Origin of the sequence: Altererythrobacter sp. C41 (assembly GCF_016803135.1) — a bacterium.
Taxonomy (GTDB): Bacteria; Pseudomonadota; Alphaproteobacteria; order Sphingomonadales; family Sphingomonadaceae; genus Pelagerythrobacter.
The window spans coordinates 1-55,047 of record NZ_JAEVFE010000009.1; the positions used below are offsets into that span (position 1 = coordinate 1).

General features: G+C 67.2%; 58 protein-coding genes and 2 tRNA genes (1 of these 60 only partly in view). 31 read left to right on the forward strand and 29 right to left on the reverse strand.

The window, feature by feature from the left end; all coding sequences use genetic code 11:
- Positions 1-57: 57 nt before the first annotated feature.
- From rpsP to JNO53_RS13105, 4 genes are all read right to left on the reverse strand, one after another.
- A complete protein-coding gene (gene rpsP, locus JNO53_RS13090; RefSeq protein ID WP_203112122.1) occupies positions 58-594 on the reverse strand; it encodes a 30S ribosomal protein S16 in 537 nt (178 codons plus the stop codon).
- Positions 595-633: 39 nt separating this feature from the next.
- Positions 634-2,061, reverse strand: coding sequence for a signal recognition particle protein (ffh, locus tag JNO53_RS13095; protein ID WP_203112131.1), 1,428 nt, complete (start codon positions 2,059-2,061; stop codon positions 634-636).
- 315 nt (positions 2,062-2,376) lie between these two features.
- Positions 2,377-2,452, reverse strand: a tRNA-Ala gene (locus tag JNO53_RS13100).
- 102 nt (positions 2,453-2,554) lie between these two features.
- Positions 2,555-2,881 (reverse strand): TIGR02300 family protein, encoded by a 327-nt coding sequence (locus tag JNO53_RS13105; RefSeq protein WP_119511471.1) that lies wholly within the window; start codon positions 2,879-2,881, stop codon positions 2,555-2,557.
- Between the two features lie 185 nt (positions 2,882-3,066).
- Here JNO53_RS13105 and aroA point away from each other — a divergent pair, with 185 nt between their 5' ends.
- The 6 genes from aroA to gloB all read left to right on the forward strand — a co-directional run bounded on the left by aroA (position 3,067) and on the right by gloB (position 9,197).
- The gene (aroA, locus tag JNO53_RS13110) at positions 3,067-4,485 is read left to right on the forward strand and encodes a 3-phosphoshikimate 1-carboxyvinyltransferase (protein WP_203112386.1); all 1,419 of its coding nucleotides are present in this window, start codon (positions 3,067-3,069) and stop codon (positions 4,483-4,485) included.
- Positions 4,482-4,796: a CBU_0592 family membrane protein gene (locus JNO53_RS13115; protein WP_443111181.1), complete on the forward strand. Its 315-nt coding sequence runs from the start codon at positions 4,482-4,484 to the stop codon at positions 4,794-4,796. The genes aroA and JNO53_RS13115 overlap by 4 nt, the downstream gene beginning before the upstream one ends.
- Positions 4,793-5,419, forward strand: a complete 627-nt coding sequence (locus tag JNO53_RS13120; protein ID WP_203112133.1) for a (d)CMP kinase — start codon at positions 4,793-4,795, stop codon at positions 5,417-5,419. The genes JNO53_RS13115 and JNO53_RS13120 overlap by 4 nt, the downstream gene beginning before the upstream one ends.
- Before the next feature lie 740 nt (positions 5,420-6,159).
- Positions 6,160-7,860, forward strand: a complete 1,701-nt coding sequence (gene rpsA / locus JNO53_RS13125; RefSeq protein ID WP_203112136.1) for a 30S ribosomal protein S1 — start codon at positions 6,160-6,162, stop codon at positions 7,858-7,860.
- A gap of 211 nt (positions 7,861-8,071) precedes the next feature.
- Entirely contained in the window at positions 8,072-8,449 is a 378-nt protein-coding gene (locus JNO53_RS13130) for a VOC family protein (RefSeq protein ID WP_238401915.1), read from the forward strand.
- Entirely contained in the window at positions 8,442-9,197 is a 756-nt protein-coding gene (gloB, locus tag JNO53_RS13135) for a hydroxyacylglutathione hydrolase (protein ID WP_203112151.1), read from the forward strand. The genes JNO53_RS13130 and gloB overlap by 8 nt, the downstream gene beginning before the upstream one ends.
- A 350-nt stretch (positions 9,198-9,547) precedes the next feature.
- Here gloB and JNO53_RS13140 read toward each other — a convergent pair whose 3' ends face one another.
- From JNO53_RS13140 to JNO53_RS13180, 9 genes are all read right to left on the reverse strand, one after another.
- Positions 9,548-10,156 (reverse strand): flavodoxin family protein, encoded by a 609-nt coding sequence (locus JNO53_RS13140; RefSeq protein WP_203112162.1) that lies wholly within the window; start codon positions 10,154-10,156, stop codon positions 9,548-9,550.
- A 67-nt stretch (positions 10,157-10,223) separates the two neighbouring features.
- Positions 10,224-10,787, reverse strand: coding sequence for a F0F1 ATP synthase subunit B family protein (locus tag JNO53_RS13145; RefSeq protein WP_203112164.1), 564 nt, complete (start codon positions 10,785-10,787; stop codon positions 10,224-10,226).
- Positions 10,780-11,274 carry a F0F1 ATP synthase subunit B family protein gene (locus tag JNO53_RS13150; protein WP_203112165.1) on the reverse strand — a complete coding sequence of 165 codons (495 nt, stop codon included), beginning with the start codon at positions 11,272-11,274 and terminating at the stop codon, positions 10,780-10,782. Before JNO53_RS13150 ends, JNO53_RS13145 begins: the two co-directional genes overlap by 8 nt.
- Before the next feature lie 91 nt (positions 11,275-11,365).
- A complete protein-coding gene (locus JNO53_RS13155; protein WP_047805836.1) occupies positions 11,366-11,593 on the reverse strand; it encodes a F0F1 ATP synthase subunit C in 228 nt (75 codons plus the stop codon).
- 46 nt (positions 11,594-11,639) lie between these two features.
- Complete coding sequence (locus tag JNO53_RS13160) at positions 11,640-12,398, reverse strand: F0F1 ATP synthase subunit A (RefSeq protein WP_203112389.1); 759 nt, start codon at positions 12,396-12,398, stop codon at positions 11,640-11,642.
- A 71-nt stretch (positions 12,399-12,469) separates the two neighbouring features.
- Positions 12,470-12,805 carry an AtpZ/AtpI family protein gene (locus tag JNO53_RS13165; protein WP_203112168.1) on the reverse strand — a complete coding sequence of 112 codons (336 nt, stop codon included), beginning with the start codon at positions 12,803-12,805 and terminating at the stop codon, positions 12,470-12,472.
- 140 nt (positions 12,806-12,945) lie between these two features.
- The gene (locus JNO53_RS13170; protein ID WP_203112169.1) at positions 12,946-13,344 is read right to left on the reverse strand and encodes a YdbL family protein; all 399 of its coding nucleotides are present in this window, start codon (positions 13,342-13,344) and stop codon (positions 12,946-12,948) included.
- Between the two features lie 26 nt (positions 13,345-13,370).
- Positions 13,371-13,631 (reverse strand): YnbE family lipoprotein, encoded by a 261-nt coding sequence (locus JNO53_RS13175; RefSeq protein ID WP_238401916.1) that lies wholly within the window; start codon positions 13,629-13,631, stop codon positions 13,371-13,373.
- Positions 13,628-16,852: a YdbH domain-containing protein gene (locus JNO53_RS13180; RefSeq protein ID WP_203112171.1), complete on the reverse strand. Its 3,225-nt coding sequence runs from the start codon at positions 16,850-16,852 to the stop codon at positions 13,628-13,630. The genes JNO53_RS13175 and JNO53_RS13180 overlap by 4 nt, the downstream gene beginning before the upstream one ends.
- A gap of 67 nt (positions 16,853-16,919) precedes the next feature.
- Between JNO53_RS13180 and radC the strand changes: the two genes are divergently transcribed.
- Positions 16,920-17,630, forward strand: coding sequence for a RadC family protein (radC, locus tag JNO53_RS13185; RefSeq protein WP_203112173.1), 711 nt, complete (start codon positions 16,920-16,922; stop codon positions 17,628-17,630).
- Between the two features lie 84 nt (positions 17,631-17,714).
- Here radC and JNO53_RS13190 read toward each other — a convergent pair whose 3' ends face one another.
- The 7 genes from JNO53_RS13190 to JNO53_RS13220 form a co-directional block, all read right to left on the reverse strand.
- Positions 17,715-18,941, reverse strand: a complete 1,227-nt coding sequence (locus tag JNO53_RS13190) for a mechanosensitive ion channel family protein (protein WP_203112176.1) — start codon at positions 18,939-18,941, stop codon at positions 17,715-17,717.
- Positions 18,942-19,175: 234 nt separating this feature from the next.
- The gene (locus JNO53_RS13195) at positions 19,176-19,541 is read right to left on the reverse strand and encodes a DUF1801 domain-containing protein (protein ID WP_238401917.1); all 366 of its coding nucleotides are present in this window, start codon (positions 19,539-19,541) and stop codon (positions 19,176-19,178) included.
- Positions 19,542-19,554: 13 nt separating this feature from the next.
- A complete protein-coding gene (locus JNO53_RS13200; protein WP_203112179.1) occupies positions 19,555-19,962 on the reverse strand; it encodes a DUF1801 domain-containing protein in 408 nt (135 codons plus the stop codon).
- The gene (locus tag JNO53_RS13205) at positions 19,959-20,156 is read right to left on the reverse strand and encodes a hypothetical protein (protein ID WP_203112182.1); all 198 of its coding nucleotides are present in this window, start codon (positions 20,154-20,156) and stop codon (positions 19,959-19,961) included. The genes JNO53_RS13200 and JNO53_RS13205 overlap by 4 nt, the downstream gene beginning before the upstream one ends.
- On the reverse strand, positions 20,156-20,566 hold the full coding sequence (locus JNO53_RS13210) for an SRPBCC family protein (protein ID WP_203112186.1): 411 nt from the start codon (positions 20,564-20,566) through the stop codon (positions 20,156-20,158). The genes JNO53_RS13205 and JNO53_RS13210 overlap by 1 nt, the downstream gene beginning before the upstream one ends.
- Complete coding sequence (locus JNO53_RS13215; protein ID WP_203112189.1) at positions 20,563-20,889, reverse strand: ArsR/SmtB family transcription factor; 327 nt, start codon at positions 20,887-20,889, stop codon at positions 20,563-20,565. Before JNO53_RS13215 ends, JNO53_RS13210 begins: the two co-directional genes overlap by 4 nt.
- 65 nt (positions 20,890-20,954) lie before the next feature.
- Entirely contained in the window at positions 20,955-23,750 is a 2,796-nt protein-coding gene (locus JNO53_RS13220; protein ID WP_203112193.1) for a DUF3857 domain-containing protein, read from the reverse strand.
- A gap of 111 nt (positions 23,751-23,861) precedes the next feature.
- On the opposite strand from JNO53_RS13220, the gene purB reads away from it, so the two are divergent.
- The 5 genes from purB (at position 23,862) to JNO53_RS13245 (ending at position 27,282) form a co-directional block, all read left to right on the forward strand.
- Positions 23,862-25,172: an adenylosuccinate lyase gene (gene purB / locus JNO53_RS13225; protein WP_203112197.1), complete on the forward strand. Its 1,311-nt coding sequence runs from the start codon at positions 23,862-23,864 to the stop codon at positions 25,170-25,172.
- Positions 25,173-25,251: 79 nt separating this feature from the next.
- On the forward strand, positions 25,252-25,602 hold the full coding sequence (locus JNO53_RS13230; protein ID WP_203112200.1) for a DUF1049 domain-containing protein: 351 nt from the start codon (positions 25,252-25,254) through the stop codon (positions 25,600-25,602).
- Positions 25,599-26,273: an orotidine-5'-phosphate decarboxylase gene (pyrF, locus tag JNO53_RS13235; protein ID WP_203112203.1), complete on the forward strand. Its 675-nt coding sequence runs from the start codon at positions 25,599-25,601 to the stop codon at positions 26,271-26,273. The genes JNO53_RS13230 and pyrF overlap by 4 nt, the downstream gene beginning before the upstream one ends.
- 2 nt (positions 26,274-26,275) lie before the next feature.
- Complete coding sequence (locus JNO53_RS13240; protein WP_203112206.1) at positions 26,276-26,638, forward strand: bleomycin resistance protein; 363 nt, start codon at positions 26,276-26,278, stop codon at positions 26,636-26,638.
- Between the two features lie 5 nt (positions 26,639-26,643).
- The gene (locus tag JNO53_RS13245; RefSeq protein ID WP_203112209.1) at positions 26,644-27,282 is read left to right on the forward strand and encodes a phosphoribosylanthranilate isomerase; all 639 of its coding nucleotides are present in this window, start codon (positions 26,644-26,646) and stop codon (positions 27,280-27,282) included.
- Between the two features lie 51 nt (positions 27,283-27,333).
- On the opposite strand, the gene JNO53_RS13250 is transcribed toward JNO53_RS13245, so the two are convergent.
- On the reverse strand, positions 27,334-27,792 hold the full coding sequence (locus tag JNO53_RS13250) for an outer membrane protein (RefSeq protein ID WP_203112212.1): 459 nt from the start codon (positions 27,790-27,792) through the stop codon (positions 27,334-27,336).
- 223 nt (positions 27,793-28,015) lie between these two features.
- Entirely contained in the window at positions 28,016-28,603 is a 588-nt protein-coding gene (locus JNO53_RS13255) for a porin family protein (RefSeq protein WP_203112215.1), read from the reverse strand.
- Between the two features lie 245 nt (positions 28,604-28,848).
- Between JNO53_RS13255 and trpB the strand changes: the two genes are divergently transcribed.
- From trpB to JNO53_RS13280, 5 genes are all read left to right on the forward strand, one after another.
- Positions 28,849-30,063, forward strand: coding sequence for a tryptophan synthase subunit beta (gene trpB / locus JNO53_RS13260; protein ID WP_203112218.1), 1,215 nt, complete (start codon positions 28,849-28,851; stop codon positions 30,061-30,063).
- A complete protein-coding gene (locus JNO53_RS13265) occupies positions 30,063-30,281 on the forward strand; it encodes a hypothetical protein (protein ID WP_203112221.1) in 219 nt (72 codons plus the stop codon). The genes trpB and JNO53_RS13265 overlap by 1 nt, the downstream gene beginning before the upstream one ends.
- The gene (gene trpA / locus JNO53_RS13270) at positions 30,278-31,057 is read left to right on the forward strand and encodes a tryptophan synthase subunit alpha (protein ID WP_203112224.1); all 780 of its coding nucleotides are present in this window, start codon (positions 30,278-30,280) and stop codon (positions 31,055-31,057) included. The genes JNO53_RS13265 and trpA overlap by 4 nt, the downstream gene beginning before the upstream one ends.
- A 152-nt stretch (positions 31,058-31,209) precedes the next feature.
- Positions 31,210-32,058, forward strand: coding sequence for an acetyl-CoA carboxylase, carboxyltransferase subunit beta (gene accD, locus JNO53_RS13275; protein ID WP_203112227.1), 849 nt, complete (start codon positions 31,210-31,212; stop codon positions 32,056-32,058).
- 93 nt (positions 32,059-32,151) lie between these two features.
- Complete coding sequence (locus JNO53_RS13280; protein ID WP_203112230.1) at positions 32,152-33,447, forward strand: bifunctional folylpolyglutamate synthase/dihydrofolate synthase; 1,296 nt, start codon at positions 32,152-32,154, stop codon at positions 33,445-33,447.
- Here JNO53_RS13280 and JNO53_RS13285 read toward each other — a convergent pair whose 3' ends face one another.
- The gene (locus tag JNO53_RS13285) at positions 33,448-35,178 is read right to left on the reverse strand and encodes an AmpG family muropeptide MFS transporter (RefSeq protein WP_203112233.1); all 1,731 of its coding nucleotides are present in this window, start codon (positions 35,176-35,178) and stop codon (positions 33,448-33,450) included. It abuts the gene before it with no gap.
- A 71-nt stretch (positions 35,179-35,249) separates the two neighbouring features.
- On the opposite strand from JNO53_RS13285, the gene JNO53_RS13290 reads away from it, so the two are divergent.
- The 3 genes from JNO53_RS13290 to rsmD all read left to right on the forward strand — a co-directional run bounded on the left by JNO53_RS13290 (position 35,250) and on the right by rsmD (position 38,000).
- Entirely contained in the window at positions 35,250-36,410 is a 1,161-nt protein-coding gene (locus JNO53_RS13290) for an aromatic ring-hydroxylating oxygenase subunit alpha (RefSeq protein WP_203112250.1), read from the forward strand.
- Positions 36,411-36,517: 107 nt separating this feature from the next.
- Positions 36,518-37,294: a pseudouridine synthase gene (locus tag JNO53_RS13295; protein WP_203112252.1), complete on the forward strand. Its 777-nt coding sequence runs from the start codon at positions 36,518-36,520 to the stop codon at positions 37,292-37,294.
- 160 nt (positions 37,295-37,454) lie between these two features.
- Positions 37,455-38,000 (forward strand): 16S rRNA (guanine(966)-N(2))-methyltransferase RsmD, encoded by a 546-nt coding sequence (rsmD, locus tag JNO53_RS13300; RefSeq protein WP_203112264.1) that lies wholly within the window; start codon positions 37,455-37,457, stop codon positions 37,998-38,000.
- A gap of 28 nt (positions 38,001-38,028) precedes the next feature.
- Here rsmD and JNO53_RS13305 read toward each other — a convergent pair whose 3' ends face one another.
- Together JNO53_RS13305 and JNO53_RS13310 are read right to left on the reverse strand one after the other, a co-directional pair.
- Positions 38,029-38,529, reverse strand: a complete 501-nt coding sequence (locus tag JNO53_RS13305) for a hypothetical protein (RefSeq protein WP_203112267.1) — start codon at positions 38,527-38,529, stop codon at positions 38,029-38,031.
- A gap of 303 nt (positions 38,530-38,832) precedes the next feature.
- Positions 38,833-39,486 carry a hypothetical protein gene (locus tag JNO53_RS13310; RefSeq protein ID WP_203112270.1) on the reverse strand — a complete coding sequence of 218 codons (654 nt, stop codon included), beginning with the start codon at positions 39,484-39,486 and terminating at the stop codon, positions 38,833-38,835.
- Between the two features lie 110 nt (positions 39,487-39,596).
- On the opposite strand from JNO53_RS13310, the gene JNO53_RS13315 reads away from it, so the two are divergent.
- The 3 genes from JNO53_RS13315 (at position 39,597) to JNO53_RS13325 (ending at position 42,642) form a co-directional block, all read left to right on the forward strand.
- Positions 39,597-41,903, forward strand: a complete 2,307-nt coding sequence (locus tag JNO53_RS13315) for an ATP-dependent helicase (RefSeq protein WP_203112278.1) — start codon at positions 39,597-39,599, stop codon at positions 41,901-41,903.
- Positions 41,904-42,007: 104 nt separating this feature from the next.
- Positions 42,008-42,406: a GFA family protein gene (locus JNO53_RS13320; protein WP_203112281.1), complete on the forward strand. Its 399-nt coding sequence runs from the start codon at positions 42,008-42,010 to the stop codon at positions 42,404-42,406.
- Positions 42,407-42,483: 77 nt separating this feature from the next.
- Positions 42,484-42,642: a hypothetical protein gene (locus tag JNO53_RS13325; protein ID WP_203112284.1), complete on the forward strand. Its 159-nt coding sequence runs from the start codon at positions 42,484-42,486 to the stop codon at positions 42,640-42,642.
- Positions 42,643-42,743: 101 nt separating this feature from the next.
- On the opposite strand, the gene JNO53_RS13330 is transcribed toward JNO53_RS13325, so the two are convergent.
- Together JNO53_RS13330 and JNO53_RS13335 are read right to left on the reverse strand one after the other, a co-directional pair.
- Positions 42,744-44,105 carry a DEAD/DEAH box helicase gene (locus JNO53_RS13330; RefSeq protein ID WP_203112287.1) on the reverse strand — a complete coding sequence of 454 codons (1,362 nt, stop codon included), beginning with the start codon at positions 44,103-44,105 and terminating at the stop codon, positions 42,744-42,746.
- 135 nt (positions 44,106-44,240) lie between these two features.
- Positions 44,241-44,789 (reverse strand): hypothetical protein, encoded by a 549-nt coding sequence (locus JNO53_RS13335; RefSeq protein WP_203112290.1) that lies wholly within the window; start codon positions 44,787-44,789, stop codon positions 44,241-44,243.
- A 142-nt stretch (positions 44,790-44,931) separates the two neighbouring features.
- On the opposite strand from JNO53_RS13335, the gene JNO53_RS13340 reads away from it, so the two are divergent.
- Both JNO53_RS13340 and JNO53_RS13345 read left to right on the forward strand, forming a co-directional pair.
- Positions 44,932-46,380 (forward strand): FAD-binding oxidoreductase, encoded by a 1,449-nt coding sequence (locus tag JNO53_RS13340; protein WP_203112292.1) that lies wholly within the window; start codon positions 44,932-44,934, stop codon positions 46,378-46,380.
- A 68-nt stretch (positions 46,381-46,448) separates the two neighbouring features.
- Positions 46,449-47,231 (forward strand): SapC family protein, encoded by a 783-nt coding sequence (locus JNO53_RS13345; RefSeq protein WP_203112294.1) that lies wholly within the window; start codon positions 46,449-46,451, stop codon positions 47,229-47,231.
- A gap of 173 nt (positions 47,232-47,404) precedes the next feature.
- On the opposite strand, the gene JNO53_RS13350 is transcribed toward JNO53_RS13345, so the two are convergent.
- Entirely contained in the window at positions 47,405-48,349 is a 945-nt protein-coding gene (locus JNO53_RS13350) for an N-formylglutamate amidohydrolase (RefSeq protein WP_203112296.1), read from the reverse strand.
- A 97-nt stretch (positions 48,350-48,446) separates the two neighbouring features.
- Here JNO53_RS13350 and cpdR point away from each other — a divergent pair, with 97 nt between their 5' ends.
- The 6 genes from cpdR (at position 48,447) to JNO53_RS13380 (ending at position 54,103) form a co-directional block, all read left to right on the forward strand.
- The gene (cpdR, locus tag JNO53_RS13355; RefSeq protein ID WP_203112299.1) at positions 48,447-48,836 is read left to right on the forward strand and encodes a cell cycle two-component system response regulator CpdR; all 390 of its coding nucleotides are present in this window, start codon (positions 48,447-48,449) and stop codon (positions 48,834-48,836) included.
- A gap of 77 nt (positions 48,837-48,913) precedes the next feature.
- Positions 48,914-48,988, forward strand: a tRNA-Val gene (locus JNO53_RS13360).
- Positions 48,989-49,103: 115 nt separating this feature from the next.
- Positions 49,104-50,324 (forward strand): NADP-dependent isocitrate dehydrogenase, encoded by a 1,221-nt coding sequence (locus JNO53_RS13365; protein WP_203112302.1) that lies wholly within the window; start codon positions 49,104-49,106, stop codon positions 50,322-50,324.
- A gap of 202 nt (positions 50,325-50,526) precedes the next feature.
- Entirely contained in the window at positions 50,527-52,041 is a 1,515-nt protein-coding gene (locus tag JNO53_RS13370; protein ID WP_238401921.1) for a bifunctional GNAT family N-acetyltransferase/carbon-nitrogen hydrolase family protein, read from the forward strand.
- Positions 52,042-52,109: 68 nt separating this feature from the next.
- Positions 52,110-53,873 (forward strand): cation:proton antiporter domain-containing protein, encoded by a 1,764-nt coding sequence (locus JNO53_RS13375; RefSeq protein WP_203112313.1) that lies wholly within the window; start codon positions 52,110-52,112, stop codon positions 53,871-53,873.
- A gap of 59 nt (positions 53,874-53,932) precedes the next feature.
- A complete protein-coding gene (locus tag JNO53_RS13380) occupies positions 53,933-54,103 on the forward strand; it encodes a hypothetical protein (protein WP_203112315.1) in 171 nt (56 codons plus the stop codon).
- Positions 54,104-54,108: 5 nt separating this feature from the next.
- Here the strand turns inward: JNO53_RS13380 and alaS are convergent, their stop codons facing one another.
- On the reverse strand, positions 54,109-55,047 hold the final stretch of the coding sequence (gene alaS / locus JNO53_RS13385; protein ID WP_203112317.1) for an alanine--tRNA ligase. It continues 1,719 nt past the right edge of the window; only the last 939 of its 2,658 coding nucleotides appear in the window; the start codon falls outside the window, past its right edge; the stop codon is at positions 54,109-54,111.

Sequence of the window (55,047 nt, forward strand, 5' to 3'; positions counted from 1 at the left end):
GTGGCGCGCGTCCCCCGCTCCCCGACCCTCTCCCCTGAAGGGGAGAGGGAGTTTTCATCAGCCCTCGGCCTTGTCTTCGGCGCCCTCGGCCGGCTCGTCCGAGGTCGACTCGACCGCGGCCTCGTCGCCGGTCGCCGGGGTCTCGCTGCCTTCAGCCGGTTCGTCGGTGGTCGGCGCCGGAGCTTCAGCGGTCGCTTCCTCAGCGGGAGCCGGCGCGTTCGCTTCTTCCTCGGCGGCCTTCTTGGCTTCCTCGGCTTCGGCGACCTTGGCGGCCTTCTCCTCGGCGCGTTCCTTGGCCTTGTCGCCCGGCTCGGCCTTGTTCGGGTTGTTGCGCGCGGCACGCTCGCGGATGCCGGCGGCGTCGAGGAAGCGGGCGACGCGGTCGCTCGGCTGCGCGCCGACGCCGAGCCAGTAGCGGGCGCGGTCCTCGTTCAGCTGGACGCGCTTCTCGTCGTCCTTGGCGAGCAGCGGGTTGTAGGTCCCGATCTGCTCGAGATAGCGGCCGTCGCGCGGCTTGCGGCTGTCGGCCACGACGATGCGGTAGTAGGGGCGCTTCTTCGCGCCACCGCGCGAGAGACGGAGTGCAATTGCCATTGTAGATTACCTTCCAATGTTAAATGTTTGGTATTACGCTTACTTCTTCGAACCAGGCAGGCCCGGGAGCCCCGGCGGCATGCTGCCCCCCGGTCCACCAAGACCCGGCATCGCGGCGCCCATGCCCCCGCCGTCGAACAGCGCGCCGAGGCCCTTGAGGCCGCCCATCTTCTTGATCTGCTTCATCGCGCGGCTCATTTCCTGGTGCATCTTGAGCAGCTTGTTCACGTCCTGCACCTCGCGCCCCGCGCCGGCCGCGATGCGACGCTTGCGCTTGGCGTTGAGCAGCGCAGGATTGGCGCGTTCCTTGGGCGTCATCGAGCCGATGATCGCATCCATGTGGACCAGCACCTTGTCGTCCACGCCCGACTGCGACAGCGCAGCCTTGGCCTTCTTCATGCCCGGCAGCATCCCGGCGAGCATGCCCAGCCCGCCCATGCTCTGCATCTGGCGGAGCTGCGTGCGCAGGTCGTTGAGGTCGAACTGACCCTTCGCCATGCGCTTGGCGAGCGCTTCGGCGTCTTCTTCCTTGATCGTCGCCGCGGCCTTCTCGACCAGGCTGACGACGTCGCCCATGCCGAGGATGCGGCCGGCGACGCGCTTGGGATCGAAGGCCTCCAGCGCATCGAGCTTTTCACCCGTGCCGGCGAACTTGATCGGCTTGCCGGTGACGTGCCGCATCGACAGCGCCGCACCGCCGCGCGCATCGCCGTCCATCCGGGTCAGCACCACGCCGGTCAGCGGCACTTCCTCAGTGAAGCTCTTGGCGACGTTGACCGCGTCCTGGCCGGTCAGCGAATCGACCACCAGCAGCACTTCGTTCGGCGAGGAGATGCCGGCGACCGCCTTCATCTCCGCCATCAGCGCCTCGTCGACGTGCAGGCGGCCGGCGGTGTCGAGCAGCAGCACGTCGGCCGACTGGAGCCGCGCGGCTTCCATCGCCCGCCGCGCGATGTCGACCGGCTGCTGGCCGGCAACGATCGGCAGGGTCGCGACGCTGACCTGCTCGCCCAGCACCGCGAGCTGCTCCTGCGCGGCCGGACGGTTGACGTCGAGCGAGGCCATCAGCGCCTTCTTGCCGTGGCGCTCCTTCAGGAACTTGCCGAGCTTGGCGGTGGTGGTCGTCTTGCCCGAGCCCTGGAGGCCGACCATCATGATGACGACCGGCGGCTTGGCGTCGAGGTTCAGCCCCTCGACCGCTTCCCCGCCCAGCATCTCGACCAGCTCGTCGTTGACGATCTTGACGACCTGCTGGCCCGGCGTGACCGACCGCAGAACCTCGGCGCCGATCGCCTTCTCGGTCACGGCATCGATGAACCGGCGCACCACCGGCAGCGCGACGTCCGCCTCGAGCAACGCGACGCGCACCTCGCGCATCGCCTCGCGCACGTCCTGCTCGCTCAGCGCCCCGCGCCCGCGCAGGCGGTCGAACACATTGCCGAGCCGGTCGGACAGATTGTCGAACATCGCCTACTCCAAACTCAGGCCGCAAGGACCATGCTTATCTGGTCGCTTCCCGAACCGAAAAAGTGGTGCCCACTTTTTCTGGGAAGCTCCCGAAACGCGAAAAACGCCGGCGGACGAAACCTCGTCGGCCAGCGTGGGGCGAACCCCTATGAAACCCAAACTCAATCCGGGTATGTCGAGATCCGGTCAGTGGCGAGGCGAAAACGGTGGCTTTCGAGAACCGGAGCGCAGCGACCTTCAGGTCGTGAGCACCGGAAGCGCAGAAAGCTGCCGTTTGCAGCCCGTCAATGGCCGGATATCGGCATATCCGGAGGATGGTGGAGCCTAGCGGGATCGAACCGCTGACCTCCTGCATGCCATGCAGGCGCTCTCCCAGCTGAGCTAAGGCCCCGTGCCATCCATTTGCGGCGCATCCCGGGAGATGCGCCAGACCCGCCGGTGAGCGGGAGGGCCGCCCTTTATTCAGGGCGGCCCGGCATTGCAAGAGCGGATTTCAGGTATCTTCTTCCTCGTCGTCGCCCTTGCCCTTCGAGACGCCGAGATCGTCGTCGCCGCCGAGATCGACCTCGTTGTCCGGCGAATCGTCGTCGTCGTCGACGTCGATGTCTTCCAGATCGTCGTCGGCAAGGTCGCTGTCGGCTTCCTTGTCCTTCTTCTCTTCTTCCTCGAACGGAATCGGCTGCTTCGACTTCAGCACCGGCTCGGGATACCATTCCTCGCCGCATTCGATGCAGGCGACCGGCTCATCCTTGCCGAGATCGTAGAAGCGTTCACCGCATTTGGGGCAGGAACGCTTGGTGCCCCATTCTGGCTTGGCCATTGTCAATCCTTACATTCCCCGCCGCCCCGGCAGGGTTGAAAACTCGTGAGAACGTGATGGGTGTGCTCGCCCCCGGAATCAAGAGCGCACCGCAGGCGGCGCGCGCCTTGCCATAGGGCAATGCCGCTGTCAAAAGCCGCGGCCGATCCGCCCCCTCCCGGTGAAGGACCCCTTCCTTGAACGACATGCCCCGCCCCCGCCGCTTTCTGCCGTCCGGCCCCTTGCGCGGACGGATTCGCGTGCCCGGCGACAAATCGATCAGCCACCGCGCGCTGATGCTCGGCGCGCTGGCCGTGGGCGAGACGCGGGCGAGCGGATTGCTGGAAGGCGAGGACGTGCTCGCCACCGCCGCCGCGATGCGTGCGATGGGCGCGACCATCGAACGTGACGACGCCGGCACCTGGTCGATTCACGGCGTCGGCGTCGGCGGTTTGCTCCAGCCCGGTCAGGCGCTCGAGATGGGCAACTCGGGCACCTCGACCCGCCTCCTCATGGGCCTCGTCGCCAGCCACGGGATCACCGCGGCCTTCACCGGCGACGCCAGCCTGTCGAAGCGCCCGATGGGCCGCGTGATCGAGCCGCTGAGCCGGATGGGCGCGAGCTTCACCCCGTCCCCCGGCGGCACGCTGCCGCTGATGATGGAGGGGCTGTGCCCGGCGGTGCCGATCGAATACCGCCTGCCCGTCGCCAGTGCACAAGTGAAGAGCGCGGTGCTGCTTGCCGGGCTCAACACGCCGGGCGTGACCACGGTGATCGAGCCGGTGCCGACGCGCGACCACTCCGAACGCATGCTGCGCGGCTTCGGCGCCGAACTGGAGGTCGATGAACTGGTCGGCGAGCGGGTCATCCGTATCCATGGCGAGGCCGAACTGCGTCCGCAGACGATCGAGGTGCCGGGCGATCCCTCGTCCGCGGCATTCTTCCTCGTCGCCGCCAGCCTCGTCGAAGGAAGCGACCTCGTGATCGAGAACGTCGGCCTCAACCCGACCCGCGCGGGGTTGGTCGAGGTGCTGCGCCAGATGGGCGCGAGCATCGAGGAACTGGACGCGCGCGAAGTCGGCGGCGAGCCGGTCGCAGACCTGCGCGTGCGCCACGCAGCCCTCACCGGGATCGAGGTCGACCCGGCCGTGGCGCCGAGCATGATCGACGAGTTCCCCGTCCTGTTCGTCGCCGCCGCCCTCGCGCAGGGCCGCACGGTGACCCGCGGGCTGGAGGAACTACGCGTCAAGGAAAGCGACCGCATCGCAGCCATGGCCGCCGCGCTCACCGCCGCCGGCGCGCGAGTCGAAGAGACCGAGGATGGCCTGATCGTCGATGGCAGCGGCGGCGATCCCCTGCCTGGCACCGGCGGCGACGTGGCGATCGTCACTCACCTCGACCACCGCATCGCAATGAGCATGGCCGTCGCCGGCCTCACCAGCCGCGCCGGCGTGGACATCGACGACACCCGCCCGATCGGCACGAGCTTTCCCGATTTCGAGGGCCTGCTGTCAGGCGCAACAAATCCCCCCTCCCGCTTGCGGGAGGGGCCGGGGGAGGGCCTGTCGACCGATGCTCCTCACCCACCCCCCAGCCCCCTCCCGCAAGCGGGAGGGGGAGAGTGACAGGCCTCGACACGGCCGCGATGGTCGGCTTCGGCGGCATGTTCTGCATCATCGCCGCCTACGCCTACCTAACCTGGAATCCGGCCCCGAACCCGTTCCTCCTCCACGGCACCAACCTGCTCGGCGCCGCGCTGCTGACAGTGTCGCTGCTCGTCCACACCAATTGGCCAAGCCTGGTGCTCGAAGGCTTCTGGGCCTCGATCGCGATCTACGGCCTGGTCAAGGCGGCGCGGGAACGCAAGTCCCCCTCGCTCTCCTCCGCGGCAAGCCCTCCCCCGGCCCCTCCCGCAAGCGGGAGGGGAGAGCGGTGATCATCGCCGTCGACGGCCCCACCGCCAGCGGCAAGGGCACGATCGCCCGCGCGCTGGCCGCGCGCTACCGGCTGCCGCATCTCGACACCGGCCTGCTCTACCGCGCGGTCGGGCGGCAGGTGTTCCTCGACGGCGGCAACCCGGACGACCCCGTCGATGCGCTGGCAGCCACCAGCTTCCCCGAAGCCCTGCTCGCCGATCCGCACTTGCGCAGCGAGGCAACCGGCGGGCTCGCCAGCCGTGTCTCGATCCACCCCACCGTGCGCCAGGCCCTGTTCGAGCGCCAGCGGACGTTCGCCACCCAGCCGGGCGGCGCGGTGCTCGACGGGCGCGACATCGGCACCGTCATCGCACCCGAGGCGCAGGTGAAGCTGTTCGTCACCGCCAGCGTCGAGGCCCGCGCGCACCGCCGCTGGAAGGAAATGCACGACCGCGGCATCCCCGCCTCGCTCGACGCCATCGCCGAAGACCTCCGCCGCCGCGACGCCCGCGACACCCAGCGCAAGGACGCCCCCCTGCGCGCGGCGCCGGACGCGGTGATGCTGGATACCTCCACCTTGGGCCGCGACGAGGCCATCGCCGCCGCGATCGAGGCGGTCGAGAGGGTACGGCAAGCGTACTAGCGATCAGACGGAGCCGGAAAGAGCCCAGCTCTCGCCTCACCTCTTTGTCATCCCCGCGGAAGCGGGGATCCATGGGCCATCGTCCGACAATGGATTCCCGCTTTCGCGGGAATGACAAGGGGTAGTGCAAGCGTCCTTTCGTTCTCACGCCCCCCAGCTCGGCCGCTTTCCCCACGCAGAGCCCGCGAAGACCGCAGAGAAGCATTCACCGCGCTCCGCGGCTGAAATCCTCTCCGACCGCCAGGCAAGAAACCATTTTCCTACACGCCCTCCGCTGTGCCAGCACCCCGATCATGCGCACCGCGACTCGGCCTCCTCCCGCCCTGCCCGCCGCGCAAGGTGACACCCGGCGGCGAGTGTGGCTTTTCCGCTCCCGAAGTCCACACACGGGCCACCCGAAAAAGCCTCTTCGCCGAGGGCGAGCAGCCCAAGGTGACACCGTGCTAAAACTCCGCGGAGCGTCAACCCAGCAGCGCGGTTTCGCTTGCTTTTGCGGCCGCTTTCCCCTAGGCGCGCGCCCGTTCGACGGACGCATGGGTCCGGTCGGAGGCAGGCTTCCTTTTGGCATTGCCGGTCGCGTTCGGGCGGTTCGTCCGCCCCGGCCTGCTTTTCCCGCCCCTCCCTCTCCCACGCACCCGGAGAACCTCCGCCACGGCATTCGGCCTCGCGGAGAGTCTGGCCAGAAGACCAGCGGACCCAACCGCTTGGCCGGAAAAAACGTGAAGTAGGAACATCCACCAATGGCAACTTCCGCCAACCCCACGCGCGCCGATTTCGAGGCGCTGCTCAACGAACAGCTCGGCGGCGCCGGCGAAGAAGGCTTCGAAGGCCGCGTCGTCAAGGGCACCGTCACCGCGATCGAGAACGGCATGGCCGTGATCGACGTCGGCCTGAAGAGCGAAGGCCGCGTCAACCTCAAGGAATTCATGCGCGTCGACGACGAGCACGGCCTGCAGGTCGGGAGCGAAGTCGAAGTCTTCGTCGACCGCGTCGAGAACGCCGACGGCGAAGCCATGCTCAGCCGCGACCGCGCCCGCCGCGAAGCCGCGTGGGACAAGCTGGAAAGCGAGTTCGGCGAAGGCAAGCGCGTCGAGGGCCGCATCTTCGGCCGCGTCAAGGGCGGCTTCACCGTCGACCTCGATGGCGCCGTGGCCTTCCTGCCCGGCAGCCAGGTCGACATCCGCCCGGTCCGCGACGTGACCCCGCTGATGGACATGCCGCAGCCGTTCCAGATCCTGAAGATGGATCGCCGCCGCGGCAACATCGTCGTCAGCCGCCGCGCGGTGCTCGAGGAAACCCGCGCCGAACAGCGCAGCGAGCTGATCGACAAGCTCTCCGAAGGCCAGGTGATCGAGGGTGTCGTCAAGAACATCACCGACTACGGCGCCTTCGTCGACCTCGGCGGAATCGACGGGCTGCTCCATGTCACCGACATGAGCTACAAGCGCGTCAACCACCCGAGCGAGGTGATCAACATCGGCGACACCGTCACCGTGCAGATCATCCGCATCAACGAAGAGACGCAGCGCATCAGCCTCGGCATGAAGCAGCTCGAGAGCGATCCGTGGGATGGCGTCGGTGCGAAGTACCCGGTCGGCGCGAAGCTGACGGGCACCGTCACCAACATCACCGAATACGGCGCCTTCGTGGAGCTGGAGCCGGGCATCGAAGGCCTGGTCCACGTCTCCGAGATGAGCTGGACCAAGAAGAACGTGCACCCGGGCAAGATCGTCTCGACCTCGCAGGAAGTCGAAGTCATGGTGCTCGAGGTCGACAGCGAGAAGCGCCGCATCTCGCTCGGTCTCAAGCAGGCCCAGCGCAACCCGTGGGAAGAGTTCGCCGAGAAGCACCCGATCGGTTCGAAGGTGTCGGGCGAAGTCAAGAACGCCACCGAGTTCGGCCTGTTCGTGGGCCTCGACGGCGACGTCGACGGCATGGTCCACATGTCCGACATCGCCTGGGGCATCTCGGGCGAGGACGCGCTGGCGCTGCACCGCAAGGGTGAGCAGGTCGAGGCGATCGTGCTCGACGTCGACACCGACAAGGAGCGCATCAGCCTCGGCATGAAGCAGCTCGAGAAGGGCGCGCCGAGCGAGGCGGGCGCTTCGGGCTCGCTGCGCAAGAACGAAGTCGTCACCGTCAGCGTGCTCGAAGTCCGCGACGGCGGCCTCGAGGTGCAGGTCGGCGAAGACGGCGCGACCGGTTTCATCAAGCGCTCGGATCTCGGCCGCGACCGCGACGAGCAGCGCCCCGACCGCTTCCAGGTCGGCCAGAAGATCGATGCCATGGTCATCGGCTTCGACCGCTCGAAGAAGCCCAACTTCTCGATCAAGGCGCGTCAGATCGCCGAAGAGAAGGAAGCCGTCGCGCAGTTCGGTTCGTCCGACTCGGGCGCCTCGCTCGGCGACATCCTCGGCGAAGCGCTGAAGAAGAAGGACTGACGCCGGTGTCCCCGCCCTTCGGCTGGCTGGCAAGCCAGCCGCTCAGGGTAAACTGCCCAAAGGGCAGGCGGGGACCTCAGGCGGCATGAGACCCCCGCCTTCGCGGGGGCTCGTACGAACAGGAAGGCCCGCTTGCCCACCCGGCAGGCGGGCCTTTCCTATATCCGCCCCGGCGCGTAGACTGCGCGCCATGCAGGCAAGACCGTTCCTCATGTTCCAGGGCCAGGCGCGGCAGGCGCTCGACCTGTGGCAGCGCGCCGTCCCCGGTTTCGAGATCGTCTCGGTGGAAGAATACGCCGAGGGCGAAATGGCCGGGCAGATCGAGAGCGCCATGGTCAGGATCGGCGGCACGGTCTGGCAGCTCTATGACAGCCCGCCGATGCACGATTTCACCTTCACCCCGTCGACCTCGATCTTCGTCGACTGCGACGACGAGGCACAGCTCCGCGCCATGGCGGAGGCGCTCGGCGACGGGGGCGCGGTGATGATGCCGCTCGACGACTACGGGTTCAGCCGCCTCTTCACCTGGATCGCGGACCGGTTCGGGGTGAGCTGGCAGCTCAACCTGCCGGGGACCGAGCATGCTTGAAGTCCATCAGTTCCCCTGCCTCGGCGACAACTACGGCTACCTGCTCCATGACCCCGAAAGCGGCGAGACCGCCGCGATCGACACGCCCGACGGCGCCGAATACCTGCGGCAGGCCGAAGCGAAGGGCTGGCGGATCACCCAGATCTGGAACACCCACTGGCATCCCGACCACGCCGGCGGAAACAAGGCGATCGTGGAGGCGGTCGGCGCCGCGGTGACCGGCCCGAAGGAGGTCGAGAAGATCGCGGCCGTCGACCGCGCGGTCGCAGGCGGCGACACCGTGGCGCTCGGCCGGTTCGAGGCGCAGGTGATCGACGTCGGCGGGCATACCGAGGGGCATATCGCCTACCACTTGCCCGAAGCCGGGATCGCCTTCGTCGGCGACAGCGTCTTCGCGCTCGGCTGCGGCCGGATGTTCGAGGGGACGCCCGAGCAGTTCTGGGCCAGCCTCGAGCGAATCAAGGCCCTGCCGCGCGAGACCACGCTCTACTGCGCGCACGAATACACCCAGGCCAACGCCCGCTTCGCGCTCCACGCCGACCCGGACAACGCCGAACTGCACCTCTACGCCCGCGAGATCGACGAGCGCCGCGCCCGGGGCGAACCGACGGTGCCGATGCCGCTGTCCCGCGAACTCGCGACCAATCCCTTCCTGCGGGCCGACACCGAAGCCCTGCGCGGCCGCTGGGGCGGCACCGCACCGCACGAGACCTTCGCGGCGCTGAGGACGGCAAAGGACAACTTCTAGGCCGAAGGTCGTTTTCGCGCGGAGAGCGCGGAGAGATATTTTTCAACCTTCAATCATCCCAGTGCAAGCTGGGATCGCTGGCAGCAAGCTCCGACGGTGCGGTGAGCGATCCCAGCTTGCACTGGGATGACGGGTGGTTTTTGGCGACCTTCTTCCGCGCCCTCTGCGGACTCTGCGCGAACCACCAAAGCCCTCCTCTTCAGAGGAGGGGGAGCGAGACTTGGCGAGGCCCGAACTCGTTTCGGGGCGAGCCTAGTCGCAGCCGGGGTGGTGTTTGAGGCGGGGCGCGACGCTGCGCGTCGCCACCCCCCCCGGCCCCCTCCTCTGAAGAGGAGGGGGAGGAGAGGCGCTCAGCCGGGGTAGGGTTTGTCCTTCAGCAGCGTTGCGAGATGAGCTGCATTTGCCGCGACCATCCTGGCGGTCTCCGCAACTTTCTCCGGCGTCTGATCGAGATCCTTGAAGTCGGTCGAGCCCATCGCCTCGCCCACCCAGTAGCAGGCCGCGGCCGCCGGGATCGTCCAGCCGACGTCGTTGAGGCTCTGGAACAGTTGCGAGGTCGACCAGTGCGCGCCGTCCTCGTTGCCGACGATCGCGGCGACGGCCACTTTCGAGTAGCTCGGCATCCGTCCCTTGTCGTCGGTTTCGCTGAGGAACGCGTCCATCCGCTCCAGCACGCGCTTGGCGAGCGAACTTATCTGGCCGAGCCAGATCGGGCCGCCGAAGACCAGGATGTCGTGCGCGAGGATCTTCGCCCGCAGTTCGGGCCAGTCGTCGCCCTCGCCCTCGTCCGACGTGACGCCGGGCAGCACGTTGTAGTCGGCGATCCGCAGCGTCTCGGAGATCGACACGCCGCGCTCGGCGAACTTCTGCGCGAGAACGCCGATCATCACGTCGGTGGAGCTCTGCTCGTCGCCGGACGACTTGAGCGTGCAATTTATCGCTATTGCGGAAAGGGCCATACGATTTCTCCTCTTCACAGGAGAAAGCGCACGGCCCCTCTCGATCGTTCCGCCGCAGCGGAACGCGTCAGATGCCCGCGATCAGCTCGTCCGCCAGCTTGCGGTCGGCATCGGCGTCATGCTTCTCGGCGATCAGCTTGCCCGCGGCGGCGGCGGCGGCGCTCGCGGCGCGGGCGCGCACGTCCTCGACCGCCTCGCGCTCGGCGGCGGCGATCTTGTCTTCGGCCATGCGCTTGCGGCGCTCGACCATCGCCTTGCTGTCGTCCTCGGCCTTGGCGACGATGGCATCCGCCTCGCGCTGGGCGTTGGCGAGCATGGCCTCCGCATCCTTCTCGGCGCCGGCGACCTTGCGGCGATATTCGTCGCGCAGAGCCTCGGCCTCGGCGCGCAGCGCCTTGGCTTCGTCGAGCTGGCGCTTGATCGCCGCGATCTTGTTGTCGAGCCCGCCGACGATCATGCCGGGGACCTTCTTCCAGACCGCGATCAGGATCAGCACCGTCATCGCCACGGCGACCACCTGGAACGGGGCCAGGCCGAACAGCTCGGGCTCTACGTGCTCTACCAAGCCGTGCTCGACCACTGCCTCGGTCTGGGCAGCGTCGGTGGCGAAGACTTCAGGTGTGTTAGCCATGATTCATGGCCTCCTTGACGGCCTTCTTCGCGCTCGCCGCGGTAATGCTGACGCCGGCGAGCCGCTGGACGATGTCCTGCGCGGCTTCGGCCGCCACGCCTTCGACCTCGGCCAGCGCGGACGTGCGCGCGGCGGTGACCGCGGCTTCCGCATCGGCGAGCTTCTTGTCGAGCCGCTTCTGCGCGGCCGCTAGCTTCTTCTCGCTGCTGGCGGCGGCATCGGCCTTCGCCTTGGCAACGAGCGCCTGGGCGGCGGCGCGATTTTCGTTCTCGCGCTTGCGCCAGGCTTCTTCTTCCTCGTCCGCCTGCGCACGCGCGGCCTCGGCGGCGGCGAGATCGCTGCCGATCTGGCTGTCGCGCTGGGCCACGGTCCCCATCACCTTGGGGACCATGCCCCGGCCGATGACGAAGAACACGATCCCGAAGAACACCAGCAGCCAGAAGATCTGGCTGGAGAAGGTTTCTGCGAGCTGGGCTATCTGGGGCATCGAAGCACGTCCCGGAAGTCAGGCGCCGGATTCAGGCGGAAGAAAGCGTGCCGGCCGGGCGAAACCCGGCCGGCGACGGATAGTCGGTCGATCAGGCGACGAAGATCAGGATCATCGCCACGACGAACGCCAGCAGGCCGAGAAGCTCGGCAGCGGCGAAGCCGATGAACAGGCGGCCCTGCTGGCCGTCTGCGGCACCCGGGTTGCGCAGCGCGCTCTCGAGGAACGAGCCGAACACGTTACCCACGCCGATCGCGGCCATGCCCGCACCGATCGCGGCGAGACCAGCGCCAACCAGCTTTGCAGCTTCTACGTCCATGTCAAAACTCCTTTGAATCGAATTCGTTAATTCGGGTTGGTAAAGCTCAGTGAAGGTTTTCCGCGTCGTTGATGTAGAGCGACGTCAGAAGAGCGAAAACGTAAGCCTGGATGCCCGCGACCAGGATTTCCAGCGCGCAGATGCCGATCATCAGCAGGAAGCTGGGCAGGCCGACCAGCAGGCCGAAATGCGCGCCGGCATTGGTGCCGTCGATCACGAAGCTCGACAGCACTTCGAGCAGCACGTGGCCGGCCATCATCGCGACGAACAGTCGCAGCGCGAGGCTGAACGGGCGCACGGCGAAGCTGACCAGCTCGATCAGGAAGATCGCCGGGATCATCGGCAGCGGCGTGCCGTGCGGCACGAACAGGCTGAAGAAGTGGAAGCCGTGCTTCCAGAAGCCGACGATCAGCACGATCGAGAAGCTGATCGCGGCGAGCACGCCGGTGATCGTGAAATGGCTGGTGAAGGTGAACGGGTGAAGCCCGACGATGCCGAGCGGCAGCAGGCCGAGGATATTGGCGAAGAGGATGAACATGAACAGCGAGAACACGTAAGGCACGTACTTGCGCCCCGCCTTGCCGATGTTCGCTTCCAGCATGTTCTCGACGAAGCCGGTGAAGGTCTCGACCGCCATCTGCCAGCGGCCGGGGACGAGCTCGCGCTTCATCCCGCCCCACACGAAGATGCCCAGCACCACGGTGGTGATCAGCATCCACATCGCGCTGTTGGTGAAGGCGATGTTGAAGCCCGCAATCTCCCAGTTCGCCGAGCCGAACAGCGGCTCGATCGTGAACTGGTACATCGGGTCGACCTTGGCCGGTTCGGCTGCCACGGCTGTCTAAGTCCCTACCTCATGAACATCCGCGCTCGCGGCTACCCCTCCGGGGAGGAGTCGTCGGAGCGCGTGTTCGCCATCCTGAAAATGTTCCTGAAGGCCACCGCTATTCCGAGGAACAGGCCGACCAACAGACCCCAGGGCGACGTGTCGGCGAAGGTATCGACCAACCAACCGAGCACGAGACCGCCGAGAATACCGCCGAGCAGATCCGCGAGCACCCGGTTGCCGCTGCGATAGTTCGCATCGGCCCCGGTCGCCTGCGGCCGGTTGCGCTCGTCTTCTCGCTCGCGTGCGGCTTTGAGCCGCTCTTCGAGCGCATCGATCCGCGCATCCTCGGCGATAGGTTCTCGTGCGGGCTTGTCGTCGCTCATGCCATGCTCCTTGAACGGGAAGGCGAGGCACGGGCAACTCTGCCCGCCGAGGGCGCCGCCCCCTTAGGCGGCACCTAGGATCGAGTCAATCGGCGGGTTGCTGCATTGCGGGAGAAGTTTTTGCCGCCCCGGTTCGAACCCTAGGCCGGGCAGCGGCTGTCGCGCTGCGGCGGCGCGCTGGTGCGCGTCTGCCACGAACCGTCGGGCGCCTGATACTTTTCACCCGGCGCGGTCCGGGCGATCGCGATGCAGCCGGCGGTCAGCGCATATTCCTCGAGCGTCGCGTTGGCCGTCTGCGCCTTCTGGGCATAGACCGCGCGCCGCTTGATGTTGATGTCGTTGACCATGCGCTGCAGTTCGGGCGTCGAGGCGCCGACGATCCCGAGATAGCCGTCCATCTTCTCACCCACCTTGCCGCTTTCGCGCGCGGCGTCGTACGCCGGATCGCGCTGCGCATGGGCAGCCCCTGCGAGCCCGCCCGCGGCGAGCGCGAAGCCGGCGGCGGCGAGCGCCATCTTGCGAACCAAATCCCTGTTCATGCCAGATCCCTTCACAACGCTCTCCATCAGAAGATGTCCGCGTTTTCCTCGATCGTATTGCCCGCGTCTTCCGCGAGCCGGTAGATCACTTCCTGCCGGATGTTGATGTTGAGTTCGATGACGATCGGCTTGTCGGGCGCTTCCACGGAAATGCACCCGGCCAGCGTCATCAAACCCGCCACCACCAGCGGCAGCGAACGGATCGCCCGCTTCCACGCTGTCGCATTCCCCTGCATGGGCAGGGTTCTCGCAGCCGCGCGGCGGGCAGTCAATTCGGCTGACGTCATGGCATGGTCTCGCTTTCGTGGGTCTGAACGGGCTGTCCGTCGGGGATCAGGTCTTCGGGTCTGATCACTTCCGGCGGCGGGCGGACCTGGCGCTGCAGGCGCGTGCCGTCGTCGGAGAGCAGGCCCAGCTCGCGCGGATCGCGCACGAAGGCGGGATCGTAGAGCGAGCGCAGGTTGGTGAGGAGCTGCGCGAAAGCCGCGCGGATATTGACTCGGAACTCGAGCGGCAGCCCGGCGATCTGGCGGGTGACGAAGTTCTCGCTCGCGCCCTCGCCCTGGCTGACCCCTTCGAAGCGCACTTCGGTGATGATCTCGCCGGAGAGATTGCCGTTCATGTCGATCGTCATCCGGCGGTAATCGAGCGAGCGCAGCGCGTCGAACGCGAAGTTGGCGATCGGCGACAGATCCTCGTAGGTCAGCTCGCCGACGTAGGACAGGTTGCCGCCCGGCTCCCGCGAGATCAGGCGGCCGCCCTGGATCCTGCCGTTGCCCTGCTCGTCGAACACGATCGGCACCTCGCCGTCGAACGTGCCGGTGGCGCTGATATTGCCGAGCTCGAGCTGCTGGATGAAGGTCGCCGCATCCAGCCCGGTGATCTCGAAGATATAGGACCGCTGCTCGCTCGCGCCGAGGTTGAGATTGACCGGACGCAAGGTCAGCGTGCCGCCCATGAACGGCCAGGTGCCGCCGACGACCGAGAGGAACTGCCCTTCGCGCAAGGCGAACTCGACCTCGCCGTCCAGCACCTCGATGCCCGGATTGACCGAGCCGACCCGCAGAGTCTGTCCGGGCGCGGTGGTGAGGTTGATGAGATCGCTGAATACGATCGTGCCCGACGCGCCGCGCACCGGCCCGAACGCGGCGGCGAAATCGAGGCTTTCGCTGGAGAACTGCCCGGAACTCGTCACCCCTTGCGCGTTCCAGTCGATCCGGCCCGTGCCCGTTACCGTGCCGCGCGCATTGGCGATCACGCCCAGCGCAAGCGGGCTCAGCATGTCGGGCTGGAGCGATTCGTCGAGCAGCAGGCCGTTCACCGCGAGGTCCGCGTGGCCGGTGCCGCTCGAGAAGTTGTGGACGATCGCGACCTCGGTCACTTCGCGCTCGCTGGTCGGCTCGCGCAGAAGCGCGTCGGCACGGATGACGTTGTTCTCCAGCGTCAGCGTGGCGCCGCGGGCCATCAGCGGATTGAAGCGGTCGGTCTCGCTGCGGTCCTCGAGGATGAAGCTGCCCTGGTCGATCGCGAACACCCCGCCGGCATAGCGCCAGTTGCCCGCCGTCTGCCGCAAGTCGAGCGGGACAGAGAAGAGCTCGACGTCGGCATCCGCGAACGTGCCGGCGATCTCGCTGCCGAGCGTCGCCTGGATGTCGCTCACGCGGAACCGGTTCGCCTCCCGATCCGGCCCGAGCGCGACCACGACGTCGCGCACCGAGAGGTTGCCGGGATAGGCGAAGCCGACCGCCCCGGTGCGGAGAGCGATCGGCGTTCCCGCGAGCTCGCCCGCGAGATCGAGCGAAGGCGCGCCGGCGGCGAGGCGCAGGCCATTGTCGCCGTAGGCGAGGATCGGCGCGCCCCGGCGCGGGCATAGCGTCAGACCGCGGCGTTCGAGCGCCAGATTGGCAAGTTCGAGCCGGTCGAAGCGGAACTCGGTGCAACTGCGCCACAGCGCCAGCCCGGTTGTGCTCGACCAGGCGCCGTCGAGCGGCACGACGAGATCCTGCGCCGAACCGCCCGGAAGCGCGCCCGTGGCGACCACGCTTCCCGAAAAACCGAGCGCTCCACCCGGTCCCTGCGCCAGAACGAGCTCCGGAATAGCCAGCCGCGAATCGCCCGCGGCATATTCGGCCATCCGCAGCCGCAGCACGGCGTCGCGCCCGGGTAGCCGTTCCATCCGGCCCACGATCTGCGGCAGCCCTTCCCCCCCGGTGCTGAAGTTCCCGGTCAGGCGCGCGGCGCCCTCCGCCGGACTGTTGAAGTGGACCCGCGAAAGCGCCAGCAGCGTCGCGCCGCTGCCGCCGCGCAGCGCCGCGTTGGGGACGACGAGCGACAGGGCCTCGCCATCCTTGCGCAGCCGCAGGTTGCCCGCGAGCCGGCTGCCGCGCGCCTCGCGCTGGAGAGCGCCGGCAAAGCGTTCGAGCAGCGGCGCAAGCAGCGTGTCGCGCCCGGCCCGCGCCAAGCCGCTGAGCCGGCCAGCGAAGCCGTCGCCCATGCGCAGCCCGTTGCCCTCGATCTCGGCATCCGTCTCCGCCTGATCGAAGGAGTCGCGCGTACGCAGGAGGCCCTTGGCCGTGAGCACCGCGAACCTCGCCTGCGGATGCGCCACCCCGCGCCCGACCAGCGAATAGCGCGCGGTCAGACGGTCGTCGCGCCAGGTCGCGCGGACGGTGCCGTTGATACCGTCCGCCGCGAGGCTGGGCAGCGCCGTCCGCCCGCTCGCCAGCTTCGCCGTTCCTTCGTAGCCGGCCAGATCGGCATCGGCGGTGGCATCGAGTTCGAGCCATGCGTTCGCAAGGCGCAGGCCCGTTTCCGGGCAGGCCAATGCGCCAAGCCGCACCGGCCCCGCGAAGCGCGGCTTGCCGGCGCTCGTCGTGATCCGGCCGTAGAGGGTCGTATCGCGCGCAGCGCAGCCGCCGCCAGCAAGTTCGGGGGCGGTCGCGGCCACGATGCCTGCAAAGCCGCCCTTCAGTTGGCCGGCCCCTTCCGCCTTGATCCCGACCGGCCCGAAGTCCGTTTCCAGCAGCGCGCGGCCGTCGACGAGCTTCAGATCGAGATCGGGCAATCCCGGCGGCGCTCCGGTATCGCGGAACAGCACGCGGTCGAGGCTTCCGAAGCTGAGTTCGCCATCGTGCAGCCGGCCGAACAGGCGCGGCCGTTCGAGCACGACGCGGCCGATGGTGGGCGTCCCGAAGCCGTAGCGCATATTCACGGTCACGCGCTCGATCGTCAGGTCGGGCAGCAGCGGATCGCCGATCACCACGTTGCGGAGCACCTGCCGCTCGGGCCCGATGCTCTCGATCTCGTACCGGGCGGCGAGATCGTAGTCCTCCAGCATTCCGCCGATGACATTGTTCGCGATCCGCTCGCGCGAGAACCACGCAGCGGCCAGCGCCGCGGCGATCAGCAGGAGCAGCGCGAGCGAGACCCGCCAGCGCCACCTTAGCGGGCGCCGGTGCGGCGCTTCGGCCTCGACCTCGTCTGGATTGTCGTCTTCGGCCAACGCCATCCCGTCACACTTGCGCGCATCGCCCCGCAAAGGCAATGCATCCTCGAACGCGACGACGGGGGGAAAGTTGCCGCAGGGGGATGAAAATCCGGACGAGAGTGCCGCTCCGCATGCCGGCGCCGGCCACCGCGCGCGGCTGCGGCAACGTCTGCTGACCGGCGGCGCGGAGGCGCTGGCGGATTATGAAGTCCTCGAATTCCTGCTCTTCGCCGCCAACCCGCGCGGCGACACCAAGCCGCTCGCCAAGGCGCTGCTGACCCGCTTTGGATCGCTCCCCGCGGTGCTCAACGCCGAGCCGGGCGCGCTGCGTCAGGTCAAGGGCATGGGCGAGACCGGGGCGGCCACGCTCAAGGCGGTCGCGCTCGCGGCGCGGCGCATGGCCCGCGGCGAGGTCGCGCAGAAGCCGGTGCTGGGAAGCTGGCAGGCGCTGCTCGATTATCTGACGATCGACATGGCGCATCTGACGGTCGAGCGCGTCCGCGTGCTTTATCTCGACACACGCAATCGGCTGATCGTGGATCATCACGTCGGCGACGGCTCGATCGACGAGGCTGCGATTCACCCGCGCGAGGTGGTGAAGAAGGCTCTCGACGTCGGCGCCAGCGCGATGATCCTGGTGCACAACCACCCGAGCGGCAATCCGGAGCCGAGCCGCGCCGACATCCGCATCACGCAGCGCATCGCGGAAGCCGGCCGGCTGCTCGGCATCGTCGTGCACGATCACGTGATCGTCGGGCGCGAGGGGCACACGAGCCTGAAGGCCAAGGGGCTGATCTGAAACATTCCCGAGCCCCTGCGAAGGCAGGGGCCTCAGGCCGCACCGAACGACCAGGAGGCCTGAGGCCCCCGCCTGCGCGGGGGCTCACGCTTCGGAAAACGCCCGCTGGAAATCCAGTCCGCTCGGCCCCTGGAATATGCGCAGGCCGAACTCGGGCATGATCGCCAGAAGATGATCGAAGATGTCGGCCTGCGTTCCTTCGTAGTCGGCCCAGGCGGTGCTGGCGGTGAAGGCATAGATTTCCAGCGGCAGGCCGTTCTCGGTCGGCGCGAGTTGCCGGACCATGAGGAACAGGTTGGTGTTCATGTCACCGCGGTTCTTGAGATAGGCCGTTACATAGGCGCGGAAGGTGCCGAGGTTGGTGATCCGCCGCGCGTTCACCGCATCGCGCTGGCGCTCGGGCCGGGCGGCATTCCATTCGCCGATCTCCGCCGCCTTCGCCGCGATGTAGTCCTCGATCACCGAGAAGCGCTTCAGCCGTTCGATCTCCTCGGTATCGAGGAAGCGGACACTGTTCTGGTCGATCATCAGCGAGCGTTTGATCCGCCGCCCGCCGACTTCGTACATTCCGCGCCAGTTCTTGAAGCTGTCCGAGATCAGCCGGTGCGTCGGGATCGTGGTGATCGTCTTGTCCCAGTTCTGCACCTTCACGGTATGCAGCGCGATGTCGATCACGTCGCCGTCGGCGTTGAGTTCGGGCATCTCGATCCAGTCGCCGACCCGCAGCATGTCGTTCGAGGTGAGTTGCACCGAGGCGACGAGCGAGAGGATGGTGTCCTTGAACACCAGCAGCAATACGGCCGCCATCGCGCCGAGGCCGGAGAGCAGCAGGAGCGGCGACTGTTCGATCAGCGCGGCAACGATCAGGATCGCGGCGCCGGCGAAGATCAGGATCTTGAGAACCTGGATGTAGCCCTTGATCGGCCGGTTGGCGGCATCGGGGCGCCGGTTGTAAAGCGCGTTCCCGAACGTCAGCGCCGCGCTGATCGCCAGTGCGATGACCAGGATCGTCACGCCGTTCGCGACATTGGAAACGACCGCCTTCACCCCGACCGGCAGATGGGGAACCGCCCAGATCCCGTAGGACACGATCACCGTCGGGATGATGTTGGCGAGATAGGCGACGACCTTCCGCGGGCTCGGCCCCTCTTCGGGCAGCAGCCGCGCCATCAGGATTCGCAGGATGATCTTCTTGGCGATGAAGTTGGCCAGCCAGGCGATCGCCGCCAGCACGCCGAGCCCGATCAGTGCTTCTACGGCAGGGGCGAGGCCGGTGAGGCCGAAATCTTCGTAGGTCGGGAGGTCCATCATGGGCGTGTCGTGTCGCCCGTCCGTGCGGGCGGCTGGCTCCTCTGTTCGCGATCGATGAAGGCCGCCTAGGTGCCCGTCGGGTACCGCTGTGTCAAATCAAGCAGTCGCGCGCTACGGGCCGGTCGTCATCCCAGCGCAAGCTGGGATCGTTGGCCGCCACATCGGATTCCGCTGCACGCGATCCCAGCTTGCGCTGGGATGACGGGACCGAACCGCCCCGCCACCGGAAACCCTCTACCGCTTCTTCGCGAGATTGAACGCCGCCGCCTCGCGCACGAGCGCCTGCAGGGCCGGCGCGTCGATCGCGTCCCCTTCGCCCATATCGATCGCGCGCCGCACGTTGCCATCCAGGCTTGCGTTGAACAGGCCCGCCGGATCCTCCAGCGCGGCGCCCTGCGCGAACGTCAGCTTGACCTTGTCCTTGTAAGTCTCGCCCGTGCAGATGATGCCTTCGCGGCTCCACGTCGGCACGCCAGCGGGGTTCGAGGGCTTGCGCCACTTGGCTTCCTCGACGATCTCGGGATCGGCGCTCATGATAACCTCGCGCGCCTGCGCGAGCCTCTCCTGCCGCCAGTCGCCTTGTTCTTTGTCCTGCGCCAAACCGCGCCTCCTGCTACATCTTCTCGCACGGCAGCTTCGCTGCCTGCGTCACCCATTCGGTGAACTGGTCGCCCGGCATTTCGCCTTCGTGAATATGGTAATAGCGCACCTCGGGATACTTCGAGGTCTCGGGCGGCGGCGGTTCGAGCGAGCCGCCGCGGAAGAACGTGACCTTCACGTAGCGGTCGAAGCAGTGGAACGAGATGAACCAGCAGCCCTGCTCCTTGCCGTAGAAAGGGCTGTTCCACTTCACCGCCTTCTCGACGTCGGGGACCGCGCTGACGATTGCGGCGTCCAGCGCCTCGCCCACCGCGCGCTTCCAGCCCGGCATGGCGGCGATATAGGCCTGCACCGGCGCATCGCCCTCGCCCTTCGGGATCTGCGGATTGCCGCCGGACAGCAGCTTGGGCTTTCCCGTCATGACCGGGCCGGCCTGCGGTAGTGGCGAACGAACATATAAATGCCCGTCAGCATGAGGAAGAACAGGAACGGGAGCGGCGTGTAGTAAAGCCATTCCGGCGGCACCGCGAACGCCTGGAAAGCGAATATGCCTACGACGACCAGGGTGAATATCATCGAGGTCCAGCGGTGCAGCTGTCTGATCCGGGCGCCCATCAGTCCATCCTTTCCAATAGATTTTCGAGTGATTTGAGAAAACGCGGCCAGCCCGCCCGCGCACCGTAGTACGCCATCTTTTCCTCGGGCCGGAAACCGGTCTGCTCCATCCGCAGCCGCGTGCCGCCGGTCGTCGCTTCGAGCGTCCAGCGCACCACGCTCTGGAGGCCGGGGCCGTTCCAGCGGTAGCTCAGCGAGCGCAAGGGCTCGATCGCCAGGACCTCGCCTTCGACCTTGCCCCATTCGGCCGCCATCTCGAACCGCTCCCCCACCTCCGCACGAAAGTCGTTGGGCATGATCCATTCGGCCAACAGGTCGCTCTGCGTCAGCGCACGCCAGAGCCGCTCCGGCGGGTGGGCGAACTCGCGTTCGACGACAAGCGTGCGGATTTCGGCGGCCGCGGCGGTCAATTGTCCATCCTCGCCAGCAGATCGTCGAGCTTGTCGAACCGCTCTTCCCAGAATGCACGCATCTGCCCGGTCCAGTCGTCGAGCGGCGCAAGCCGTGCCGGCAGCGCGCGATAGTAGGTGGAGCGGCCCGCCCGTCGCCCTTCGACCAGCCCGCCCTCCTTCAGCACGCCGATATGCTTGGAGATCGCCGGCTGCGAGATTCCCGACCCACGGGTAAGGCCGCCCACGGTCAGTTCCCCTTCGCGGCACAATCGCTCGAATATCGCTCTGCGGCTCGCGTCGGCGAACACACGGAAGAGAGGATCGGGATCGGTCGCAGGCATGACTAACCCATAACCCGATGGTTATGAGTTAGTCAACCGGCAGGCGGCGATCGACGAGCGCTCGATCAGCGTGTTGGAGGCGTCATTCCGTAGGCCCCGTAGATCCCCTTCAGAGCGGGCTCTGCCGCCAGAGCGGTCGCGATATCTTCCTGCCCGGCCTTATCGTCCAGCGACAGGCGTACGATGCCGCGCAGATAGCGCGACTCATGCTGGCCCGGCGCGACCGCGAGGACCTTGTTCAGATCGACGAGGGCTTCTTCCGCCCTGCCGAGGCGGAACAGGACGAGCGCCCGGCTGTCGAGCGCCGCCGCACTGCCGGAGGCCTGCTCGATCGCCTTGAGGCAGGCCGGCAAGGTCTCTGGCGTCGCCAGATTCCAGATCCCCGAATACCAGCACAGTGCGTTGTGCGCCTCGGACCCTGCCGGCGCGGTCTCCGCCAGTTCGGTCAACCGCGCCAGCCCCTCCTCGCGCCGGCCAGCCCACCCCTCGGCATAGGCGAGCTGAATGTCGGCCGAATCCGGATCTGCCGCGACGAGCGCGCTCTCCTCGGCCAGAGCCAGAGCCTCGTCCCCGCGCCCCATCTGCCCGAGCAGCTCGATCTGCACCTGATGATCGGCCTCCGAAGGGCTCAGGCGTTCGGCCTCCTGAACGTCGGCGAGCGCGCCTTCGAGATCACCGAGATGCCACCTCGCCTGCGCGCGCGCGAGATGATGCTCGTTGCTCGGCTGGCGCTCGATGACGACATCGAGATCGGCGAGAGCGCCGGCCCAGTCGCTCGTGCCGGCATAGAACGCCGCGCGGTTGACGTAGGCTTCGACCTGGTCATCCTCCTCCTGTTCCACGAGGGCGGAATAGGCGGCGTCGATCGCGTCGAGCATCCGTTTGTCGTCGCCCCGATATTCCCATTCGTGCCTGACATCCGTCGGCGCGATGAGCTTCGGCAACTGGCGCCGCATGCGCATCGTATCACGCTTCACCGCAGCGAGCTGGTCGGCGGGAATCTCCCACACCAGGCTCTGGAGGTCCTGCGTCAGTTCGAAGCGTTCGCCTTCGATGCCGCCGGTGGAACGGATGACGTTACCGCCGATCGTGTTCTCGAAGCTGGGCTGCCCGCGGATGGCGAAGCCTTCGCCTTCACCGGGCAGGAGCCATGCGACCTCGCTGCGCCAGAACAAGGGCCCGTTCACGATCACCGGCAGATCGCGCCACTCGGCACGCGCACGGTTGATCTCGAAATTGAATTCCGCGGCCGGCTGATAGGGAACGTCGAGGCGGTAGCGGCCATCTTCGTCCGTCCAGGGCGTGGTCATGAGGCCGTCCACCGTGATGGTCGCGGTGCCCGTCTCGTCGTCGTAGGCGACGGTTTTCTCCACCTGTTGATGCGGGCCGATGATGCCGGCCACGGTGCTGTAGATGGCGTCGTCCCGCTGCTCCCCGTCCTCCATCTGCGTCAGCATCCGGACCGCCGCGGCGAAGGGGCCCGTCACCGTGAGTTCGAAATCGAACAGCGCGGGCACCCTGATGCCCGCGCGCTGGTCGACCGTCATGCGGACTATGCGGTCGGGGACCGTCTGCGGCCGCATCGCGATCTCCTGCAGCGACGCCCCACCAGCGCGGAGAGGAAGCGCATAGCCGAAGCGCGGGACGGCGCCGATCGTCTCGAGCCTGGTCCCGGCGCTCGTTCCATCGAGCCAGTACGAAACGCCGCCAATGTCCGCGCGAACGATCATGTGGTTGAAGTTGCCCGGCAGCGGCAGCAGGTCGGGCAAGGCGTCGCCGCCTTCGGTCACGACCAGCACGACTTCCGAGGAAATGTCGAGCTCGCGCAAGATGGAGAGGAGGAGCAGCGACTTCGCCTTGCAATCGCCGAAGCGCTTCTCCCACGTCAGAGCCGGCGACTGGGGCAGATAGTTCCCGCCGTCGAGACCGTTCATGAGATAGCCGACCTCGTCCTGAACGAGCTGGACGGCGAGAGCCGCGCGGGCAAGCGGATCGGTCGTTGCGCTCCGGATCTTGTCGATCTCGCGCGCGATCGGCCCGTCGGGCAGGATCGTGCCTTGCGGATCGTAATGAGGCGCCATGGTCGCGGACACGGCTTCCCAGCTGTCGAACGTCCCGACCTGGATTCCGGGAGGGAGGCGGAAGCGCGTCGGCGCGTCGAACGGAATTTCCTTCGGCTCCGCGATCGGCATCTCGACGGTCAGCGTCTTCATGCCGCCCGCCTCGGTGACGGCGAGCTCGCTCCCGATGCGCAGCGCCTTGTGGTTCACGGGCGCCGCGCTGGGCCAGGAGGCGATGATGCGGCCCGACGCGATCGGCATCGGATCGGCGAAGACGAACGCCCGCCATTCCATCTCGTTGCCCAAGGCCTGGTCGCGCTTGGTGACCGAATACGCGACCCGCAGCGTATCGCCCACGCGCAGGCCGGGTACCGCGAGCGTCGCGGTCAGTCCGCCGTCGAGAATCCGCTGCTCGAGCTGCCGTTCCCGCCGAAGCACTTCGAACCGCACGCCGTCGGCCAGCACGTCGTGCAGTTCCCCGTCGCGCACGATCTGGACCCGGTGGACGATCAGATCGCCCTTGTCGGGCAGCCAGTTCGCGGTGATCGTGCCGAACTGGCTCAGCGCGATCGGCGTGTCGAGCGCGACCGCCATATCGTGGAATTGCCACACCGTCCCGCCGTCGAGGCGGACCTGCGATTCCATCAGCCGGACAGGCTTCCCGGGTTCGCTTTCGGAAGGCGGCAGTTCCGCCTGATCGACCCATTCGGGCGCGGACTGATAGAGAATTTCCTCACCCGCCAGTGCGGGCGCCGCGGCAACCACGAGGCTGCCTGCGAACAGGTACGTGTAACGGTGCATGATCCCCCCCGGAAACATTGGTGCCCCCATCTGTAGCGCCGATCTCGCGGGTTGCCAACGCGCCCGTCCGGCACTAGCCGGCCCGGAAACTTTCCCGCTCCGGAGTCTGCCATGGTCCCCCGCTACGCCCGCCCCGAAATGACCGCGATCTGGGAGCCCGAGGCGCGCTACCGCATCTGGTTCGAGATCGAGGCGCACGCGACCGAAAAGCTCGGCGAGCTCGGCGTCGTGCCGAAGAGTGCGGCGAAGGCGCTGTGGGACTGGTGGGCGACAGATCCGAAGATCGACGTTCCCGCGATCGACGCGATCGAGGCAGTGACCAAGCACGACGTGATCGCCTTCCTCACCTGGGTTGCCGAACAGGTGGGCGACGAGGCGCGCTTCATGCACCAGGGCATGACCAGCTCCGACGTGCTCGACACCACGCTGGCGGTTCAGCTCGCCCGCGCGTCCGACATCCTGCTGGCCGATCTCGACCAGTTGCTTGCGGCCATCAAGCGCCGCGCGGAGGAGCACAAGTACACTCCCACCATCGGCCGCAGCCACGGCATCCATGCCGAGCCGGTGACCTTCGGCCTCAAGCTGGCGCAGGCCTACGCCGAGTTCGCGCGTTGCCGCCAGCGGCTGATCGCCGCGCGCGAGGAGATCGCGACCTGCGCGATCAGCGGCGCGGTGGGTACGTTCGCCAACGTCGACCCGCGGGTCGAGGAGCATGTCGCCGAGCGCCTCGGCCTCGCGGTCGAGCCGATCAGCACGCAGGTCATTCCTCGTGACCGGCACGCGATGTTCTTCGCCACCTTGGCGGTGATCGCCGGCTCGATCGAGCGGGTCGCGGTCGAGATCCGCCACCTGCAGCGGACCGAGGTGCTGGAGGCGGAGGAATACTTCTCCCCCGGGCAGAAGGGCAGCTCGGCCATGCCGCACAAGCGCAACCCGATCCTGACCGAGAACCTCACCGGACAGGCCCGCATGATCCGCGCCTATGCCCTGCCCGCGCTCGAGAACGTGGCCCTGTGGCACGAGCGGGACATCAGCCACTCCTCGGTCGAGCGCTTCATCGGCCCCGACGCGACGATCACCCTTGACTTCGCCCTCGCGCGCCTCACCGGCGTGATCGACAAGCTGCTCGTCTATCCCGAGCGGATGCAGAAGAACCTCGACCGCATGGGCGGCCTCGTCCACTCGCAGCGCGTACTGCTGGCGCTGACCCAGGCCGGCGTCAGCCGCGAGGACGCCTACCGCCTGGTCCAGCGCAATGCGATGAAGGTGTGGGAATCGGACGGCGCGCTCTCGCTACTCGATCTGCTCAAGGCGGACGAGGAAGTGACGGCGGCGCTCAGCCCCAGCGATCTCGAGGAGAAATTCGATCTCGACTATCACTTCAAGGAAGTCGACCGCGTCTTCGCCCGGGTCTTCGGCTGAGGGGCGCAGCGGCAGGCTTCCCTTGGATTGCCAAGGCGTTTAGCATCCGGACCGCCTTCAACGGGAAGCGAGACAGAGCATGCAAGTGGTGAGAACGATCGTCTGGGTCCTGCTGCTGGCCGCGCTGCTGGTCTTTTCGGCCTTCAACTGGCGGCCAGTCGAGATAACGATCTGGCAGGGCCTTGTGTTGGAGACCAAGATCCCGGCGCTGGTCGTCGTGTCGTTCCTGCTCGGTCTGCTGCCGATGTGGCTGCTGCACCAGGGTTCGAAGTGGCGGCTCAATCGGCGGATCAGTTCGCTCGAAACGGCGCACCGCACCGCGGTCGCCAACACCGCGGCCGCGCCCCCGCCGCCCGATACCGTGCACGAACCTGCTCCCACGCCGGCAACGACCGACGTCGCGGACGACCGCCCCAAAGACACTCTATGACCAACCCCGTCTACCTCGCTCTCGACTTGCCGCAGCTCGACGCGGCCAAGGCATTGGCCGGCAAGGTCAAGGCACACGTGGGCGGCGTGAAGCTGGGCCTCGAATTCTTCTGCGCCCACGGGCACCACGGAGTGCACGAGATCGCACACCTGGGGCTGCCGATCTTTCTCGACCTCAAGCTGCACGACATCCCGAACACGGTCGCCGGCGCGATGCAGGCGATCCACGTGCTCGAGCCCGCAATCGTCACCGTTCACGCCAGCGGCGGGCGCGCGATGATGGAAGATGCCAAGGCTGCCGCCAACAACGGTACGAAAGTCGTCGCGGTGACGATGCTCACCAGCATGGACGACCGCGATCTCGAACGCACCGGCGTGAAAGGCTGCGCACACGATCAGGTCATGCGCCTTGCCGAGCTGGCCGAGGCGGCGGGCCTCGACGGGATCGTCTGCTCGGGGCAGGAGGTCGGCGCGGTGCACCGGCAATGGAAGGACGGGTTCTTCGTCGTTCCCGGCCTGCGCCTGCCAGGCAATGGAGCGGGCGATCAGAAACGCGTCGTCACCCCGCGCCAGGCGCGCGACGACGGCGCGAGCGTGCTCGTCGTCGGCCGTCCGATCAGCCGCGCCGAAGATCCGGTCGCGGCCGCCGTCGCGATCGAGGCGACACTCTAGCCGTGGCGGATCGCGCCACCCCCAACCTGCCCGCGCGCGATTTCGACACGACCGAAGCCTTTTATGCCGAGCTAGGTTTCGAGCGGACCTGGCGCGATGGCGACTGGATGATCCTGCGCCGTGGTGAAGTGCAGCTCGAGTTCTTCCCTTATCCCGATCTCGATCCTGCCCAGAGTTCGTTCAGTTGCTGTCTTCGGCTCGACGACATGCCGGCCTTCGTCGAGACATGCCGCGCGGCCGGGATCGGCGCGGGCCCTTCAGGTTTCCCGAGGTTGCAGGCCCCGCGGCGCGAGCACAGCGGGCTCGATATCGCCTATCTCGTCGATCACGACGGCTCGCTCCTTCGCCTCGTCCAGAACACCTGACCGCCATGCCGCAAATCAAGATCTGCGGGATATCCACGCCCGAGGCGCTCGACGCGGCGATTGAGGCACGGGCCGATTATTGCGGTTTCGTGTTCTTCGCCCCCTCGCCGCGCAACCTGGCCGCTGGCGCGGCGCGCGAACTCTCGGCCCGTGCGGACGGGCGGATCGGCAAGGTCGGGCTGTTCGTCGATCCTGACGAAGCGCTGCTCGCCGAGGCGGTGGCAGCGGGCGGCCTGGACGCGATTCAGCTTCATGGCAGCGAGACGCCCGAACGCGCGGCGCAAATACGCGCGCGCTTCTGCCTGCCGGTGTGGAAAGTTGTCTCGGTCGCCGTGCACGCAGACATTGCGCGCGCCGGCACCTACCGCGATGCGGCGGACCTGATCCTGTTCGATGCCAAGACCCCGAAAGGCGCGGCCCTGCCCGGGGGGATGGGCCTGCGCTTCGACTGGTCGCTGCTCTCCGGATATCGCGGCCCGCTGCCGTGGGGCCTCGCCGGAGGACTCGCGCCGGGCAACGTTGCAGAGGCGATCCGCGCGACCGGTGCGCCGCTGGTCGACACGTCCTCGGGCGTGGAAAGCGCGCCGGGCGTCAAGGACCCGGTGCTGATCGCGGCCTTCTGCGCGGCGGCACGCGGCGCATAGAAAAAGGGCGGCCCCGCAGAGCCGCCCTTCCCTTCGCAATTCTCGCAGGCTTCAGAAGGTGAAGCCGACGCCGACCACCGCCGTGTTCACGTCGACGAAGTCGCTGAAGAAGTGGCGGTACTCGCCCTTCACGTAGAGGTTGGTGCCCAGACGGTGCTGATAGCCGGCGCCGAGGTGCGGCGTGTCCTCGCCTTCGCCGAAGGTGTAGCCGCCGGCGGCATAGAGCTTGCCGTTCGCGCCCATCTTGGCACCGACGCGCGCCGTGGCGCCCCAGACGACGTCCGCGCCGTCGGCGAGGACCTTGTCGGCCGAGCCTTCGACGCCGAAGAACGTCGTTTCGCCAAGATCGAAGTCGTAACCGCCGGCGACGCCTGCAACAGCCTCTTCATGGCCATTGGCCCAGGCGATGCCGCCGCGCGCTTCCACACGGCCTTCGTTGGCCTGCGCGGGCGATGCGATAACGGCCATTCCCACGAGGGCGGGCAGGGTTGCCAAAGCGAACTTTTTCATTGTTTTTCTCAACTCCACGATCCGGAGCGGGCCCATCCCGTCCGTTCGATGGCCTGCATCTGGGAAGTCGATCCTGTATCTTTCATTTACCGTCGACGAACGACATTCCCCGTTCGAGCAACATCGTTTCGCACTCGACTAACGGCCTCTTTCAGCGACCCGCCAGGCAAGAAAAAAGGGGCGACCCGCGGGCCGCCCCTCTGGTTGTGTCATGGCACTGCCGTCAGAAGCGGTAAGCCACCCCCGCGCGAACGGCGTTGTTCTTGATGAAGTCGCTGTAGTCGGCATAGGTGTATTCGACGCGGAACGACGTCGCATCGCCGAGACGGGTCTCGAGACCGGCGCCGAGAACCAGCGCGTCGTCACGCTCGCTGTCGCCGTTACCGTTCAGCTCCGCCTTGAACCGGGTGTTTTCCCAGCCGGCACGGCCGTAGATGCCCGTGCTGTCGTTGAGCATCGCGCCGAGGCGAGCCGTCGCGCCGAAGGTTTCCTTCGCGCTGAGATCGAACGCGTCGGCCCCGGTATCGATGGTGACTCCCGCGTCGCTCAGCGCGGCCTTGCCTTCGACGCCCACGAAGGCGGAGGTGCCCAGCGGCAGGTCGTAGCCGGCGAACACGGCGCCCGCGACGCCGTTGCCGCTCAGGCCATCGTAATGGTCGCCGTCGGCGAACACGCCATCGGCCTGAACTTCGTAGCTGTCGAGACCAGCTTCGATACCGACGTAAGGGCCAGAAAACGGCTCAGCCATCGCCGGAGTTGCGGCGAGCGCAAGGAAAGAAGCAGAGGCGATAACTGCGAACTTGGTATTCATTATTATTTTCTCCGTTCAAGTATAACTTGAATCTGTTGGTCGGTTAGGGGTTTGTTTGCCACATTGCATTGTGACACGCCGTATCTGGTGATTGAGAATCTGGATTCCAGCGCCGAAAAGTATCCGCCCTGCAAGAAAAACGCTGTGTTGCCCATGTGCAACACCTCGCCTGCCCGGAAAGGCCGAGCGCGATCGGCTGCGGGATTCTGGACAAGCCCAGGCGGCTCTGCCAAGCGCGAGTGGCAATGACCGAGCACCCCAACTCATTCCGCAACCAGCCTGACGAGCGCGGCCATTTCGGCGCCTACGGTGGCCGTTACGTAGCCGAAACGCTGATGCCGCTCGTGCTCGATCTGGAGCGCGAATATCGAGCGGCCAAGGCGGATCCCGCGTTCCAGGAGCAGTTCGACGACCTGCTCGAACACTATGTCGGCCGCCCCAGCCCGCTCTACTTCGCAGAGCGCCTCACAGAAGCACTGGGAGGCGCACAAGTGTGGTTCAAGCGCGAGGAGCTGAACCACACCGGCGCGCACAAGATCAACAATTGCATCGGCCAGATCCTGCTCGCGATCCGCATGGGCAAGACCAGGATCATCGCCGAGACCGGGGCGGGCCAGCACGGCGTCGCCACCGCGACCGTCTGCGCGCGTTTCGGCCTGCCCTGCACGATCTTCATGGGCGCGACCGACGTCGCGCGCCAGCAGCCGAACGTGTTCCGCATGAAGCTGCTCGGCGCGGAGGTCGTGCCGGTGGACAGCGGTGCCGCGACCTTGAAGGACGCGATGAACGAGGCGCTGCGCCACTGGGTCGCCAACGTCCACGACACCTTCTACATCATCGGCACCGCGGCAGGGCCGCACCCCTATCCCGAGTTGGTGCGCGATTTCCAGAGCGTGATCGGCAAGGAAGCGCGCGCGCAGATGCTCGAGCGCACCGGCCGGTTGCCCGACCTGCTGATCGCGGCGGTCGGCGGCGGGTCGAACGCGATCGGCCTGTTCCACCCGTTCCTCGACGATCCGGACGTCGCGATGATCGGCGTCGAGGCAGCGGGCCACGGAATCGACAGCGGACAGCACGCCGCCAGTCTGACCGGCGGCGCGCCGGGCGTGCTCCACGGCAACAAGACCTACCTGCTCCAGGACGAGGACGGCCAGATCGCCGAGGCGCACTCGATCAGCGCGGGTCTCGACTACCCCGGCATCGGCCCCGAACACGCCTGGCTCTACGAAAGCGGCCGGGTGAAGTACCTGCCGATCGGCGACGACGAAGCGCTCGAGGCGTTCCAGCTCTGCTGCCGACTGGAAGGCATCATCCCCGCGCTCGAAAGCTCCCACGCGCTGGCCGCGCTGCCCAAGCTGGCGGGCGACTATGGCAGGGACCAGATCATCCTCGTCAACGTGTCGGGCCGGGGGGACAAGGACATCTTCACCGTGGCGGACAAGCTGGGGGTGACGTTTTGATGAGCGCTCTGCTCAAGTTTGTACTCAATGTGATCGCAACGGTCGCGCTTTTCCTCGTCTTTCGGCTGCTCCTGCGCCTGATTCCGGGATTTTCGGAGCCTCTGCTGTCCCACTGGAGCGCAGCGGAGTTTCTTGGGATGTTCGCGGCCCTCATCCTCCTGTCGAAGGTGAGGCGCCGGCTTCCAATTTTGCGCCTTTCCGAAGCTGGCCAACGATGACCCGCCTTTCCTCCGCCTTCGCTAAACCACATCCCGCGCTCGTCACCTTCATCACCGCGGGTGACGGCGATACCGCGGCCAACCTCGATGCGCTGGTCGAGGGCGGCGCGGACGTGATCGAGCTTGGCATGCCGTTCACCGATCCGATGGCCGACGGCCCGGCCATCCAGGCGGCGAACATCCGGGCGCTCGGTGCGGGCACGACCACGGCCGAGGTGCTGCGGATCGCGCGCGAATTTCGCCAGCGCCATCCGCAGGTGCCGCTGGTGCTGATGGGCTACGCCAACCCGATGGTCCGCCGCAGGCCCGAGTGGTTCGCCTCCGCCGCCGCCGAGGCCGGCGTGGACGGCGTGATCTGCGTCGACATTCCGCCCGAGGAGGACGACGCGCTCGGCCCCGCCCTGCGGGCTGCCGGGATCGCCCCGATCCGTCTCGCTACCCCGACCACCGACGCGGCGCGCCTGCCGCAAGTGCTCGAGGGCTCGGCCGGGTTCCTCTACTACGTCTCGGTCGCCGGGATCACGGGCAAGCAGCAGGCCGCGCAGGCGAGCATCGAGGACGCCGTAAAGCGGTTCAAGGCAGCAACCGATTTGCCGGTGGCAGTCGGCTTCGGCGTGCGCACGCCCAAGCAGGCCGCGGCAATCGCGCGCGTGGCGGACGGCGTGATCGTCGGCTCGGCCCTGGTCGAGCTCATCGGCACGCACGGCAAGGACGCGCCCGAGCATCTGCGCGAGCTCACCTCGGCGCTGTCCGGAGCGATCCGCACCGCCGGCTAATCCCCCTCCCGTTCACGGGAGGGGTCGGGGGTGGGATCGGGCCGCAAGGCCCACCCCGCTGCGACCTGGTGCCGCTTCGCGGCACCAGGTTTCGCTCCCTCCGGCAAGCGGGAGGGGCTGTCATTCGCTCGATTTCGGTTTAAGGCGCCGCCATGAACTGGTTCACCCGCGTCCGCAATTCGCTGCCCTTCGTGGCCAAGCGCACGACCGAGGAAACGCTGTGGGTCAAGTGCCCCGGCTGCTCGGAGATGCTGTTCACCAAGGAATACGAGGAAAATCTCAAGGTCTGCCCGCGCTGCGGCCATCACGGCCGGATCGGCGCCGACGAGCGGCTGCGCCAGTTGCTCGACGAGGGCTACGACGTGCTCCGTCAGCCCGACGTCGCCGAAGACCCGCTCAAGTTCCGCGACACGAAGAAGTACACCGACCGGCTGAAGCAGGCGCGCGCGAAGAACCCGCACAAGGATGCCTTCACCGTCGGCTCGGGCGCTATCGAGGGCCGACCGGCGGTCGTCGGCGTGCAGGACTTCTCCTTCATGGGCGGCAGCATGGGCATGGCCGTGGGCACGGCCTTCTGCCAGGGCGCCGAGCGCGCGTTGACCCGCAAGTGCGCCTATATCGTCGTCACCGCAGCGGGCGGCGCGCGGATGCAGGAGGGCATTCTCAGCCTGATGCAGATGCCCAAGGCGACGGTGATGACGCGCCGCCTGAAAGAAGCCGGCCTGCCCTATATCGTCGTGCTGACCGACCCGACCACGGGCGGCGTCACCGCCAGCTACGCCATGCTCGGCGACGTGCATATCGCCGAGCCCGGCGCCCTGATCGGCTTCGCCGGCCAGCGCGTGATCCAGGACACGATCCGCGAAAAGCTGCCCGAAGGCTTCCAGCGCGCCGAATACCTGCACAAGCACGGCATGGTCGATATGGTCGTCAATCGGCACGATCTGAAAGCGACGCTGGCAAGCCTGCTCGACTACCTGCAGCCCAGGGCGGCGGCTTGATGCAAGCCGTCATTCCAGCGAAAGCTGGAATCGCGTGCAGCAAGCCCGGAGCGTGAGGACAGCGATCCCGGCTTTCGCCGGGATGACGACGCCATGAAAGACTTCGGCACTTCCTCGGACCCCGCGGTCCAGGCGCAGCTCGACCGGCTGGCGGCGCTTACGGTGCCGCAGGGGCGGCTCGGGCTGGAGACGATCCGCGCGCTCCTCTCACGCCTCGGCGATCCGCATCTGGCGCTGCCGCCGGTGTTCCATGTCGCCGGAACCAACGGCAAGGGTTCGACCTGCGCCTTCCTGCGCGCGATGCTGGAGGCGCAGGGACACCGCGTCCACGCCGCCACCAGCCCGCACCTCGTGCGCTACAACGAGCGCATTCGCGTCGCCGGCGAACTGATTTCCGACGCGCGCCTGGCCGAGCTGCTCGCCGAAGTCCTCGACGCGGGGAGCCACCTCGCCCCCAGCTTCTTCGAAGTGACCATCGCCGCCAGCTTCCTCGAATTCGCCCGTGTGCCGGCGGGTGCCTGCGTGGTCGAGGTCGGGCTCGGCGGCCGGTTCGACGCGACCAACGTGATCCCGCGCCCCGCCGTGTGCGGCATCGCCGCGCTCGGCATCGACCACGAACGCTTCCTGCTCGCGCCGGACGAAGGCGTGCCCGCCGAACCGCTCGCGCGCATCGCGTTCGAGAAGGCCGGCATCGCCAAACCGGGCGTGCCGCTGGTGACGTTCGACTACCTTCCCGAAGCGGCGACCGCAGTCGACCGGGTGGCGGACCGCGTGGGTGCGCCCCTGTTCGCGCAGGCAATGGACGGCGGATGGAGCGCGGAGGCCGCGCACGACCGCATCGCCTACGCCGACAGGCAGGGCACGCTCTCGCTGCCTCTCCCGGCGCTGCCGGGGCTTCACCAGGCGCGCAATGCGGCACTGGCCGTGGCGATGCTGCGGCACCAGCAGGCGATATCCGTTTCGCCCGAGGCCATGGCCGCAGGCATCCGCGCCGCGCGCTGGCCGGCGCGCCTCCAGCGGCTCGCGCCCGGACCGTTGACCGGAGAGCGCGAAGTCTGGCTCGACGGGGGCCATAATCCCAGCGCCGGGGCGACCCTCGCGCAGCACTTCGCCGGCCAGCGGCTGCACGTCGTGATCGGCATGATCGAGGGTAAAGACCCCATGGCGCTCGTCGCTCCGCTCGCGCCGAGCATCGCCAGCCTCGCAGCCGTCCCGGTGCCCGATCACGATTACCACCCGCCCGAAGCCTTCGGCGAAATCGCCCGGGCCGCGCCCGACGTTCCCGCCGCGCTCGCCGCTCTGCCCGACGACGGCCTCCCGGTGCTGATCGCCGGTTCGCTCTACCTCGCGGGCGACGTGCTGCGGCTCAACGGCGAATGGCCCGATTGATCACTTCGCCGGCACTGCCTCGCCCGCCTCGGGCGCAATGATCCCCGCCTTGCGTTTGCCGCGGCTTTCCCGCCACCATTCGAGGCAAACGAGCCCTACGGCGGCGAAACCGATCAGCGTCGTCAGCACGAAGACGTCGAAGTATCCGCGCTCCGCGATCATCTCGCCCAGGGCGCCGCGCCCGAGCGTTCCCACGAGCAGGGTAAGCGAGGACAGCAGGGCATATTGCACCGCACTGAACTTCTTCGACACTATCGATGACAGCCAGGCGACGTAGGCGGCCCCGGCGATGCCGATGGCAAGATTTTCGAAGCCGATGGTGATCATCAACCGGGCCAGCTTGGCGCTGCCCCCGGGAAAGCTTTCGATCAGGGCCGTGAAGCCGATAAAGTCGCTCATCGCCTGCATGTTCGCGCCGCCGACGGCGAGATCGGCGTAGAGCAGGTTGGTCAGCGCGGCGAGCAGGCCGCCGAGGGCCAGAGTGAACATTCGGCCCAGTGCCGTCAGCATCCATCCGCCCAAGGCGAGGCCGAGGACGATCGCGCCGACCCCGAAGAATTTCGAGGCAACCGCCACCTCGTCATTCGTATACTGCAGTTCGCCGAGGTAGAACGGGTAGGCGAAGGTGCCCCAGATCGCGTCGCAGATCCGATAGGTCAGCACCACCGCCAGGATCAGCACCAGCGACCAGCCCATGCGTCCCACGAACTCGACCAGCGGCAGCACCAGCGCGCGATAAAGATGGTCGAGGGCGTAGGCGCCCCCGGTCACGGGCGGCGCGTCCTCGGCCAGAAGGTGCTTTCCATCCCGCTTCTGGGCGGCCAGCCAGCCTGCGATCAGTGCGGGCAGCACGATCGTCGCGACGATGATCCACGGCCCCCAATTGAGCGTGAAGTCGGTGGGGTTGGGCCGGTCTTCGGGCGCATAGGTCATCGACATGATCATGAATGCCAGCACCACCGCGATCGCCACTGCCCAAAGCAACCCGACGAGTAGGAGCGCACGGTTGCGCACTTTCGGCGCAAGTTCGCCCGCACGGCGCAGGGCGCGGACTTGCTCTTCTCCCGCGAAGCCCGCTTCGTTCTGCGGCGAATCGGCGATCGGCGCGAACAAGCCGATCGCGCCGATTGCCAGCAGGATCGCGCCCATCGCCATGTAGGTTTCCGGCCAGCCGATCCGGGCGGCGATGATCAGGCCGAGCGCGCCGCCCACCAGCGAAGACAGGCGATATCCCATTTGATAGATCGTCGACAGGATATCGAGAGTTGCCTTCTCGTCGGCCACGTCGATGCGCCAGGCGTTGATCGCGATATCCTGCGTCGCGGATGCAAAGGCTCCGATACCGGCCAGCAGCGAGAACATGCCGAGCTGGGTGCGCGGCTCCAGCACGCTCATCGTCACCAGGATCGCGCCGAGCAGGATCTGCATGGGCACGATCCATTGCTTGCGCTTGCCCAGCCGGCGCAGCAGCGGCAGGTCGACCTTGTCGATCAGCGGCGACCACAGGAACTGGAAGGCGTAGGCGAGCCCGATCAGGGAGAAGATGCCCATCGTCTCGAGGTCGACTTCCGCCTCCGTGAGCCAGGCGAACAAGGTTCCGAGGAACAGCGCAAAGGGCAGTCCGCTGGCGAAGCCGAAGAGGAGCATGAAGCCGGTCTTGCGGTTGGTGAGCGCCAGACCGAGCGCGCGCCAGGAGGAAATCTTCTTCGTTTCGTCGGCGGCCTCGGCCATTCCCTAGCGTCCTTCCGTCTATCCCGATTTTCTGCGACACTAGCTGCCGGAGAGGGCCAGGAATAGGCGCTATGGAAGCTATCGACACCAAACATCCCGCGCGGCGGCCGACCGACGGCATGCTGGCGCTGGCCCGCGCGATCGCCGAGGGGCAGAGCCGGGCCGAAGCGTGCGTCAGCGAGGTTCCGGCGAGCGTCTACACCGAGCCCGGCTATTTCGCGCGCGAGAAGGCGGCGATCTACGAGCGCATGCCGCAGATCCTGTGCCCGTCCGCGCTCCTTCCCGAGCCCGGCATGGCGGTTCCGCACGATGCGACCGGGCGGCCGCTGCTGATTACCCGCGACGGCGAGGGCAAGGCGCACGTCTTCCTCAACGTCTGCCGCCACCGCGGCACGCGGCTGGTCGAGGGCGGCGAGGCGGTGTGCCAGAAGCGGCTCGTCTGCCCCTATCACGCGTGGACCTATTCGGTGGACGGGCGCCTGCTCGCCCTACCCCGCCCCGACACGTTCCCGGGGCTCGACAAGGATACGATGGGGCTGATCGAACTGCCCAGCCGCGAGACCGGCGGGCTGATCTGGTTCTGCCCCCGCGAAGGCGCGGATTTCTCGGATGCCGAGCGGCTCGGCGAGGACTTCGACGCGCTCGGCATGGGCGAGCACGTGCTATTCCGCCGCAAGACGCACGAGGTCGCGGCGAACTGGAAGCTCATCATGGACGCGTTCCTCGAGAGCTACCACGTCACCCGGCTCCACGCCCAGACGATCGGGCCGTTCTTCAAGGACGGGGTGACCTCGGGCGACATGGTCGGCCCGCACGCACGCTCCGCCGTCGGCCGGCTGGAGGAGATGGAGGGGGTGGACCTCACCGACATGGCCGCGCTGCGCCGCGTGGTGACTTTCGCCTACCAGCTCATCCCCGGCGCGCTGATCATCCCCAGCCCCGACTACGTCAACGTCATGGTGATGATGCCCCAGGCGCACGACCGCACGCTGGTGGAGGATTTCATGCTCATCCCCGAGCCTCCCGCAACCGACAAGGCGCGCGACCACTGGGAGCGGAGCTGGGCCCTGCTCGACGGCGGCGTGTTCGCGAACGAGGACTTCCGCGCGGCCGAGCTGGGACAGCAGGGCCTTTCGACAGGCGCGGTGCCCTCGCTGACGCTCGGCACGCTGGAGGGCGGTATCCGGCGGTTCCATGAGACTGTGGAGGAGGCGCTGCGGGCGGTGAATTGACCGCTCCCGTCATCCCAGCGAAAGCTGGGATCGCGTGCCGCAAGCTCCGACCTGGCGGAGAGCGATCCCAGCTTTCGCTGGGATGACGGCGCGTGTAGAGGCCCTGCATGGCCGACACTCCAAAACCTCAGGGCGCCCGAACCGGCGAGCGCATCGCCAAGCTGCTCGCGCGCGCGGGCGTCGCCAGCCGGCGCGAGGTCGAGCGGATGATCGCCGACGGCCGCGTGGCGATCGACGGCAAGGCGCTCGACACCCCGGCCACGATCATTCCGGACCTGCGCGGCGTCACGGTCGACGGCAAACCCGTCGGCAAGGCCGAGCGCACCCGGCTGTTCGCCTTTCACAAGCCGACCGGCCTCATCACCGCAGAGCGCGATCCGAAGGGCCGCGCGACGATCTACACTGCGCTCCGCAACGCGCTTCCCAAGGGCGCCGGGCGCGTCATGCCGGTCGGCCGGCTCGACCTCAATACCGAGGGCCTGCTGCTGCTGACCAACGACGGCGAGCTCAAGCGCGCGATGGAACTGCCCGCCAGCGGCATCCCGCGTACTTATCGCGCGCGCACGTTCGGCGACGTGACCCAGGGGCAGCTCGAGGATCTGATCGACGGGGTGACCATCGACGGCGTGCGCTACGGCAGAATCGACGCCAACATGGAACGGCGCACCGGCCGCAACCAGTGGATCGAACTGACCATCACCGAAGGCAAGAACCGCGAGGTCCGTCGCGTGCTCGAGCACCTCGGCCTGCAGGTGAGCCGCCTGATCCGCGTCGGCTACGGGCCGTTCGCGCTGGACGAGCTGCCGCGCGGCGCGGCGGTGGAAATCCAGAAGCACGAGGTCGAGCGGTTTCGCAGCAGCCTGAAGAAAGGCCGGACGACATGAGCCCACTCCTCTTCAGAGGAGGGGGAGCGAGACTTGGCGAGGCCCGAACTCGTTTCGGGGCGAGCCTAGTCGCAGCCGGGGTGGTGCCCGCCGCCGGGCGCGACGCTGACGCGTCGCCACCACCCCCACCCCCCTCCTCTAAAGAGGAGGGGGCTTTCTCATGAGAATCATCGCGGGCGAATGGCGCGGGCGCAGGCTCGCCGCGCCCAGGGGCGAGGGAACGCGCCCGACCGCGGACCGTACGCGCGAGACGCTGTTCTCGATGCTCGCGAGCCGGCTCGGCAGTTTCGAAGAGGTCGCCGTGGCCGACCTGTTCGCAGGCTCGGGCGCGCTTGGGCTCGAGGCGCTTTCGCGCGGGGCAGCGCAGTGCCTGTTCGTCGAGCAGGAAGAGGCGGCACTGAAAGCGATCCGCGCCAATATCGCCGCGCTCGACGCCCGCATGCGGAGCGAAGTGCGCGCCGGATCGGTCATGGCGCTGGGTCCGGCGGAGGCGGCCAGGGACCTGGTGCTGCTTGATCCGCCCTACGGCACCGGCGCGGGAGCGGTGGCGCTCGACCGGTTGCTGCGGCTGGGCTGGATCGGGGAGGCCACCTGGGTCGCGCTCGAAACCGGCGCGGACGAGACGGTAGCGGTAAAGGGACTTTCGATCGATGCCGAAAGACGTGTCGGCAAGGCGAAGCTGACTTTGCTCCGCCTCGCCGACTGATCTTGCGAGCTATGTTCCGACCGGCCGATTACATCGGTTCGTCGGTCACCGGCTCATCTGGAGTGGCCGGATCGGCCGTCGTGGGATCGGCCGTCGGATCCGGGGTCGTGGCGTCCGGGCCAGCCGGGTCCGGAGTCGTCGGATTGGCGGCCGGGTCCGTCGGGGCCGGCATGCCCGCCGCCTGCGCCTCGATCTGCGCCCAGGCCTGAGTCTGCTGCTCGGGCGGCAGCGTCGCGAGCGTGCTCTTGTCGGCATCGGAGATGCGCCAGAACAGCTCCTGACGCTCCGGCGTCAGCGACCAGAAGTAGGTCTGCGTCTCGGCAGGCCAGGCATCGTACTGCGCCTGCTGCGCGGGCGCCCATGCATCGTAAGTCGACTGCTGGTCAGGCGCCAGCGTGGTGGCCGTCGCCATGTCGGCCGGCTCCGCGGATTCGACAGGCGGTTCGGCCATCTCGGTGTCCTGAGCGAGCGCAGGACCGGAAACGATCGCCACGGCGGCGACGGCGGGAAGTAGGTTACGGATACGCATTGGGAAGTCTCCTTTCAAATATTCCCAAGCGACGAACGCGAACTCTTCCTGACAAATGGTCCCCCGTCAGGATTAGCTAAAGGGTGGGGACTTTGCGCTGCGGCAGCAAGACTTCCGCTCCACTACGATCGCATGGAGGAAACGTCTTGTCGGAAAATGTGTCAGAATCGGGGCGAGCCGTAATAGATTGATTTTCTTGCAACTTGTCGCCGGCGAACATTAAAAAGGGGTGGAGCCGGCAAAGCGGCTCCACCCCTTTTCGGGTATCGACGCGCCGACCAGAGGCGCGCCGGAGAAATACCGTCAGGCCCCGTCCGGCTTCTTGGCCGGCAGCGGCTCGTCGATCTCACTCGCCGGCTTGCCCGGCCAGTACTCCAGCGGGACGTTGCCATAGTTCTTCCCCGCCTCGCGCGGATTGACGCAGCCGTCCTGCACCTCGGCGCTGCAGACCGGATAGTCCTGCTTCGGCGGAGGGGCGGTCTGTACCGTCTCGCTCTCGACGAACCGCATGTCCCCGCTCGTGGCCATCGAGGCCGTCGTGCTGGCGGTCGCCGCCGGGGTTCCTGCAGATGCCGTCGCGGCCGTCGAAGCCGCGGCGCCCGGCGCCGGGGCACCGCCCATCTGCGCCGCGATCTGCGCCCAGGCCGACGTGCGCTGCTGCGGCGTCATCTGGTAGACCTGCGTGCGCTGCTCGTCGGTCAGCGCCCACCAGCCGGTCTGCTGCTCGGGAGTCAGCGACCAGAAATACTCCTGAACCTCGGCGGTCCATGCATCGTAGGCGGCCTGGCGATCGGCCGGCCATGCGTCGTAGGACGTCTGCTGATCCGCGGTCATGGTAAAGGTGCCCACTGGCGTTTCCGCTTCGACCTGCGTCTCCGCTTCGGCCTCGGTATCCTGAGCGATAGCGGGCACGGCGAAAGCCAGTGCCGCGGCACTGGCCAGAATTATGCTACGCATTGGAGCTGTCTCCATCCGTTCGTCATCGGTGCCACTACGCGGCACGGGTGATGCGGTTCCGCGCTGGCCCTTGCGCGTTTCCTCCGCGTTCCCTAGCTGTTCGCCTGCTCATGACCCTGCCAGGCGCCGCCTCCGACTCCGCCCCCGACGGCGAAATTCCCTTTTACGCAGCGAGGCTTAACGCGCCCCAGCGGGAAGCCGTGCTGACCACCGAGGGGCCGGTTCTGATGCTCGCCGGCGCAGGCACGGGCAAGACGGCGGCGCTCACCGCACGGCTGGCACATCTCGTCGCAACGCGCCGCGCCTGGCCGAGCGAGATCCTCTGCGTCACGTTCACCAACAAGGCCGCGCGCGAGATGCGCGAGCGGGTCGCGCACCATCTGGGCGAAGCGGTCGAGGGCATGCCCTGGCTCGGCACGTTCCACTCGATCGGCGCCAAGATGCTGCGCCGCCATGCCGAGTTGGTCGGGCTGCAATCGAACTACACGATCATCGACACCGACGATCAGCTTCGTCTGCTCAAGCAGCTCATCGTCGAGAACGACCTCGACGAGAAGCGCTGGCCCGCGCGCCAGCTTGCCGGGCTGATCGACCGCTGGAAGAACCGCGGCCTCAACCCCGAAGACCTCGATGCGATCGAGAACGAAGCCTACGCCAACGGACGCGGGCAGCAGTTCTACCGGCTCTACCAGGACCGGCTGAAGGCGCTCAACGCCTGCGATTTCGGCGACCTGCTGCTGCACATGCTGAACGTGTTCCGGCGGGAGCGCGAGGTGCTGGCGCACTACCAGCAGCGCTTCAAGTACATCCTGGTCGACGAGTATCAGGACACCAACCAAGTCCAGTACCTCTGGCTCCGCCTGCTCGCGCAGGAGCGCAAGAACATCTGCGTGGTGGGGGACGACGACCAGTCGATCTACTCCTGGCGCGGGGCCGAGGTTGCCAACATCCTCAGGTTCGAGAAGGATTTTCCGGGCGCCGCGGTCATCAAGCTGGAGCAAAACTACCGCTCCACCCCGCACATCCTCGGCGCCGCATCGGGCCTGATCGACGCCAACAGCCAGCGGCTCGGCAAGACGCTGTGGACCGAGGTCGACGGCGGCGACAAGGTGCGCGTGATCGGCGTGTGGGACGCGCCCGAGGAAGCGCGCCGGGTGGGCGAAGAGATCGAGCGGCTGGAGCGGGAAGGCGCCCCGCTCGAGCAGATCGCGATCCTCGTGCGCGCGCAGTATCAGACGCGCGAGTTCGAGGACCGCTTCATCCAGATCGGTCTCAACTACCGTATCGTCGGCGGTTTCCGCTTCTACGAGCGCGCGGAGATTCGCGACGCGCTCGCCTACCTGCGGGTGATCGCGCAGCCGCAGGACGATCTTGCGTTCGAGCGCATCTACAACCAGCCCAAGCGCGGCCTCGGCGCCAAGACGCTGGAGAAGATGCACCAGCACGCGCGCCGCACCGGAATGCCGCTCGCGGCCGCCTCGCTCCAGCTCGCCGACAGCGACGAACTGCCCGCGCGCGCCGCGAACACGATCGGCGGCCTCCTGCGCCAGTTCCTCGAGTGGCGCGAGCAGGCCGAGAAAGTCACCCCGGCCGAGCTGCTGCGCACGGTGCTGGAGGAGACCGGCTACAACGCCATGCTGGAGGCGGAAAAGACCGCCGAGGCCTCGAACCGGCTGGAGAATCTTTCCGAGCTCGCGCGCGCGATGGAGGAATACGAGACGCTCGGCGACTTCCTCGAACACGTCAGCCTGGTGATGGACAACGACGCCGACCAGACGAGCGAGAAGGTCACGATCATGACCATCCACGCCGCCAAGGGGCTGGAGTTCGACAACGTCTTCCTGCCCGGGTGGGAGGAAGGCGTGTTCCCCAGTCAGCGCGCGCTCGACGAAGGCGGCCTGGCCTCGCTGGAGGAGGAACGCCGCCTCGCCTACGTCGCGATCACGCGTGCGCGGCGGCGCTGCACGATCCTCCACGCGGCCAACCGGCGCATCTACGGCCAGTGGACCAGCTCGATCCCCAGCCGCTTCATCGGCGAACTGCCAGCCGATCACATCGAGGAAGAGACCACCCTCACCGGCGGCGCCTCGCTCTGGCGCGCCGGCATGACCGAGCACGAAGATCCTTTCGCCCACCTCGCCCGCGAGCGCCCCGCCCGCACGCAAACCCGCGGCCCCGGCTGGCAACGCGCTCTCACGACCGGCTACGACGCGACGCCCAAGCGCCTCAAGGAAACCACCCGCAGCGCCGCCAGCTTCGCCGCCAAGCCGCGCACCGACATCGCGATCGGCCAGCGCGTGTTCCATGACAAGTTCGGCTACGGCACGGTGACCGACCAGGAAGGCAACCGGCTGGAGATCGAGTTCGAGCAGGCGGGGACCAAGCGGGTAATCGACAGCTTCGTCACGGTGGCGTGAAGGCCACCGCTGCGCGGCTCCCGAGCCCCGCATTCACCAACCACATCCCGCCATCCAGCGGCCGCCTGTTGCAGGGGGCACGCGATCGGTTTTAGAACCGCATCATGACCGATCACGTGGCGACCTGCCGATGTGGCCAGTTGCAGGCCAGGTGCACGGGCGATCCGGTGCGCGTTTCGGTCTGCCATTGTCTCGCCTGCCAGCAGCGGACCGGCAGCGCGTTCGCGGTCCAGGCGCGCTGGCCCGACGAGCGGTTCGAGCTGACGGGGACTTTCAGCGAGTGGTCGCGGGCTGGCGACAGCGGCGGGCGGGCGACTTATCGCTTCTGCCCCGACTGCGGCTCTACCGTCGCCTATGTCAACGACGGTATGGCGGGCGTGACGGCCGTTCCGGTCGGAGCCTTCGCCGATCCCGATTTTCCCTCGCCAAAGTTCTCGGTGTACGAGGAGCGCAAGCACCGCTGGACCGCGATCGTCGGCGACGACATCGAGCATATGGACTGATCGAGCTTGGCAGAGGCGCCGCAGGCAAAGGGAAACCTCTCGCCACGCGGCCGTTGGTTTCGCTGAAGGAGAACGACATGGCCAGCGAAACCGGCAATGCCCAGGCGCGGAAGGAAAACCGCGGCAGCGCCAATCCGAACGAGAAGCTGCAGAAGCAGGAAGAACGCGATCCCAACCGCTCGAACGCGCGTGATCGCGAGAATCGCAAGGGCGGCGACAACGAAGAGGCGCTTTAGGTTCGACTGGAGCATCGTGCCAGCGAAAGCGGGATCGATTCCCGCCCGGTTGGACCTCGCTGCCCGGGCCCCGCGCCCGCCGGGATCCCCGGAACTAAACCCTAGAGCGCGCTGACGCTGAGGAAGTCGGGCTTCGGACCGTTCCACTCACCGGCGGGCACCGGCTCGTCGTCTTCGTCACGGCGACGGCGCGAGCGTTCCGGCTTCGCCGCCTTCTCCCGGCGCGATCTTGCCGGGCGTGCCTCGCGATCCTCGTCGTCCCGGTCGCGGCGAGAGCGGCGCGGCCGCTCCTCTTCCTCGTCCCGATCGTCGCGCGGCTCGGCTGCGGGCCTGAGTTCGACGCGCACGTCCTTCTTGCCGAACACCGGGATTTCGGCGCCGGTGAGCTTCTCGACGTTGTCGATCGCCTCGGCGTCTTCCTCGGCGACGAAGGTGAACGCCCGCCCCTTCGCTCCGGCGCGGCCGGTGCGGCCGATGCGGTGGACGTAGTCGTCGGGGTGCCAGGGCGTGTCGAAGTTGAACACGTGGCTGACGCCCTTGATGTCGAGCCCGCGCGCGGCGACGTCGGAGGCGACGAGAATGTTGACCTCGCCCTTCTTGAACCGGTCGAGCTCGCGCAGGCGGCTGGTCTGGTCCATGTCGCCGTGGATCTCGCCGCTGGCGAAGCCGTGGCGCTGGAGGCTCTTGTTGAGCTCGCGCACGGTCGTCTTGCGGTTGGCGAAGACGATCGCGGTCTCGACCAGATCGTTTCTCAGCAGCCAGCGCAGCGTCTCGCGCTTCTGGCGGCTCTTCACCGGCACCTTGAAGGCGGTGATGTCCTTGTTGGTGCTCGCTGCGCGGCTGACTTCGACTCGCTTGGGATTGTTGAGAAACTTCTTCGCGAGTTTCTCGATCGGCGGGGGCATCGTGGCCGAGAACAGCATCGTCTGGCGCGTGTCGGGCAGCTTGGAACAGATGAACTCGATGTCGGGGATGAAGCCCATGTCGAGCATCCGGTCGGCCTCGTCGATCACCAGCAGCTCACAGCCGTTGAGCAGGATCTTCCCGCGCTCGAACAGGTCCATCAGGCGGCCCGGCGTAGCGATCAGCACGTCGACCCCGTCGTTGAGCGCCTTGATCTGGTCGCCCATCTGCACGCCGCCGATCAGCAACGCCATCCTGAGGTCGTGATTGACGCCGTACTTCTCGAAATTCTCGGCAACTTGCGCTGCAAGTTCCCGCGTAGGCTCGAGAATCAGGCTACGCGGCATCAGCGCCCGGCGGCGGCCGTTGGCGAGGATGTCGATCATCGGCAGCACGAAGCTCGCCGTCTTGCCCGTCCCGGTCTGCGCGATGCCGATGAGGTCCTTCATCATCAGCACCGGCGGGATCGCCTGCGCCTGAATCGGCGTCGGCTCGGTATAGCCGGCGTCTTCGACGGCTTTGAGCAGTTCGGGCGAGAGGCCGAGGTCGGCAAATGTCATCTGAGTTCGAATTGTCCGGGTTTCGAGGGTGCACGCCCATAGATTGTGCAGCGCCTTCGCACTTGCACAAGCGCGGCGCCCTTTGCGCGGCGCGAGGGCAAAAGTCAAGAAAAGCGCGCGGGCAGCCGCCGATCGTCAGTCGCGGGCGGGCACCATCTGGCTGATCTCCGTAACCTCGCATTTCGATCCGGTGCGCGATTGCAGCTTGTCGCGATCGACGCAGATCATCCCGTCTTCGTTCCGTTCGACGTAGAAGCCCGAATAGAAATCGCGCGCGTGGCACGACCGCTCCAGCTTTGCGCTGTACAGGCGGCGGTCGCGCATGAACAGCATCAGGCGGTTGTCGGGCGCGGGCTGAACCGCGCCGACCGCCGCAGCAGGCACGCAGTCGCCCGCCTTGCGCTCGACCAGCCGCGTGTTCTGGCGCGGCGCCTCGACGAACGACGACGCGCCCTGCCGGGCCGCGGCGCTGCGGGGCACGATCCGGATGATCACCCGCTGCTCGATCCGGACCTGACGCTGAACCGGCGTGCCGCGAACGGCGTCGAGGACGCGCCAGCCGGGTTCCGCCCGATCGAGAGCAACCGAGCTCCGCGGCGCCGACAGATCGCCGGCCTCATCCGCCGGTGCCGGCGGGCTGAACAGCAGCACGATCGGGGCAAGAAAGGCAGCGGGACTCGTCATCGGCGCTGGTCGCGTTCTCCGTGCGGCCGCATGCAGACGTGCGGCCATATCCGGCCCTGCGAAATAGCGCAAACGCTTGAACGACGGCTTAATCCGTCCTCACGGGTGGCACGGAGGAGCGGGGTTGTGCCATAGGGTTCCGATGCGCGATCCCGACGCCTTTCTCGCAAGCGCGGCCGAGCTGCTCGGCGAACGCGGCTTTACCCGGGACCCGGAGCTGATGGCGCCGTGGCTCACGGACTGGCGTGGCCGCTATGCCGGGAATGCCTTGGCGATGGCCTCGCCAGCGAGCACGGCGGAAGTCTCTGCCATCGTCCGGCTCTGCGCCCGGCACCATGTGCCCATCGTACCGCAGGGCGGCAACAGCGGCATGTCGGGAGGCGCCACGCCCGATAGTGGAGGCGAGGCCCTGCTGCTCTCGCTCCGGCGCATGAATGCCATCCGGGCTGTGGATCCCGATTCGCGGCAGGCGGTGTGCGAGGCCGGAGCGATTCTGCAGACCCTGCACGAGGCGGCCGCCGCGCAACAAATGCGCTTTCCCCTCACCCTCGGCGGGAAAGGGTCGGCCACGATCGGCGGCCTGATCGCCACCAACGCCGGCGGCACTCAGGTCCTGCGGCATGGGACGATGCGCGCGCAGGTGCTCGGGCTGGAAGCGGTGCTCGCCGACGGCAGCGTGTTCGATGGGCTTACTCCGCTCAAGAAGGACAACCGCGGGTTCGACCTCAAGCAGCTGCTGATCGGATCCGAAGGCACGCTCGGTATCGTGACCGCAGCGACTGTGCGGCTTCTGCCCGCGATCGGCGAGCGTGCGGTGCTTTGGGCCGGGCTCCGGTCGATCGGCGATGCGCGCCGTCTGCTGCTCCACTGCGAAGCGCGCGCCGGAAACCACCTCGAAGGGTTCGAGGTGATCCCCGCCCACTGCCTCTCCGCGGTGCTCGATCACCTGCCCGACGCACGCAGCCCGCTGGCCAGCGAACACTCCTGGCATGCGTTGATCGAGCTCGTCGCGGAGAAAGGCGCGGCCGACGGCCTTTCCGAACTCGCGGAATCGCTGCTCGCCGACGCCTTCGAGGCCGGGCTGATCGAAGACGCGACGATCGCTGCGAGCGAGACGCAGGCGGATCAGTTCTGGCTGCTGCGTGAGTCGATCTCGCCGGCCGAGCGGGCGATCGGCCCGGCGATGCAGCACGACATCTCGGTCCCCGTCGCGCGGATGGCCGAATTCGTCGAAAAGGCCGTACCCGAAGTGGAGGCGCGCTTTCCGGGGACTTGTGCACTCGCATTCGGACACCTGGGCGACGGCAACGTCCACTTCCACGTGCTTGCCCCCTCCGGGGTGGTTCGCGGCGCGTGGGAGGACGGCGAGGGCAAGGCGATCAGCGCCTTCGTGCACGACCTCGTCACTCGCTGGGGCGGCTCGATCAGCGCGGAGCACGGCATCGGCCAGATGAAGCGTGACGAGCTCGGCCGGCTGGGCGATCCCGTCGCGCTGGCGATGATGCGCAGCGTCAAGCAGGCACTCGACCCGCAGAACCTGCTCAATCCCGGCAAGCTCGTGCCGCTTGCGCCTGAGGCACGCAGCAACTAAAGCGCGCGCTTCACGCGCGGGGTGCACGCCTTGCCGAGTAGACAATCCTAGCGATCCGGAGAGAATCCATGGCCAGCGCGCCGCAGCCCAACCTGCCCCTGTTCTACAACGACCTCATGCCGCTCAACAGCCGCGATCACGCGAAGTGGCACAGCAAGGGCATCGATTCGGCGAAGTGGCTGACGAGTCAGCACGCGATTCCGCTGACGGTCGACGAATTCGTCCAGGCGCAGCGCGATTATCCGATCGTCTTCTCCTCCGGCGACAACCCGCTGCCGCTCGCGCTCATGGGTCTGAACGAAGGCGTGAACACGTTCGTGGACGACGAGGGCAAGGTGAACGAGCCGGTCTATCTCCCGGCTTACATCCGCCGCTACCCCTTCATGCTCGCCAAACTGCGGCCCGATTCCGATGAGCTGTCGCTCTGCTTCGATCCGACCACCGAATCGCTGGGCGAGTTCTCGGAAGGCGACGCCCTGTTCGACGACGAGGGTCAACCGGCCGATGCGACCAAGCGCGCTCTCGAGTTCTGCCAGCACTTCGAGGAAGCAGGCCAGCGGACCAAGGCATTCATCGACGAGCTGAAGAAGCACGATCTGCTGATGGACGGCGAGATCGCCATCTCCATGCAGGACAATCCGGATCGCCCCTACGTCTACCGGGGCTTCCAGATGATCAACCAGGAAAAGCTGCGCGAAGTGCGCGGCGACGTGCTGCGCACCTGGTGCCAGAACGGCTTGCTCGCGCTGATCTACGCCCACATGTTCTCGCTCGACCTGATGCGCGCGATCTTCGCGCGTCAGCAGCAGCAGGGCAAAGGCCCCGAGCTGGTGCCCGCAGCGACGAACTGAGACGACAGCACGAGATCGTCTCGCGATAGCCGGGGTTGAAACATCCCGGCACGCAACCTATCTCCTCGGTATCGGAACGGCGCTCCCCTCATAGCCTGTTCCGATCGGTGCACTGCGGTGCACCTCCTCCCTGAACCTTGGCCACCTCGTGCATTTTGCACGAGGTGGTTTTTTCATTCTGCGGCGAGCGGGAGCGCCCCGTTTCTCCCGAGCGCGGCGACCGCATCGCCAAGTTCCCTGACGAACCCGGTCAGCAAGCGCGCGACAGCAGGCATGCGCGCAGAGGCTTCCGCGAGCCGCGCATCGAGATAGCTGGAGCGGCAGATTTCGAGTTGCAGCGCATGAATGGCGCGCGCCGGCACCCCATGCCGGTCGAGAATGTAGCCGCCAGCATAGGGCCGATTGTGCGCGGTACGCCGCTCGAACCGGGCGAAGTATGCGAGCCCTTGCGCCGCAAGGGCGGAATCGCACGAGGCACCGAAACGGTCGCCCAGCACGAACTCCGCAGTGCGATCGCCGGGAAAGCGCGGCCTGAGCGGCGGCATCGAATGAAGATCGACCAGCAGCGCAGCGCCCCAGCGGTCGCGCAGGGTCTCCAGCGCGCCGGCGAGCTGCGCGTGGTAGGGCCGATGAATTCCGTCGATCCGCGCCTCCAGATCGTCCCTGGCCATCGGCCCTTTCCAGATTTCCCCCAGTCCGCCGAGGCGGCGCGGCACGAGGCCCAGGCCGCTGCGCGAACGGCGGTTGAGCGCCGAATGCGGTGTCTTCCTCGGCGCGCCACCGGCGACCATCGACCAGTCCATGTCGTCGCAGGCACGATTGAGGTCGAGCATGGCCCGCGGCGCATGCGCGACGAGCAATGCGGCACCGGTCGCAGCGGCGATCTCGCGCGCGAGCAGATCGGTATAGCGATCCTCCAGCCGCAAGGCGCTGTATTCGGGATCGCGCATGCGTTCCCGCACGGTTTCGGGATAGCAGCGGCCGGCATGCGGCGCCGCAATCAGAACCGGGATCGGCGTTTCGCGCGGCATCTCCAGCGTGAATGCCGGCTCGTCGGTGCCAGGGATCGCCCCGCCCGAGACCCGCTCGCCGCACCCGCTGGAATTGCGCTCGTCCATTCGCATCCTTGCTGGACCGTTAGCGACGATGTGTCAAAGCAGGGCAATGCCGACAAGGCGAAAGATTTCTTAAGCCGGGGGCGCTAAGCGAACTCTCATGAGCGAACGCAACGGCCTCAGGATACTTCTCGCCGAAGACGAGGAGGCGATGCGCGGCTATCTCGCCCGCGCGCTGGAAAATGCCGGCTATGAAGTGACGGCCGTCGATCGCGGAACGCAGGCCGTTCCGTTGCTCGAATCGCAGCATTTCGACCTCCTCCTGTCGGATATCGTCATGCCGGAAATGGACGGGATCGAACTCGCGCAGCGCTGCGGCGAAGTCAGCCCGCGAACCAAGGTGATGTTCATCACCGGATTCGCCGCCGTGACGCTGCGGGTGAGCCGCGAACAGCCGCAGGCGAAGATCCTCTCCAAACCCTTCCATCTGCGCGACCTCGTGCTCGAGATCGAACGCGTGTTCGAAGACTGTCTGCCCGCGACGGTCTGACCGCGAATGAGGGCTTGCGCGGCATGGGCCCAATCGCTAGATGGCGCGCCTGCCGTTCGCGGCACCTCCGATGGTTCGGGCGTATAGCTCAGTGGTAGAGCACTATGTTGACATCGTAGGGGTCCCAAGTTCAATCCTTGGTACGCCCACCATCGAGGAGGAAGAAGCCCGCCGCTCCGGCGGGCTTTTTCGTATCGGCGGCTTCCCTTGCGCCCTCCCCCGCCTCTGCTAAAGCCCGCGCAAACCATCCAGACAGATAGGGCACACATGCAGAAGATTCAGGTCAAGAACCCCATCGTCGAGCTCGACGGCGACGAGATGACGCGCATCATCTGGGAGTGGATTCGCGAGCGGCTGATCCTTCCCTACCTCGATGTCGACCTGAAATACTACGACCTGTCGATCCAGAAGCGCGACGAGACCGACGACCAGATCACCGTCGATGCGGCCAATGCGATCAAGGAACACGGTGTTGGCGTGAAGTGCGCCACGATCACGCCCGACGAGGCGCGGGTCGAGGAATTCAGCCTCAAGAAGATGTGGAAGAGCCCCAACGGCACGATCCGCAACATCCTGGGCGGCGTGGTCTTCCGTGAGCCGATCGTGATCGACAACGTGCCGCGGCTCGTGCCCGGCTGGACCGACCCGATCGTCGTCGGCCGTCACGCGTTCGGCGACCAGTACCGCGCGACCGACACGCTGATCCCCGGGGCGGGCAAGCTGCGCCTCGTGTTCGAAGGCGAGAACGGCGAGAAGATCGATCTCGACGTGTTCGAATTCCAGTCGAGCGGCGTCGCCATGGCGATGTACAACCTCGACGATTCGATCCGCGACTTCGCCCGCGCCAGCTTCAACTACGGCCTCGACCGCGGGTGGCCGGTCTATCTCTCGACCAAGAACACGATCCTCAAGGCCTACGACGGCCGCTTCAAGGACCTGTTCCAGGAAGTGTTCGATGCCGAATTCAAGGACAAGTTCGACAAGGCCGGCATCACCTACGAGCACCGCCTGATCGACGACATGGTCGCCTCCGCGCTCAAGTGGAACGGCAAGTTCGTCTGGGCCTGCAAGAACTACGACGGCGACGTGCAGTCGGACACGGTCGCGCAGGGCTTCGGCTCGCTCGGCCTGATGACTTCGGTCCTGATGACGCCGGACGGCAAGACCGTCGAAGCCGAAGCGGCGCACGGCACCGTCACGCGCCACTACCGCCAGCACCAGCAGGGCAAGGCGACCAGCACCAACCCGATCGCCAGCATCTTCGCCTGGACCCGCGGCCTGATGTACCGCGGCAAGTTCGACGGCACGCCCGACGTGGTGAAGTTCGCCGAAACGCTGGAGCGCGTCTGCATCCAGACCGTCGAGCGCGGCCAGATGACCAAGGACCTCGCGCTGCTGATCGGGCCCGACCAGTCCTGGCTCACCACCGAGCAGTTCTTCGAGGCGATCGTGACCAACCTCGAAGCGGAAATGGCCAACTGGGCCTGATGAAACGTTTGCCCCCTTCCGTCATTGATCCCAGACAATGACGGAAGGGGGAACGACATCAGTGGCCAAGGCCTCCCAGAAGAAACACCCGGCACGCCGCAAGGCATCCGAGAAATTCGGCAAGCGGCGGCTGGAGATACGCAACGCCCGGCCCAAGGACGTGCGCGGGATCGCCGCACTGGTCCGCCGCGTCTACGACGACATGCCCGCCTATACGCACGGCGAGATCCGCGGGCAGATCAACAACTTTCCCGAAGGCTGCTTCGTCGCCCTGCTCGACGACGAGGTCGTCGGCTACTGCGCGACCATGCAGATCGCCGAGACGCTGGCGTTCCAGGATCACGACTGGGACGAGATCACCGGCAACGGCTTCGGCAGCCGGCACGATCCGACCGGCGACTGGCTCTACGGTTACGAGATGTGCGTCGACCCCAAAGTGCGCGGCGTGCGCATCGGCCGGCGGCTCTACGAGGAGCGCCGCGCGCTGGCCGAGGAGCGCGACCTGACCGGCATCGTCTTCGCAGGCCGCATGCCGAACTACCGGCGTCACAAGCGCAAGGTGGACGGACCGGAGGACTATCTCGAGCAGGTCGTCGCGGCGAAGATTCACGATCCCGTCCTGCGCTTCCAGCTCGCCAACGGGTTCGAGCCTGCGCGGGTGATGCACGGCTATCTGCCGGAGGACAAGAAGTCGGACGCCAACGCGGTCCTGATGGTCTGGCGCAACCCCTACGTGGAGCGCGATCAGCCGGTGAAGAAGCGCCTTCCACGCGGCGTGGAGTCGGTGCGCGTCGCGACCTGCCAGCTTCAGGCGCGCGCGGTGGCCGACTATGACGAGTTCCACCGCGCCATCCAGTATTTCGTCGATGTCGCAAGCGACTACGAGGCGGATTTCATCGTCTTCCCCGAACTCTTCACGCTCCAATTGCTGAGCTTCGAGGAGAAGCAACTCTCCCCCGTAGAGGCGATCGAGCGGCTTTCGGAATATACCCCGCGCATCAAGGCCGACATCTCCGACATGGCGATGCGCTACAACATCAACATCATCGCGGGGTCGCACCCGACGCGCATGGACGACGGCGACATCCACAACGTCGCCTACGTCTGCCTGCGCGACGGATCGATCCACGAGCAGGAGAAGATCCATCCGACGCCCAACGAGCGTTACTGGTGGAACATCCGCGGCGGCGACAGCATCGATGTGATCCCCACGGACGTCGGCCCGATCGGCGTGCTGATCTGCTACGACAGCGAATTCCCCGAGCTCGCGCGGCGCCTGGCGGACGAAGGGGCCCGAATCATCTTCGTCCCCTTCTGCACCGACAGCCGGCAGGGCTACCTGCGCGTGCGCTATTGCGGGCAGGCGCGGGCGATCGAGAACCAGTGCTTCGTCGTGCTCTCGGGCAATGTGGGCAACCTGCCGGGCGTCGCCAACATGGACATCCAGTACGCGCAGAGCTGCATCCTGACGCCCTGCGATTTCCCCTTCGCGCGCGACGGGATCGCGGCAGAAGCGAGCGAGAACGTCGAAGCCCTGACGATCAGCGACATCAACCTGGCCGACCTGTCCTGGGCGCGGGCCGAGGGCACCGTGCGCAACCTCGCCGACCGCCGCTTCGACCTTTACCGCATCGAGTGGGATGAGGCCGGCGAACACCCCGGCAAGCCGCGGCCCCGGCGGGAACCGCTCGGCCCCTCCACCGTCGGCGGAGGTTGATCGGGCAATTTTTCCCGCGGCGCGCGATTGCCGTGACAACGGTCGCGGCCGCCGTTAGGTGACACGCAATGGCCGGCGAGATCGCACCTTCCCCCGCACTGACGGATGCTCTGGTCATCCTCGGCGCGGCGGGTATCGTGATCCCGGTATTCACCCGCTTCCGCATCACCCCGGTCATCGGGTTCATCCTGATCGGCATTGCCGTCGGGCCGTTCGGGCTCGGCAAGCTGATCTACGAGTATCCGCTGCTCGGCCATGTAACGATCAGCGATCCCGAGGTGCTGGCGCCTTTCGCCGAGTTCGGGATCATTCTGCTGCTCTTCACGATCGGTCTCGAACTCTCGTTCAACCGATTGTGGCAAATGCGAAAACTCGTTTTTGGCCTTGGCGCGCTCGAACTGTTCATCATCGGATCGTGCATCGCCATCGGCCTGTCCATGATGGGCCAGTACTGGACCGGCGCGCTGGGCCTCGGCCTTGCCCTGGCGCTGTCCTCGACCGCGATCGTGCTGCCGATCTCGGGCACGCACACACCGGTCGGACGCGCCGCGCTGTCGATGCTGCTGTTCGAGGATATCGCGATCGTCCCGATCATCTTCCTGCTCGGCGCCATGGCGCCCAACGCGCAGGCGGAGGGGTGGGAGGGCCTCGTCGGCACCCTGTGGCAAGGCGGGCTGGTGATCGTCGCGCTGCTGGTCGTGGGCCGGATCGCCCTGCCCCGCCTGTTCGCCCAAGCCGCGCGCACCAAGAGCCCCGAACTGTTCCTTGCGGCGAGCCTGCTGGTCGTGATCGGCGCCAGCCTCGCCACCGCGGTCGTCGGTCTTTCGCCGATCGTCGGCGCGCTCATCGCAGGGCTGCTGATCGCCGAGACCGAGTATCACGGCGAAGTCGAAGCGATCATCGAGCCGTTCAAGGGCCTCGCGCTCGGGATCTTCCTCATCACCGTCGGAATGAGCATCGACCTGACGACGATCTGGGAGAACATCGGCGCCATCGCGCTCGCGGTGGTGCTGGTGCTGGGTTTCAAGGCGCTCGTCACCGGCCTCCTGCTGCGCATCATGGGCGCGCGCCGCAGCACGGCTGCCGAAACGGCCGTGCTCATGGCCAGCCCGTCCGAGACCACGCTGATCGTGCTGGCGGGCGCGACTTCGGCCCTGCTGATCCAGCCCGGCACGGCGCAGTTCTGGCAGATCGTCACCGCTATCGGCCTGACGATCACGCCGATCCTCGCCAAGTTCGGCAGGGCGATCGCCCGGCGCATCGACAGCGTGCCCGAACTGCCGCCTGAATACAGCGAGGATCCGCGCGTGATCGTCGTCGGATCGGGACGGGTCGGCCGTCTGGTGGCGGACATGCTCACCGTCCACAACAAGCCCTACATCGCACTCGATTCCGACACCGACATGGTCGACCGCACCAAGCGCGACGGCTACCGCGTGCTTTACTGCGACGCATCGCGCCGCGACGCCCTGGAGAGAGTGGGTCTGAAAAGCGCCCTCGCCGTGGTTCTGACGATGGACGAGCCCGTGCTGGTCCAGCGGCTCGTGCAGAAGATCCGCCGGCAGCATCCGGACCTGCTGATCGTCGCCCGCGCCCGCGATTCGCACCATGCTGGCGAACTCTACCGAGTTGGCGCCAGCCATGCCGTGCCCGAGACGCTCGAAAGCTCGCTCCAGCTATCCGAGGCGGTGCTGGCCGATATCGGAGTGCCGATGGGCCCGGTGATCGCCTCTATCCACGAGAAGCGGGACCAGCTTCGGGAACAGATCCGTCAGGAAGGCGCGCTTCAGTACAAGCCCAAGCTGCGTACGACCACGGCCGAAGCCGGCTGAGCACACCGGCCGTGAACTCTCCCCCGCTCCATGCGTTGAGCGATGAAAGGAGAGTTCAGATGACCGACCGCAATCCGGCGAAACCCGAACCGAACGAAGAGAAGTTCAAGCCCCAGAACGTGGCGAAAGACCAGAAGCACGAGGCGAACCAGCCCGCCGATACCCGCGGGCGCGATCTGCCGCGCGGCAGCGAACCCGAGACCCGCGGCGCCAGCAACGTGCGCCGGTAAGGACTTCAGGTCGCCGCGAGCGCGGTCTTTACCGCGGCGACGGCGTCGTCCGCTTTCGCGCCGTTCGGCCCGCCACCCTGCGCCATATCCGCGCGGCCACCGCCGCCCTTGCCGCCCAGCGCCTCGACACCCTTGCGCACGAGCGCGATGGCATCGAACCGGCCGGCAAGATCGCCGGTCACCGCCACCGCGATCGCCGCGCGCCCCTCGTTGACCGCCACCGCGGTCGCCACGCCGGAACCGAGACGCTTCTTCGCCTCGTCCAGCAGGCCGCGCAGTTCCTTGGGATCGAGGCCCTGCAGCACCTGACCGGAGAACTTCACGCCGCCGACATCCTCGTCTGCAGGCCCTTGCGCGGCGGCGCCGCCGCCACCGAGCGCAAGCTGCTTTTTCGCTTCCGCGAGCTCGCGCTCCAGCCGCTTCCGCTCATCGACCAGCGCGGCAACACGCGCCTCGACTTCTTCCGGAGCAGCCTTGATCGTGCCGGCGACCGCTTTCAGCGCCTCCTCGCGTCCGACCAGCCACTGGCGCGCCGCCTCGCCGGTCAGGGCCTCGATCCGGCGCACGCCAGAGGAAACCGCGCTCTCCGAAACGATGCGGAACAGGCCGATGTCGCCCGTGGCGCGAACGTGCGTGCCCCCGCACAGCTCGACCGAGTAGTTGCGCCCGCCGCCGGCTCTGCGGCCCATCGACAGGACGCGCACTTCCTCGCCGTATTTTTCGCCGAACAGCGCCAGCGCCCCGGCCGCGACAGCATCGTCCGGGCTCATCAGACGGGTGGCGACTTCCTCGTTGGCGCGGATTTCGGCGTTCACCTCGGCCTCGACCGCAGCGATGTCCGCGTCAGTCAAGGGCTTGGGGTGCGAGAAGTCGAAGCGGAGGCGATCGGCCGCGACGAGCGAGCCCTTCTGCGTCACATGGTCGCCGAGCCGGTTGCGCAGCGC

Coding starts and splice junctions, on each gene's coding strand:
- aroA (WP_203112386.1), top strand. CDS start 3,067: ATGCCCCGCCCCCGCCGCTTTCTGCCGTCCGGCCCCTTGCGCGGACGG.
- pyrF (WP_203112203.1), top strand. CDS start 25,599: ATGACCAACCCCGTCTACCTCGCTCTCGACTTGCCGCAGCTCGACGCG.
- JNO53_RS13230 (WP_203112200.1), top strand. CDS start 25,252: ATGCAAGTGGTGAGAACGATCGTCTGGGTCCTGCTGCTGGCCGCGCTG.
- JNO53_RS13335 (WP_203112290.1), bottom strand. CDS start 44,789: ATGACGAGTCCCGCTGCCTTTCTTGCCCCGATCGTGCTGCTGTTCAGC.
- ffh (WP_203112131.1), bottom strand. CDS start 2,061: ATGTTCGACAATCTGTCCGACCGGCTCGGCAATGTGTTCGACCGCCTG.
- JNO53_RS13345 (WP_203112294.1), top strand. CDS start 46,449: ATGGCCAGCGCGCCGCAGCCCAACCTGCCCCTGTTCTACAACGACCTC.
- rpsA (WP_203112136.1), top strand. CDS start 6,160: ATGGCAACTTCCGCCAACCCCACGCGCGCCGATTTCGAGGCGCTGCTC.
- JNO53_RS13165 (WP_203112168.1), bottom strand. CDS start 12,805: ATGAGCGACGACAAGCCCGCACGAGAACCTATCGCCGAGGATGCGCGG.
- JNO53_RS13245 (WP_203112209.1), top strand. CDS start 26,644: ATGCCGCAAATCAAGATCTGCGGGATATCCACGCCCGAGGCGCTCGAC.
- JNO53_RS13160 (WP_203112389.1), bottom strand. CDS start 12,398: ATGTACCAGTTCACGATCGAGCCGCTGTTCGGCTCGGCGAACTGGGAG.
- JNO53_RS13340 (WP_203112292.1), top strand. CDS start 44,932: ATGCGCGATCCCGACGCCTTTCTCGCAAGCGCGGCCGAGCTGCTCGGC.
- cpdR (WP_203112299.1), top strand. CDS start 48,447: ATGAGCGAACGCAACGGCCTCAGGATACTTCTCGCCGAAGACGAGGAG.
- JNO53_RS13215 (WP_203112189.1), bottom strand. CDS start 20,889: ATGCCTGCGACCGATCCCGATCCTCTCTTCCGTGTGTTCGCCGACGCG.
- rpsP (WP_203112122.1), bottom strand. CDS start 594: ATGGCAATTGCACTCCGTCTCTCGCGCGGTGGCGCGAAGAAGCGCCCC.
- JNO53_RS13145 (WP_203112164.1), bottom strand. CDS start 10,787: ATGGCTAACACACCTGAAGTCTTCGCCACCGACGCTGCCCAGACCGAG.
- JNO53_RS13150 (WP_203112165.1), bottom strand. CDS start 11,274: ATGCCCCAGATAGCCCAGCTCGCAGAAACCTTCTCCAGCCAGATCTTC.
- JNO53_RS13315 (WP_203112278.1), top strand. CDS start 39,597: ATGACCCTGCCAGGCGCCGCCTCCGACTCCGCCCCCGACGGCGAAATT.
- JNO53_RS13310 (WP_203112270.1), bottom strand. CDS start 39,486: ATGCGTAGCATAATTCTGGCCAGTGCCGCGGCACTGGCTTTCGCCGTG.
- JNO53_RS13255 (WP_203112215.1), bottom strand. CDS start 28,603: ATGAATACCAAGTTCGCAGTTATCGCCTCTGCTTCTTTCCTTGCGCTC.
- JNO53_RS13200 (WP_203112179.1), bottom strand. CDS start 19,962: ATGACGGGAAAGCCCAAGCTGCTGTCCGGCGGCAATCCGCAGATCCCG.
- JNO53_RS13305 (WP_203112267.1), bottom strand. CDS start 38,529: ATGCGTATCCGTAACCTACTTCCCGCCGTCGCCGCCGTGGCGATCGTT.
- JNO53_RS13105 (WP_119511471.1), bottom strand. CDS start 2,881: ATGGCCAAGCCAGAATGGGGCACCAAGCGTTCCTGCCCCAAATGCGGT.
- JNO53_RS13180 (WP_203112171.1), bottom strand. CDS start 16,852: ATGGCGTTGGCCGAAGACGACAATCCAGACGAGGTCGAGGCCGAAGCG.
- JNO53_RS13295 (WP_203112252.1), top strand. CDS start 36,518: ATGGCCGACACTCCAAAACCTCAGGGCGCCCGAACCGGCGAGCGCATC.
- JNO53_RS13320 (WP_203112281.1), top strand. CDS start 42,008: ATGACCGATCACGTGGCGACCTGCCGATGTGGCCAGTTGCAGGCCAGG.
- JNO53_RS13350 (WP_203112296.1), bottom strand. CDS start 48,349: ATGGACGAGCGCAATTCCAGCGGGTGCGGCGAGCGGGTCTCGGGCGGG.
- JNO53_RS13220 (WP_203112193.1), bottom strand. CDS start 23,750: ATGCACCGTTACACGTACCTGTTCGCAGGCAGCCTCGTGGTTGCCGCG.
- JNO53_RS13365 (WP_203112302.1), top strand. CDS start 49,104: ATGCAGAAGATTCAGGTCAAGAACCCCATCGTCGAGCTCGACGGCGAC.
- JNO53_RS13190 (WP_203112176.1), bottom strand. CDS start 18,941: ATGATGGACCTCCCGACCTACGAAGATTTCGGCCTCACCGGCCTCGCC.
- JNO53_RS13370 (WP_238401921.1), top strand. CDS start 50,527: ATGCCCGCCTATACGCACGGCGAGATCCGCGGGCAGATCAACAACTTT.
- gloB (WP_203112151.1), top strand. CDS start 8,442: ATGCTTGAAGTCCATCAGTTCCCCTGCCTCGGCGACAACTACGGCTAC.
- JNO53_RS13170 (WP_203112169.1), bottom strand. CDS start 13,344: ATGAACAGGGATTTGGTTCGCAAGATGGCGCTCGCCGCCGCCGGCTTC.
- JNO53_RS13265 (WP_203112221.1), top strand. CDS start 30,063: ATGAGCGCTCTGCTCAAGTTTGTACTCAATGTGATCGCAACGGTCGCG.
- trpB (WP_203112218.1), top strand. CDS start 28,849: ATGACCGAGCACCCCAACTCATTCCGCAACCAGCCTGACGAGCGCGGC.
- JNO53_RS13285 (WP_203112233.1), bottom strand. CDS start 35,178: ATGGCCGAGGCCGCCGACGAAACGAAGAAGATTTCCTCCTGGCGCGCG.
- rsmD (WP_203112264.1), top strand. CDS start 37,455: ATGAGAATCATCGCGGGCGAATGGCGCGGGCGCAGGCTCGCCGCGCCC.
- JNO53_RS13280 (WP_203112230.1), top strand. CDS start 32,152: ATGAAAGACTTCGGCACTTCCTCGGACCCCGCGGTCCAGGCGCAGCTC.
- JNO53_RS13375 (WP_203112313.1), top strand. CDS start 52,110: ATGGCCGGCGAGATCGCACCTTCCCCCGCACTGACGGATGCTCTGGTC.
- JNO53_RS13175 (WP_238401916.1), bottom strand. CDS start 13,631: ATGACGTCAGCCGAATTGACTGCCCGCCGCGCGGCTGCGAGAACCCTG.
- JNO53_RS13290 (WP_203112250.1), top strand. CDS start 35,250: ATGGAAGCTATCGACACCAAACATCCCGCGCGGCGGCCGACCGACGGC.
- JNO53_RS13330 (WP_203112287.1), bottom strand. CDS start 44,105: ATGACATTTGCCGACCTCGGCCTCTCGCCCGAACTGCTCAAAGCCGTC.
- JNO53_RS13250 (WP_203112212.1), bottom strand. CDS start 27,792: ATGAAAAAGTTCGCTTTGGCAACCCTGCCCGCCCTCGTGGGAATGGCC.
- JNO53_RS13205 (WP_203112182.1), bottom strand. CDS start 20,156: ATGGGCGCCCGGATCAGACAGCTGCACCGCTGGACCTCGATGATATTC.
- JNO53_RS13380 (WP_203112315.1), top strand. CDS start 53,933: ATGACCGACCGCAATCCGGCGAAACCCGAACCGAACGAAGAGAAGTTC.
- JNO53_RS13130 (WP_238401915.1), top strand. CDS start 8,072: ATGTTCCAGGGCCAGGCGCGGCAGGCGCTCGACCTGTGGCAGCGCGCC.
- trpA (WP_203112224.1), top strand. CDS start 30,278: ATGACCCGCCTTTCCTCCGCCTTCGCTAAACCACATCCCGCGCTCGTC.
- JNO53_RS13140 (WP_203112162.1), bottom strand. CDS start 10,156: ATGGCCCTTTCCGCAATAGCGATAAATTGCACGCTCAAGTCGTCCGGC.
- JNO53_RS13325 (WP_203112284.1), top strand. CDS start 42,484: ATGGCCAGCGAAACCGGCAATGCCCAGGCGCGGAAGGAAAACCGCGGC.
- JNO53_RS13155 (WP_047805836.1), bottom strand. CDS start 11,593: ATGGACGTAGAAGCTGCAAAGCTGGTTGGCGCTGGTCTCGCCGCGATC.
- accD (WP_203112227.1), top strand. CDS start 31,210: ATGAACTGGTTCACCCGCGTCCGCAATTCGCTGCCCTTCGTGGCCAAG.
- purB (WP_203112197.1), top strand. CDS start 23,862: ATGGTCCCCCGCTACGCCCGCCCCGAAATGACCGCGATCTGGGAGCCC.